The following is a 44,071-nucleotide window of genomic DNA, read 5'->3' as shown; positions in this document are numbered from 1 at the left end:
CTCATCGGTGACTTCCCATGCTTTTGCCTTCGCCATCTTCACTCCACACGCGGTCGTCGCGCATGGAAACGTATTATCACTTATTTACGGATAAGTTCTAAATCTCCAGAACAGGTCACACCCGCGCTTTGACGCACGGCGATTTTGCCAATAGCCACCCATTCTTGAATGTGCTTGCCATGACACAACGTTCCCTCTGGATTCCCATCACCCTCGCCTTGGCCACTTGCGGCGCCGCCGCTGTTGCCGCGGAAACCGAAACACTGCCGTCCGGCGCGAAGATCGAACACACAGTGGTGGGTACCGGTGCCAGCCCCAATGCCACCGACCGCGTGAAGGTGCACTACCGCGGAACGCTGGTGGACGGCAAGGAGTTTGACAGCTCCTACAAGCGCGGCGAGCCGGCCGTGTTCCCGCTGAACCGCGTCGTGCCGTGCTGGACCCAGGGCCTGCAGAAGATCAAGGTGGGCGGCAAGGCCACGCTGACCTGCCCGCCGGCGACCGCCTATGGCGAGCGCGGTGCCGGCGCCGCCGTACCACCCAATGCCACACTGACCTTTGAAGTCGAGCTGCTGGCGATCGAGAAGTAGCGGAGAAGTCAGCGGCTCAGATCGTGCCGTAGCTGGCAAGGCGGCGCACATCCAGGATGCGCACCTCCCGCTTGTCGATCTCGATCAGGTTCTCTGACTCCAACTGGTGCAGGACGCGGGAGAAATACTCCGGCGTCAGCGACAGACGTGAGGCAATGATGGCCTTGCTGACAGGGAACGACACCGTGACGACGCCAAAATCTTCGTCACTTTCCAGCTCCACATCCCGCAGCAGATAGCCGATCAGGCGCTGCATACCGCTGTGTAGCGCGTAGCCTTCCACGTCCAGTAACAGCCGATGCAGCCAATGCGATATGCCGGACAGCATGTGCATGGAGAAACGCGGATCACGCTCAAGCTCGTTGAACACCGCCTGTTTGCTGACCGTCATGATCAGGGTATCGGTCAGGGTCTGGGCGTTGAGCATATAGGGCTTGGACAGGAACATCATGGCCTCGGCAAAACTGTGCCCCGGGCCGACCAGTTCGATGACCTTTTCCACGCCGGTGGGCGACGCCACGTACAGCCGGACCTGGCCGGACACCACAAAGTGGAACGCCTCGCAGGCCTCGCCGGCCCGGAAAACCATATCGCCTCGTGAAAAGCGATGCAACTTGCAGCCCCGCGCAACGTTCTGGCGCCCGGGCTCAGACAGTCCGCTGAACAGCGGGACTGCTCTCAAATGCTGCGGCACATCCAAATGGTCAACGCGCATTGTTTCTTGATGTTTTCGAAAAAATTGACATGTCTCAAATTTAAGGACCGATTGACCCCCGTGCCATCCCCCTAAGGATGGATGCACCACTTCATGAGAACTAAGTCGACACACGATAACTAGTTCCAAAGAACTAGTAACCCTGTCAACGCGGATTCGCTTGATTTAAATCAAACGAGGGCAGTAAATTTTTCTATCAAGAAAGTCCGATTTCCGTGGCGATGACGGCTGCGTGGACGCGTGTGCTGACATGCAGTTTGCGCAGAACGTTTTGCACATGGACCTTGACGGTGGTCTCCGCGATGCCAAGTTCCCGTCCGATTTCCTTGTTGCTGGCACCTTGGGCGATGCCGCGCAGGATTTCGCGCTCGCGCGAAGACAGCGCGGACAGTGGCGAAGTTTGCGCCGGTGCCGCGACAGCGCCGCTGTGCGTCGCCGCACCCAGGTAGGCGGAAACCATCTTGCCGGTCATTTCGGTGGCAATCACGCTTTCACCGCGCACCGCCCGCTCAAGGGCGCTGATGAGTGCGTCCCCCTCAATGGTCTTCAGCAGATAGCCCGCAGCACCACCGCGCAGCGCGGCCGCCAGGTCCGTCTCGTCTTCGCTCACCGTCAGCATGACGATGCGGGCACGGGGCACGGCATCCTGCAGGGCCGCCAAGGCGTCCACGCCCCGTACGCCCGGAAGGTGGTTGTCCAGCAGAATCACATCCGGCTGCAATTCCGGGGCGCGGCGTTGCGCCTCGCCCGCATCGCCTGCGTCGCCCACCACCTGCACGCGGGGGTCACGGGACAGCAAGGCCGTCAGGCCGCGCCGAAACAGGGTGTGGTCATCCACCACCAGAACTCGGATTGGGCTCACGGTCGCTTCGTTCATAGGTTGTCCACTGGGTTCAATTGGAAGAAATCATGGATGCTTGCTCCGCGCCGGCCTGTTCCACATGGCTGGCGCCGGCCAATTTAAGGCGCACGGTGCAGCCCTGTCCGGGTGCGGATAACACCTGGAATGCCGCGCCAATGCGCTGGGCACGCTCCGACATGATGTGCAGGCCCACGTGGGTTTCGTCGATACCGCCACCATCCAGGGCAAAGCCGACCCCATCGTCACGCACTTCAAACTGCCAGACGGGCTGGCGCTGCACGCTCAGCCACACCCGGGAGGCTCGCGCATGCTTGCGCACATTGGACAAGGCCTCCTGCACGATGTGCAGCACCTGAATCTGGACTTCACCGGACAGCGGTAGACCATTCCCCGTGACTTCGAGCGCCGTTTGCATACCGGTCTGCAACTCGAACTTGCGCAAGGTCGTGGCCAACGCGGGTTCGATGTCCTCGGCGTTGGTCCGGGTGCGGAAATGCACCAGCAACTCGCGCACGTCACCGTAACACTCACGCACGCCGGTGTCGATTTCTTCCAGCACCTTCTGGATCACCGCCTGGTCCTGGCTGCGCAGGGCGTCGCGCATCAATTGCACCTGAATCTTCAGGAAGGCCAGTGATTGTGCAATCGAGTCATGCAGTTCACGCGACAGGTGGTGACGCTCCCCCGACACGGCGGCTGCTCGCTCCAGCGCATTGAGGCGCAGATTTTCCATGGCACTGGCCAGGTGGCTGTTGAGCGCCTCCAGCAGCGAGCGCTCCGCTGCGGTTGGCGACACCATGCCTCGGTAGAAGAGATTCATCTCGCCCATCAGGCGATCATGCATACGGATGGGAACATTGACGATGGTCTCGAAACCCGCCTTCGCGCAGTGCTTGCGGGACGGCTGGGGCATGGAATAGATGGGAACCACCACCAGATCCTTGTGGGGAGCTGGCAGGCCACAAAAGCAGTCACCGGCCGTCAGGCACTGCTCATCATCCAGCATCTCACGCGGCAGGCCGTTGGCGGCGAGCATCAGGTAGCGTTGCTGGCTGTGGTCGGACCAGCGCAGCGCCACACCATCTGCCTTGGCGATGGACATCACGCGCCTGGAGAAGTCCTGGGCGAGGTCTTCCAGCGACGTGGCGCGCGCCACCAGCGCCGTGACCTCGTACAGCGACTCCAGTCGCTCCCGCTTTTCCTCCAGCTCGGCAGTCTTCTCTACCACCTTGCTCTCCAGATTTCCGTACAGCGATTGCAGATGGGCCGCCATGCCGTTGAAGCCGTCGGCCAGGGCACCGAACTCGTCATTGCCCATGGGGTCAACCCGGAAGCCGAAATCACCACCCTGGATTTTTCGAATGGCATGCTTCAACTGGTTCACCGGCTCCAGCACGAACAGGTAACCGGCCACCAGCAAAACACCCGCCCCGAGCAGCGCCAGCATCAGCACGCACATCTGCAGCAGGTGCAGTGTTGCAGTCCAGCCCGACATGTGCGACTCGATGCCGTTGACAAAGGTGTCGATGTCCGCGACAAAAACCTCGGCGTCGGAGTTCAGTCGATCCAGATTTTTCGGTGAAGCGCCCAGCCAGTTCGCGCGGAATTGGCGCCAATCGTTCTCCACGGTGGCAAAGTGCTGGCGTACCTTTCCATCCCACGGCACCTGCAACGGGCGCTGCTGATCACCGTTGCGCAGCAGGGCCAGACTGTCATCGAATGTGTTGATGTGCGCCGACAGTTCCTGCGCACTGCGAAGATCCGAGCTGCCGACCGCCAGCGCCATCCGGTAGGCCTGCATGCGCATGCGGCCGGCCTCATTGACCGCCGCCGCACCACCATCGAGTTGCCGGGAAATCCACAGCGTTGCACCGGTGGAAACCAGGGCCATCAGCAGGAATGGTGCTCCCACCAAGGCCAGCTTGGCGCTCAGGCTCCAGCGCGATTGTTTGACTGTCATGGACCAAATCTTACTTCCCGAGTCTGGTCCGGCCCGACGCCGTCAACCGTCGCAGGCAGGGCTGGCTTCCATCGCAGCCGCCCAGGTGAACACGCTGTTGGCACGCACCTTGGCCACATGGCTCTGCCCTTGGGCGCGCATGCCGGCGCAGTCCTTGCCGTACTGCGTGATCACATAGTGGGTGCAGGTCACCTGTTTGCCGGGTCCGAGCGTGGCGATGGCGCGCACGGCGCGCACAGTGCCCTGGGCTTCAAGCTTGGCAAGGCGGTTGCGGGTGGATATTTCTGGCGCACTGACGTCGCGGGCCACTTCCTTGATCGGGCGCGGTACGGTCTGTGCAGCGAGGTGACGCAAAATCTCCAGCGATTCGGGCCATTGCTCGACTGGAATGCTGCGGTTGGAGTGCTTGGTCATAAAGTCGCCTTTAAATTGAGTTAACAAATAAAGGGCGACGCATACATCGAGACACCGGTGGCACTTCGATGGCAACCCCGCTGGCAAATGACTCGCGTCATGTAGCCCGGAAGCTTTGCGTCCTTGACTTTCGTCAAGTTTGCCCTTACCAGGTTCGCTCCGAAAAGCCGCCTCGCTGGTTGCGAACGGGAGAAGCCAAACCACATTGGAAGGCAAATCCAGTCATGCCAAATATTACACAAATTGACACTTTTTGCAAGTCAATGCAAGAAAGTGCCGAATCCGAAGCGAGAAAGCGGGTAGGAAAATCGGATCCCCGCAGGGCAGTCCTACTTCAGGATTTCCGCCCCGGACTCCAGCAACAGCTCGCGCAAAATTGACCGATGGCAGTGCGACTCATCCTGGCAATAGCAGCCAACCGAAAAATTGGCGTGCCTGGATAACCGGGCCAACAGCTCAATCGTGCGTGCCGCGTCGGGCTGCTTCATCTCGCTGCGGTAACGCCTGGCAAAGGCACTCCATTGGGCCGCGTTGTCGGCCTGCTGCCCTTCCTTCATCGTTTCGGCGCTGGGGGCCAGATTGGGATACCAGACGTCATACCAGTTCTGGCTGGCAAATTCGGTCTTGGGCACGCCGCGCGGTGGCCGCCGGACGGTGCCGATCCGGGTGCCCTCATCGTGAGCGCGGTCCGTGCCGAGTCTGACAATGCGAATGCCCATTACATATCCTCCTGCGTGGGGGTTTGCGGTTGCGGTGACAACATGGCATTGGTGGCCAACAGATGGGACCCCAATTCCGGATGGAGCTGACCTGCCAATGCAGTATGCGCGGTGCGCCACAGGGGCATGGCCTCCTGCAGACGCCGCAGCCCGGCCTCGGTCAGCCACATCGCCCTGCGCCTGCGATCCTCGATCACGGTCGCCACCTCGACCAGACCAGCGCGTGACAGCGCATCGATGTTGCGCGACATCGTCGACTGGTTCAGGCCTGCACGCTCGGCCAGCCCGCCCACGGTGTCGTCCGGCGATGACGCGATCAGGCACATCAACCCGAACTGGGTGCTGGTCAGGCCCGATGCGGCAAGGCCCTTGTCCAGCTCGGCCGTCAACAGCCGTGCCGACTGGCGTGCATGCCAGCCCAGATCCAGGGCCAAAGCGTCCTTTGCGTGGGTGCGCAGTGACGGGCGGACTTGTTTTCGATGGGGCATGCGGTATTATATGCAAATACATTGAATGCATCTACATTTAAAAGGATTGCACCCATGACCACCTACCACTACGGCCTGGCCACCCCCCAGCAAACCGCCCAACTGAGCGGCAAGGAACTGCTGCAGGCCATCATTGATGGCACGCTGCCACAGGCCCCCATTTCCCGGACGATGGCGTTCTGGATTGTGGAAGTGGGAGATGGCTTTGCCGCCTTTGAAGGCGAGCCCGGCCCGCAGCTGCTCAACCCCATGGGCACGGTGCACGGCGGCTGGGCCCTGACCCTGATCGACAGCGTCGCCGGCTGCGCGGGCCTGTCGACCCTGCCCGCAGGCGTGGGCTACACCACGGTCGAGACCAAAGGCAATTTTTCCCGCCCCATCACGCACAACACGGGCCGGGTCCGTGCCGAAGCACGGGTCGTATCCCCAGGGCGCCAGATCATCTCCGTGGAAGCCAAGGTGGTGGGGGCCGACGGCCGTGTGCTGTCGCATGGCACGTCCACGCTTCTGGTATTGCCAGCGAACCGCGCCTGACCGCACAGTCAGCTTGGCATCCCGCCACGGTGTGGGTGACACCGATTTCGGGCGCACCTATACTGCAAAGCGCAATGCACACCCCGGCCAACGGCCGCGCCATTCCGGCAAACATGTGGGGAGCACACCATGAAAACATACCACCTCGCCCTGGCGCTGATTTGTAGCCTCGCCACGCACACCAGCAGTACCTGGGCCATCACGGCAGATACCAAGGCCGCCCAGGCGCGCTACGAGTCCGACAAAAAGCTGTGCAATGACGAGGCCAACTCCAGCGCGCGCCTGCAATGCCGGCGCGACGCCAAGGCCGAGTACGACCAGGCCGTGGCCGCCGCCAAGGCCAAAGCACCCGCGCCCGCTGCCCCCGCGACGCAGGCATCCACCGGAGCCGTGCCTGCCCCTGCGGCTGCGTCTGCCGAGCCCGCCTGCACCGACTGTGGCCGCGTGATGGCCGTGTCGGTCACGCAAAGGGCCGGTGACGCCAGTGCCGTGGGCGTGATCGCCGGCGGTGCCATTGGCGCCGTGCTGGGCAACCAGGTCGGTGGTGGATTCGGCAAGGACCTGGCCACGCTGGCCGGTGCAGCCGGTGGCGCCTATGCCGGCAAGATCATCGAAGAAAAGATGAAGACCCACACGGTGTGGACGGTGACCGTGCACTACGTCAACGACAGCAAGACCAGCTTTGAATTCGTCACCGACCCGGGCTTCCAGGTCGGTGACTGGGTGCGCAATTCCGGCAACACCATCGTGCGCAAATAGCGCCAGTGCTTGACAGACCTCTACACCATCCAGGCCGGCAAGGATCGCGCCGCGGTCAGTAGTGCGGCGGCAGTTCTTCGCTGGCGCGGCTGAAGGTCGGGCCTGTGCCTTCGGGCATCTGTTGGCGCAGTTGGCGCACCTCGCGCAGCAGCAGGTCGATCTCCTGTTGCTGGCGCACGATGATGGTGTTGAGCTGGTCCAGCAGGTCTTCCTGGAAGCTGAGCTTGATTTCCAGTTCGGTCAGGCGCTGGTCGGTGGTGTCGGTGGCTTGCATGCGCTCATTGTCCCTGGCGGCGGGCTTCGCGCAGCATGAAGAGGTAAAGCCCCTCCACCTTGTCACGGGCCCAGGGTGTCTTGCGCAAAAACTTCAGGCTCGAAGCCACGCTGGGGTCGTGTGTGAAGCAGCGCACTGGAATGCGCTCGCCCAAACCGGCCCAGCCATAGTGGTCGACCAATTCCGTGACGATGGCCTCCAGCGTCTTGCCATGCAGGGGGTTGCGGGGTTGGGGCGTGGCGGGAGTGGACGCAGAAGTTGGGTCTGGATCGGTTGTCGATGTCATTCATTCACCAAGGTGGTTGCCAATATGAAACTGTAACTTGATTGATCCTGGCGTGACTTGAAGCAATCCACCTGCGTATATAACCAAGCTAGACTCAGACCAAAATCACAATAAAAGGTGAGGTACAAATGGTAGGGCTCTCCAAGTCGCGCATCATTGTGCATCGGCAATGTCCAAAGCGCCTGTGGTTGCAGATCAACCGGCCTGACTTGCTCCAAGTAGAAGGCCCAACAGAGGCTCGTATGGCAGCCGGCACCAACGTTGGCGAGGTGGCTCGTTCCATTTACCCGGATGGTGTGTTGATTGATGGGGACAGTCTGAGGCAGGCCATGGAGGCCACGCAGGATGCGCTCAAAAGTAGAAGCTCCCCCATTTTTGAGGCAACTTTTCAACACCAAGGCGTCTTGGTTCGTGCTGACCTGCTGCTACCCGATGCCGGTCAATACCGCATGGCCGAGGTCAAATCATCCACCGGTGTAAAGGACTATCACCAGGCAGATGCGGCAGTCCAGACCTGGGTTGCGCGTGGCTCCGGGCTTGATTTGTCACGAGTGGAAATCGCACATATAAACAGAAGCTTTGTGTACCAAGGTGGCAATGACTATCGCGGTCTGTTGCACCATGCAGATATCACGGAACAGATTCGCCCCTTGGAACAACAGGTGCCAGATTGGATTGCCGCAGCCCGGGCCACACTGGCGGGCAATGAGCCCAACCTGGCACCTGGTGACCAATGTCATTCACCGTTTGAGTGTCCTTTCATCACATATTGCTCGCCTCAGGCAGTCGCCCTCACCCCCGCGGAAGACCAGTTTCCTATTGAAATCTTGCCCTATGGTGGGGCTTTGGCTGCCAGCTTGCGATCCGAAGGGTTTGTTGACCTCCGCGACGTTCCGGAGGCCCGCCTCAGCAAACCCATGCATGTGCGTGTATGGCGTGCGACCAAACACGACACACCAGAGCTGGCACCGCTGGCCGGCGAACACGTTCGCGCATTGGGCTACCCGCGCTATTACATCGATTTTGAAACCATGCAGTTTGTGGTGCCAATTTGGGCTGGCACCAGCCCCTACGATCAAGTTCCGTTTCAGTGGTCGTGCCATATTGAGGCGTCAAAAGGCAGTATGACGCACACGGCCTTCCTGGCAGATGGCAGTGGCGACCCCAGACGCCCATTCGCAGAGTCACTCATCTCAACAGTCGGTAACGCTGGCGCAGTTATCGTCTATAACGCCGCATTCGAGCGCACGCGCCTGCGCGAATTGGCCGAGAGTCTTCCTGACCTTGCGCCTGCGCTGAACAACATCATCGAACGCATGTTTGATCTGTTACCCGTGGCCCGCGAAAACTACGACCACCCGGACATGCGTGGCTCATGGTCGATCAAGGCAGTGCTGCCCACCATTGCGCCTGAACTGGCCTACGACGGACTGGAGGTTGGCAATGGAGGCATGGCGCAGGAAGCATTTGCAGAAGTCTTGCATGCCGATACCCCACACCACCGGCGTGACCAGCTACGCAATGCCCTGCTCATCTATTGCGAGAGGGACACGTTGGCCATGGTCAAGATTGCACACTATTTTGAGAACGCCACTGCTGCATAACGCATCGCTGCTATTCAAGCATCGCGAAGATTTTCTCTACCTGTCACAACACCCCAAGGAGATATTCCATGCCATTGACGCTTACTCAGATTAAAGACCAATTCGATGCAGGCGAAAGCGAAGGCGCACTGCTAGGCAAACTGCAAGCCATCTCAAAAGAGAGCTTTGAGATGCGCAAGGAGCAAAACGGCTCCCCCACGGCACGTGCCAGCATGACCCGCAAGTATTTGGGCTCCAAAGGGTCCAAGGTGGTGTTGCATGTTGACCCCAGAAGCGGGAAGGTCTATGGGGTTGCGACGACGGCTGAGAGTTTGTGAACAATGCACGGCAGCCGCTGCTTTCTTCTATATGGCTGCGGTACGAAAAAAAACACTGCAAAAATGATAGCTAAATGCGCTTGCCCTGCGGGGTTTATGAATCGATGGGCGCTGGTGCTGCCATTCGAGCTACCGCTTGCCTGAGTCGATAGCTCTTGCCTTCGAAGTCGAGCATGTGGGCGCGGTGCATGAGGCGATCCAGGATCGTGCTGCCCATGGTGGTGTCGCCCAGATATTTGCCCCAGTCCTGGACCACGCGGTTTGACGTCACAACAATGGAGCGGCGCAGCTTGTAGCGCTGATGGACGATTGCCTGCAGCAACTCCGCACTCACTTCGGCAATGCGCCGGGCCAGAAAGAGATCGTCCAAGACGAGCAAATCCGGGTCTGTGTAGGTCAGCAGAATCTTGGCTTGTTCGGCCTGGGTGGCCAGGCCGAACTTCGCAAAGTCGCTGTCGGCCTCGACGTACTTGACGCTGTAGCCCTGCAGGGTTGCCTGGTAGGCCACCGCCTTGGCCACGTGACTTTTACCGGTTCCGGGTTTGCCAATGATCAGGGCATTTGCGCCCTCGGTAATGAATTTGAGGCTGTGCAGCTCGAAGCAAGCCTGCCTGGGTATCTTGGGGTTAAAGCGCCAGTCAAAGTCAGCCAGGCTCAAGCGTTCATCGAGTCCAGATTGCTTGAATCGGCGCTCGGTTACACGCGAGCGGCGCCGATCCAGTTCGTCCTGCAGCATGGAGGCAAAGGTGTCGAGGAACGGCTCCTGGGAGCTTTGGGCCTGCATCACGCGGGTGTTCAAGGTGGCGGCAATGCCTGACAGGCGCAGTTCGCGCAGGGCGCGTTCAATCTCATTGAGGGTCATGGAAGTATCTCGATCAAAAATGGAAATGGAAATGGAAATGGATGGGGGTTATGACTGGGCGCTGCAGCGGGCAAAGAGGTCTGCGTATTCATCAGGACTGCGGATGAGGGGGTGCTCCTGGGTCAGGGGCAATTCGGCCTGAGCGGGGGGAGTTTCTGGCGATGCGTCGATGGCGGCCAAGGCGTCGGCCACCAGCCGCTCGGTGAGGGCCTTGACGTGCTTGTAGCTATAGACTCCATCGCTCATGGCGCGCTCGCAAGCCGAGTTGACCAAGCGGTGCGGGTAGGTCCGGCCCAAGCCCACGATGCCCCAGAGCTTGCGCTGGCCCACACGCCCCTCAATGCCAAACAGCATCTGGCACAGCCGATGTACCTGAGGGCCGATGTCCTTGGCCTGGTTGAGGATGTACAGGGTCTCACGCGAAGGGTTGAAGACGCGCTCCTCATTGGGCAATACCACCGTTCCTGGGCGCTGGGCGCGCGGGTGGGTGCGCAGCAGGGATTTGGACTGGAGGTCGCGAATCTCGATACGGTGCTCGAAGATGCGCACCAGAACCAGGGAGCCGATGGGGGCCGGGCGCGCGGCGTAGCTGCTGTGGTCAACGCGCACGCAGGTGTCGTCGTAGACGGTGCGCTGGGACTCGGTGAAATACTGCATGCCCATGATGGGTAGGGCTTGCAGGTGGGGTCTCTCTTCTTCGAACATGGCCTGCACCTGGCGGCGCTCACTGCCGTGGATACGGGTGGCGGCCCAGGTCACTTCCCAGTGTTCAAGGAAGTCGTTCTGCTCCTCGATGGTCTCAAAGCGCCGGCCTTTGAGGGCGGTGGCCTGGGTGTGGCCGATGGCATTCTCGACGGTGCCTTTGCGATTGGGATCTCGCACGCGGGCGGGGTCACCCACGACGTCGTAGTGCTTGAGCGCGGCTGCGTAAACCGGGTTGAGCTCGGGCTCGTGGATGTCGGGCTTGAGTACACCCTCTTTGAGGTTGTCCAGCACCACGTATCGGCAGGAGCCACCGAAGTAGCGCCATGCCTGTTCATGCAACCTGGCCCAGGTCTCCTGGCTGGACTTCCAGACCACGCGGCGCTGACTTGGGGTTTTGCCAAAGCTGCGCCGGGAGTAGCGCAGCGTTGCCACGAACAGACGGGGTTTGCGGTAGCGGGTGGTACCCAGCACGCGGGTGGGCGCGCCCTCGCCGTAGTCGACCTGCATCTCCTCGCCGGGCGAGAACTCCAGGCGGTCGAACTGCTCTGGTTCGCGCCAGCGTAGTTTGGCGGTAAAGCGCTTGACGGAGTTGTAGGCACCCGTGAAGCCGAACTGATCGACCAGGTCTTGGTAAATGGCCATGGCGTTGCGTTTGAGGCGCAACTGGGCCTCGACGTAATCCCGGTAGGGCTCGCAGATGGAGGCGCCGGTCAGTTGTTCTGCTGGCGGAGTCGGTGGCCAGGGTGGAGCAGTTTGAAATGGCGCGCTCGACGGATCTGGAGACGGGTCAGGGCTTTGACTGTCGAACTTCTTCTTGTAGGCCCGTATCGTGTGGCGCGAAATGCCTGTGGCGCGCTCAATCTGGCGTTGGGTGGACCCGGCTTTAAGCAGGGTCCAAATGGTGGTTTGCAAATGCAGTTTCAAGACGTTCACTCCTGTTATCCCCTCGAAGGTGAGGGGGGTGAAAGTAACGTCCTGCCAGTGGCCTCCGAACTACTGGTGCGCCGCGTTTAGCACATCAATTTACGGTGGCCGGGGTGGAGCAGTTTGACTGGCCATAAGTGGAGCACTTTGAGTGGCCATCGGGGGTTGGCACGGATTTTCGTTGAAGACGGGCAGGCGAAAGAAGAGAGGCCCTGAATGGGCCGTTTTTTGGGGGAACTGCGGACGGGCGAACCCGCCCGGTGTTCAGAAGGAATGTGTCAGTGTCACGCCCAGCAATTGGGTAGTCCACACGATCTGTTTTCGTTTGACTTACATCCATGGAAGACACGCAAGAGGGTTATTACGACAAGAACAGCAACAGTGTTCCCAGCCAATACCGCGCCGGGTTACTTGGGGGCACCATCTGTGCTTTTTCACATATTCGGTAAAATCCGACATGCACTTCCGTTGGAGCCGTTTCATGCCACTCACCGCCACGCAGCCGATGTCCCGTTTGGGCGCATCCCTGATTCCTGCCTGTGCGGTTTGAGGTCGCCCCACCGGTAGCCCGCTTGCTGTTGTCCCGAACCATTCCCTCAGAAGTCCAAGCGCGTGACGGCACAGGTCACTGTGCCACCCGTTTTTTGGCATGAAAGATCACTACGCAGCCCTGGGCCTCAGCAGTGCGGCCCGCCTGGCCGACATCAAGAAGGCGTTTCGCCAACAGGCGTCGCTGTTCCACCCGGACCGCAACCCCGACCCGCAGGCGCCGGCGCGCTTTCGGGCGGTGCAGGAAGCCTACGACGTGCTATCGGATGACACCAAGCGCCAGGCCTACGACGACAACCGACGCCGCAACCTGCTGGACAGCCCCATCGATACCGCCCGAGAAATCTGGCAAACCTATTTCAACCGCCTGATCTGAGAGCCATGCCCGCATGAACATTTCTCCCTACTTTCGCAACCTGCGCTCGGCCTACTACGCAGAACTGGATGACCTGACCTTTGATTCGGAAGGCGTGCACATCCTGGACAAACGCCTGGCCCAGCGCCGCAAGGAAATGGAATTCCTGGTACACATGCTGGAACTCAGCCCGGAGATGGTGGCCGTGGTCTTCCACAAGGCCTTCCGCTTCACCGAATTGGCGGTCATGGACAACCTGGTCAGCCGGGAACCCGACGAAATGCCCGAGTGGGACAACCTGGCCGAATCCCTGACGCTGGAACCCTGGACGCGCGAGCTGATCCAAACCGTGCAGAAGCAACCCATGGGCGAATGGTTCCTGTGCGTGGCGGCCGGCCTGGAGTACCTGTACCACCTGCCCGAGCACCCCCAATCCAGCGGGGCCGAAGACGCCGAAACCGACGAGGAAGAAGACCACGAGGAGCAGGAAGCCCGCACCCGCGACGAGGCCGGCGCCGACTGGCTGGCCGAACAAGGCTTTGACCGCAAGGAATGAACCCCACATGAGCACCCACCACCTTGCCCTGATCACCAAGACCCAGAGCCTGATCGCGGCCGGCGACATCGTCGGCGCCGAATCCGCGCTGGTGGAGCTGGCCGACACCGAGGGCGACGGCGCCCTGATGGTGGTGCTGGAGCAGTTGCCGCCCAAGGACATCCTGGCCGTAATCCGCGAGTACGACAACTCCAAGGAATCCGTCATCAACCTGTTGGTGACGCCCGAGATGTTTGCCCGCGCCGTCGTCATCGAGAAACAGTACAAGGACCTGACCCGCACCCACCTGCGCGGCATGATGAACTCCGTGATCTTCCGTGAGGATGCCGACCCGGTCGAGTTTCTGACCGCCATTGGCGACCTGGAAGGCGGCAGCGAGGCCATGGCCGACTACTTCTCCGAAAAGTGGAGCCGCATCGAGGCCTTTGCCCGCACCGGCACCTTTGACTCGGTCGAGGACGACGGTGAAATGCTGTCCGAATCCGCGCTGCTGGCCTCGGCCTATGTACCGCCTAAGCTGGAGCTCGACGAGGTCGCCGACCAGGACTGGATGCAAATGGCCTGGCTGTTGCGCTACGAATGCCCGGACCTGTTCATGGAAACCGTCATGGTCCTGCGCGCCAAGGCCCGCGCCCACGACTTGGGCCTGGACGACGAGGAAGAAACAGAAGTCGAGGAAGACGACGGCAAGGTCGAAACCGGTGACACCGACCGCGGCAAGGCCACGCCCGCCGCGCGGGACGATGACGAGGAATCCGCCATCTAGCCGATGAAGACTGCATCACCGCCCCTCTCCATTTCGCTGTTCGATGCCCGCCCCTTCTTCGAGAAGGCGCTGGCCTATGGCGTGCAGCACGGCATTCTGAACCAGGCCAAATTGGACGCCATCTGCGTTGAAGCCCCCAAGGGCATGGTGCAGATCGCGCGCTACTTTGGCAGTGAATTCCTGCGCCCCGAACTGGAGAAGGCCCGAGACCGCATGGTCAATCTGGTGAGCCTGTATCTGGAGCAATCCACCGGTGGTGACCTGCGCCAGGCAGCAGAATCCCTGCGCGACCACTCCTTCCTGTCGCGCTCCAAGGGCGGCTCGGACATGCTCAAGGCGCTGATTGCGATGCCGCAGAACAGCCACTTCGGCATGCACGAAGGCGGTGGATTCACCGACGAGCAGATCCCATTACTGGCCAAATGGACGCTGCGCCCCCTGTCCGACTACCAGATGGAGCTGGCGCAGCGCCAGCAGGTGGCGCTGCTGGTCGATGCCGCCATCTGGCTGGCCGGCACACTGGGCCTGGACGCCTCCGATCTGGAAGAGGCCGGCAAGGATGCCGAGGCCGTGGTGCGCACCGCGCTGCTGGCCCACGCCACGCGGCGCAGCGAGATGCCCAACTGGGTCGCGTTTGAAAAAATGGTCGCTGCGCTGCGCAAGAAATATGCAACGGCCGACGCCGCTGCCGCCGGTGGCTTCACGCTGCCCTTGCCCAAGGACCTGCCGGCGCGCTTTGCGCCCGTGGTCGACGGCGTGCGCCAATCCGTGCTCGGCGACCTGCCCAAGATCCTGGACGCCGCCGTGCCTGCGCGCAAGCTGTTTGACCGCACGCCAGCGTTCCTGGGCCGCTACTTCTGGCTGGAAGATGCCTTCAGCGAGGTGGATCACTTCGACCGCAGCGCGTCAGCCACCTGGAACAAGGCCACCGCCGGACATGACGACGACAGTTCCCTGCTGACGCTGTTCCTGTGCCTGTCCGCCGGCAACCCGGCCAAGACCGCGCTGACCGAGAAAACCGCCGCCACCTTGCTGCGCAAGATCCGCAAGTCGGGACTGGACACCAACCGGGCCCGCCAGTTCATCCATGACCATGCCCCCCAACAGCACCAGGCAGACTACCTGCACCTGTGGGATGCCTTTGTCGATGAGGCAGAGGGCACGCTGCTGAGCGACCATGACTACGCGCTGCAGGATGCTCTGGCCCTGCTGCGCCGCGAATGCAACGTGGGCGCCTGAGTCGTTTTCCCATACCAAATTGCAGGGACACAGTGAATCCGCTACAGTGCCAAGTGAAAGAAGGAGGGAGTTGTCCGTGAATACCAAGCCGCAAGAGCCGGCCGCAAAGCCCGCCCCAACGCCGGAGCAGGATCGCTATATGCTGGGGGATCCCATCCCCGTACCCGATGCCGTGGAAGCCAATACCGAGTCCACCTGGTCGCTGTTCTCCAACGTTCCTCACCAACCCGAGCCCGATTTTCTCGATACCGTGCCCGCGTCCATCCTGGAGGAGCAGGCTCTTAGCACCCCTCCCGCCACGCCCCCCAAACCCCGTGGCAGCTAAGCGCCGCGTACCCGTTTAACCGTTTTTCCCCATGACACTGAATCGCACCATTTTGGCGGCCCTCGCGCTCGCCGCCGCCGCGCTATTGGGCGCCTGTTCCCAACAAGACACGTCCAAGCCCGCCAAACAAGAGGTTTCCATCCAGGCGGTGACCACCGGGGCCAAGGGCTTTACCGTGGGTGCGTTGATGAGCGCCAACACCGTCTACGTGTTCTTTGACCCCCAGTGTCCGCACTGTGGTCACCTGTGGCAGGCATCCTTGCCCCTGCACAAAAAGGTCAAATTCCAGTGGATTCCCGTGGCGTGGATCAACGCCTCCAGCCTGACCCAGGGCGCAGCCTTACTGGGCGCTGCCGACCCGCTGGCACTGATGAACGAGCACGAAACCTCCATCCTCGCAGGACGGGGTGGCATTTCGGCATCCGCCAGTGTGCCCTCGGACGTGGAGCAGGCCATCAAGGCCAATACCAAGCTGCTCAACAGCTTCGGGGCCGAGTCGGTCCCCTATGTCGTGGTCAAGAGTGCCCGAACGGGCCAGACGATTGGCCGTGACGGCGCCATGACCACCGCCGAGTTGGCGGATCTGGTCGGCGTGGACGCCACCCTCTAGGCGGCGTGCTCTCCATGGAGGTGCTGGCCGCAGGCCTGTTCGCACTGGCGCTGCTGCACACCTTCTGCGCCAAGCTGTTCGAGCGCCTCGCCCACCGCAGCACCCGCCATGCCGGCTTGTTCCACCTGCTGGGCGAGGTGGAGGTGGTGTTTGGCTTCTGGGCCTTTGTGCTGGTGGCAACCATGGCCCTGGTGCAAGGGGGTTCTGAGGCCATTGCCTACGCCGAATCCCTTCAATACACGGAACCGCTGTTCGTCTTTGTCATCATGGTGGTGGCGGCCTCGCGCCCCGTCCTGCTCACCGTGGAACGCCTCGTCAATGGCCTGGCCCGTCTGGCGCCGGTGCGCACGGTGGTGACCCAGGTCTGGCTGTGCCTGGCACTGGTGCCGCTGATTGGCTCCTTCATCACCGAACCCGCCGCCATGACCCTGGCTGCGTTGCTGATGGCGCCCCTGGTCTTCAACACCGCCATGCCGGAGCGGCTGAAATACGCCGCCCTGGGCGTGCTGTTCGTCAACGTGTCCATTGGCGGTACGCTTACCGCGTTTGCCGCGCCACCCGTGCTCATGGTCGCCGCCACCTGGAACTGGGACAGCACCTTCATGGCCAGCACCTTTGGCTGGCGCGCCTGCGTGGCCGTGCTGATCAACGCCAGCGTGATGACGGCGCTGCTGAGTCGCCACCTGGCGGACGCGCCGGCCGCTCCCGCACCAGCGGATGCGGCCACCGTGCCTTTGACGGTCCGGGCCATCCACCTGGCCTTTCTGGCCGGCGTGGTGCTGTTTGCCCACCATCCGGTGATTTTTTTGGGACTGTTCCTGTTCTTCCTGGGCTTCACCCAAGCCTATGCCCACTACCAGAGTCCGCTGATCCTGAAGGAAGGGCTGCTGGTCGGCTTCTTCCTGGCCGGACTGGTGGTGCTGGGCGGCATGCAGCAGTGGTGGCTGCAACCCATCGTCGGCAGTCTGCAACCCACGGCCTTGTTCTTTGGCGCGCTGGGTCTGACCGCGCTCACCGATAACGCCGCCCTGACCTATCTGGGTTCGCTGATCGCGGGGATGACAGATGCATCAAAGTACGCGCTGGTGGCCGGCGCCGTGGCCGGAGGCGGGCTGACGGTGATTGCCAACGCCCCCAACCCGGCCGGAGTGGCGCTGCTGCGCAAGGGCTTTGTGGATGAATCCATTGGCGCTGGCGGCCTGCTGCTGGGCGCACTGCCACCCACCGCCATCGCCGCGCTGGCGTTTCTGCTCTAGGGCCAGAAGGCCCCGCGGCCTACATCTTCTGGCCCAGTGCCTTTTCGATGGCGGAGACCAGCCGGGTGTTGTCCGGCTCTACATCACTGGGGTAATAGGACAGCACCTTGCCCTTGCGGTCCAGCAGGTACTTGTTGAAGTTCCACTTCGGCTCGGCCTTGGTGGCCTTGAACAGGTCGACATAGAGCGCATTGCGCTCATCGCCGCGCACGTCCGACTTGGCGAACATCGGGAACTTCACACCATAGGTGTTGAAGCAGAAGTCGGCAATCTCCTTGGAGCTGCCGGGTTCCTGCTTGCCAAACTGGTTGCTGGGGAAACCCAGCACCACCAGACCCTTGTCCTGGTACTTGGCGTGCAGGGCTTCCAGCCCTTCGTACTGGTGGGTAAAGCCACAGTAACTGGCGGTGTTGACCACCAATAGCACCTTGCCGGCGTACTGGCACAGGTTCTGTGGCGCGTCGTCCTGCAGGCGCGGGAATTCGTGCTGCAGGATGGCTGGGCAGGACTGTGCCGCCGCAGCGGGCACAGGGCGCGCCTTGGCGGTGGATGTTTGCGCCTGGGCCGGCATGGCACCCAGGGCCAGCAGGGCCGCACCCAAGACGGTGGAGAGAATCGTGGATGGGTGTTTCATACGGCCATTCTGGGCGTTTTGCAAAAGCCCTACCCCACCCAGCGTCTTGCGTTGTGCCAGAGCTGCATCCACGGGCTGTGGGCGTTGGCGTCCAGGCAATTCCAGCTCATCTGGATGTTGCGGAACACGCGCTCGGGGTGCGGCATCATGGCGGTGAAGCGGCCATCCGCCGTGGTCACGGCCGTCAGGCCGCCCGGGCTGCCGTTCGGGTTGAACGGGTAGGCCTCGGTGGCGGCGCCGGCGTTGTCGACAAAGCGCATCGCCGCGATGGCCTTGTCCGCATTGCCACGGTACTTGAAGTTGGCATAGCCCTCGCCGTGCGCCACGGCAATCGGCAGGCGCATGCCGGCCAGATCCTTGAAGAACAGGGACGGCGACTCCAGCACTTCCACCATGGACAGGCGCGCCTCAAAGCGCTCACTCTGGTTGGTGGTGAAGCGCGGCCAGTCCTGCGCGCCGGGGATGATGTCGGCCAGCTCGGCAAACATCTGGCAGCCATTGCACACGCCCAGACCGAAGGTGTCGGTACGGCCAAAGAACGCCTTGAACTGCTCGGCCAGGCCTGAGTTGAAGGTGATGGAGCGCGCCCAGCCAATGCCGGCACCCAGGGTGTCGCCATAGCTGAAACCGCCGCAGGCGACCACGCCCTGGAAGTCCGCTAGTCTTGCGCGACCGGTCTGCAGGTCGGTCATGTGCACGTCAAAGGCCTCAAAGCCGGCCTCGGTGAAGGCGTAGGCCATTTCCACGTGGGAGTTGACGCCCTGCTCGCGCAGAACGGCTACCTTGGGGCGGGCGGTGAGGATGGCCGGTGCTCCGTTTTTGGTAGCTGCCTGCGCAGACTCCACGAGGGCTAGCGCCAGATTTGGCATATGGACATGGAGCCCGGGGTCATTGGACGTACCGGCTGTCGCATGCTCGGCATCGGCACAGGCCGGGTTGTCGCGCTGCTGGCAGATCTTCCAGCTTACGCTGTCCCAGACCTGGTGCAGGTCGCCCAAAGAGGCCTTGAAGATGGACTTGGCGTCGCGCCAGACCTGCAGCTCGCCCTTACCGGCGTCGATCTTGGAGGACGCGGGCCGGGTCTTGCCGATAAAGTGGCTGTGCTGCGACAGGCCGTGCGCACGCAGCACCTGCATCACGTCGCCACGCTCCACAGTGCGCACCTGCAGCACCACGCCCAGCTCTTCGCTGAACAGGGCCTTGAGCGTCAGCTCCTCGCGGCGAGGGCCAACCTGGCCGGCCCAGTTCTTCGCGTCACCGGTGTCCATGCGGCTGTCGGAAATGCCGTCGCCCTCGGTGACCAACATGTCCACGTTCAGCGCCACGCCAACTTGGCCGGCAAAGGCCATCTCGGCCACGGCCGCCAGCAGACCGCCATCGCTGCGGTCGTGGTAGGCCAGGATCATGCCCTTGCTGCGCAGGAAGTTGACCGCTTCCACCAGGTTGACGAGGTCTTGCGGGTCTTCCAGATCGGGCACGGCGTCACCGACCTGGTCCAGCGTCTGCGCCAGGATGCTGGTGGCCATGCGGTTCTTGCCGTGGCCCAGATCGACCAGCACCAGCGTGGTGTCCTGCTCGTTGTCCAATTGGGGCGTCAGCGTGCCACGCACATCCTGCAAGGTGGCGAAGGCGCTGACGATCAGCGATACGGGGGATGTGACCTTCTTGTCGCCCTTCTCATCCTTCCACAGCGTGCGCATGGACAGCGAATCCTTGCCGACGGGGATGGAAATGCCCAGCTTGGGGCACAGTTCCAGGCCAACGGCCTTGACGGTTGCGTACAGCGCGGCGTCTTCGCCCGGCTCGCCACAGGCCGCCATCCAGTTGGCGGACAGCTTGACGCGGCTCAGCTCGATGGGTGCGGCCAACAGATTGGTAATCGCCTCGGCCACCGCCATGCGGCCGGATGCGGGCGCATCCAGCGCGGCCAGCGGCGTGCGCTCGCCCATGGACATGGCTTCGCCGGCAAAGCCCTTGAAATCGGCCAAGGTTACGGCGCAATCCGCCACCGGCACCTGCCAGGGGCCGACCATCTGGTCGCGGTGCGTCAGGCCACCCACGGTGCGGTCGCCAATCGTGATCAGGAAGCGCTTGGAGGCCACGGTGGGATGGGCCAGCACGTCGATGACGGCCTTTTGCAGGTCGACACCGGTCAGATCCAGCGGCTTGAAGGTACGGGAAACCGTCTTCACGTCGCGGTGCATCTTGGGCGGCTTGCCCAGCAGCACGTTCATGGGCATATCGACCGGGGACTCGGCGCCCTCGTCCACCAGTTGCAATTGGCGTTCTTCGGTGGCGACGCCAATCACCGCAAACGGGCAGCGCTCACGCTCGCACAGGGCCTGGAACTGCTCCAGCGATTCGGGCGCGATGGCCAGCACATAGCGTTCCTGACTCTCGTTGCACCAGATTTCCTTGGGCGCCATGCCGGACTCTTCGAGCTTGACGGCGCGCAGGTCGAAGCGCGCGCCACGGCCGGCGTCATTGGTCAGCTCGGGGAAGGCGTTGGACAGGCCGCCGGCGCCCACGTCGTGGATCGCCAGGATGGGGTTCTTGTCGCCCTGCACCCAGCATTGGTTGATGACCTCTTGCGCCCGGCGCTCGATTTCGGGGTTGCCGCGCTGCACGGAGTCAAAGTCCAGGTGCGCCGCATTGGCACCGGTGGCCATGGAGCTGGCCGCGCTGCCGCCCATGCCGATGCGCATGCCGGGGCCGCCTAATTGGATCAGCAGGCTGCCGGCGGGGAATTCGATCTTGTGGGTCTGCGTGGAGTCAATGACGCCCAGGCCACCGGCGATCATGATGGGCTTGTGGTAGCCGCGCTGCACGGTGTCCACGTCGCTGGCCACGCTTTGCTCGTATTCGCGGAAGTAGCCCAGCAGGTTGGGCCGGCCGAATTCGTTGTTGAACGCGGCACCACCCAGCGGGCCTTCGACCATGATCTGCAGCGGGCTGGCAATGTGCTCGGGCTTACCGAAGTCGCCACCCCAGAGTTTGGACACGGTAAAGCCGGTCAGGCCCGCCTTGGGCTTGGAGCCGCGACCGGTGGCGCCCTCGTCACGGATCTCGCCGCCCGCGCCGGTGGAGGCACCGGGGAATGGAGAGATGGCCGTGGGGTGATTGTGGGTCTCCACCTTCATCAGGATGTGGTTCGTATTGCTATGCTTTTCATAGCTGGCTACGCTGATTCCACGAGGGCTAGAGCCAGAATTGACTGCCGATTTGGCTACAAAGCGTTCGACCTGGACGCCTTCCATGACGGAGGCGTTGTCCGAATACGCCACCAGCATGTGCTGCGGGTGGGTCTGGTGGGTGTGGCGAATCATGCCGAACATGCTCTTGTCCTGCGCCACGCCGTCGATCGTGAACTGGGCGTTGAAAATCTTGTGGCGGCAGTGTTCGCTATTGGCCTGGGCAAACATCATCAACTCCACGTCGGTGGGGTTACGGCCCAGCGTCGTGAAGGCGTTGACCAGGTAATCGATCTCGTCGGCCGCCAGGGCCAGGCCCCAGGCGCGGTCCGCACTTTCCAGCGCGGCCTTGCCGCCACCCAGCACATCCACATGGTCCATGGGCGCGGCCTGCAGGGCGCTGAACAGGCCCAGGGCCTGGGCGCGCTCCAGCATGGCGCTTTCGGTCATGCGGTCGTGCAACAGGGCTGCAACCTGCTCCAGTTGCCCGGCGGTCAGCGCGGTCTTGCTCAGCAGACCGTTCTTCAACGTCAGGCGGTATTCCACCAGGCGCTCGATGCGGTGCACGCCCAGGCCGCAGTTGTGGGCAATGTCGGTGGCCTTGGACGCCCAGGGCGACACGGTGCCCAAACGGGGGGACACCACGATCAGCGGGCCGTCGGTAGGGCCGGCGTAGGGGTCGCCATAGGTCAGCAGCGCCGCCAGTTGGGCGCTGAGCGCCGCATCGGGCGCGCTGTCGCCGGCCACCAGGTGCACAAAGCGCGCGGAAATGGACGCAATTTTGTCGTGGACCGCCTGCAGGGCGGGCAGGAGTTGTTGAACGCGGAAGCTGCTCAGGGCATTGCTGCCCTCGAATGTGGAGATATGCAGGGTCACGGAGGCGGCCTAAGGGTTTTGCAGGGAGGAGACTGATCACCGGAGCGGGCGCTGAATGGGCCCGTTCCAACAGGGGCGAATTTTACCCGGCTCCGGTATTCGGTATCGCCCCGGGCTCCCTTGGTTACAAACCCTCAAGGTGGACCGGCGATTTCCAGTTCGAGCCTATGCAACAGTTCCGTCAGCATGAGCTGACTACCGGGGTCCGCCACGGAAACCAACCGGGCACGTGCGGTCGCGATATGGTTGCGCGCCTCCGACAACCGTCCTTGCGCAGCCGCAATGGCGGCAGTAACCCAAGCACGCTCGCACGATTGGTCGATCAGAGCCGCTTCCCCTTCCGCCAGCCAGGCCTTTGCCACCGTCGTATCCCGGCGGGTCACCATTTCCCACATGGCAAGCGCCACCGCGTTCATCTGACGCATTCCGTCCGGTCCTTGCCAGAAGCCGGTAGCCAGCGCAGAAACTGCGGCGAGGGTCGCGGGGGAGTCCAATATGCCGGCATCGATGGACCGGCTGATCATGGTACGGCGCAACCCATCGGCGATGCTCTGCGGCAGGCGCTTGTCATCTGCGTCCAATGCATCGAATTCGGGCCAATCTCTGGGGCGGACGCCAGCGATGGACAACCGCCACAAACGCAAAAGATGCTCGTTGACATGCACCTCAGGCAAACTGCGCCACAGCGCCCATAACCGACGTCCATCGCTCAGCCAGCCATTGAATTGGAGAGGAAGCAGGTTGATGGCGCCAATCGCGGCACTCATGATCGCCAGGAGCAACAACACCTGACCAACCACGTCATCGGCCTCCCGTGTATTTGCCCCACTTGCACAAACGACTGCTAGAACGAAATTGGCAACCGGCCCGCCCAGCGTATAGATCGATTGTTCCAAAGTACAGGGCTTGTCGTCTAGCGGCAGCATCAGCGCAAATCCACCAATCCCCTTGATGGACCTAACCCGCCCGAACTGCCAGCCATCCTTGCTTCGCTGCCAGCGCCACGATCCCACGCTGATAGCCAACAACTGCATTCCCACAACTCCACCGGCCAACACGTGTCCCACTTCGTGGATAAGGGCCAACAGCTTGAAAAGCAATGGCATGGCAAAAAAGGAAGCTACGGCAGGAAAGAATCCGAACCTTCCATGGACATAGACTGCCGCCGCGCCGGACAATACCCCAACCGCAATTGCTATGACCGCCTGACCTGCCGTCAGACGCCGCTGCAAGACCGATGCAGACGCAGGCCGCTCCGGGATCGTCAAAGGTTGGAATCGATCGGTCACTGCGTTCAGTCTCCCTGCAAATGCCACGGATTGTGCACGCAGAAAGCAGATCTTCCCCGAAGGCCGCACAATGCTTCACACTGGCACGCGGAGCCAGACCACCAACACAGGAGACCCAACATGGCAACAGGTACGGTTCGTCTGCATCGGGTGCTGCGCACCAAGCCCGAAAAGGTCTATCGGGCATTTCTGGATGCCGACGCGATGGCTAAATGGCTACCACCCTACGGCTTCACCTGCAAGGTGCACCACCTGGACGCCCGGGTCGGCGGTAGCTTCAAGATGTCGTTCCAGAACTTTTCGACCGGCAACGGCCATTCTTTCGGTGGTGAATACCTGGAACTGGTTCCTAATGAACTGCTGCGCTATACCGACCGCTTTGACGACCCCAACCTACCCGGTGAGCTGCGGGTCACGGTCGCGCTGAAGTCCGTGGCGTGCGGCACCGACCTGAGCATCGTCCAGGAAGGCATCCCCGAGGCCATTCTGGTCGAGATGTGCTACCTGGGCTGGCAGGAGTCGCTGGTGCAACTCGCCAACCTGGTCGAGCCCAATATTCCGGGCTGAGCGGATCAACCCCGCGGTTTAGCGCTCCACAATCGCCACCACGCCCTGGCCACCGGCCGCGCAGATCGAGATCAGGCCGCGGCCCGAACCCTTTTGCGCCAGCATCTTGGCCAGCGTTGCGACGATGCGGCCACCGGTGGCGGCAAACGGGTGGCCGGCGGCCAGCGAACTGCCGTTGACGTTGAGCTTGCTCATGTCGATCTTGCCCAGCGGCTTGGCCAGACCCAGTTGCTGCTTGCAGAACACCTTGCCCTGCCAGGCGTTCAGGGTACAGAGGACTTGGGCGGCAAAGGCTTCGTGGATTTCGTAGTAGTCGAAGTCTTGCAGCGTCAAACCGGCACGCGCCAACATGCGCGGCACGGCGTAGGCCGGCGCCATCAACAGACCTTCCTTCTTGTCGAAGAAGTCCACCGCCGCCACTTCGCTGAACGTCAGATAAGCCAGCACAGGCAGGTTGTGCGCGGAGGCCCATTCCTCGCTGGCCAGCAGCACGGCGGAGGCACCATCAGTCAGCGGCGTGGAGTTGCCGGCGGTCAGCGTGCCCTGGCCCGGTGCCACCTTCTTGTCGAACACGGGCTTCAAGCCGCGCAGCTTTTCGATGCTCAAGTCGGCGCGCAGGTTGTTGTCCTTGGTCACGCCCTTGAACGGCGTCATCAGGTCGGTGAAGAAACCGTCGTCATAGGCGCGGGCCAGGTTCTGGTGGCTCTTGAGCGCCAGTTCGTCCTGGGACTCGCGGGTGATGCCCCACTCGCGCGCCATCTGCTCGGCGTGCTCGCCCATGGACAGGCCGGTGCGTGGCTCACCGTTGCGCGGCAGGGCGGGAGTCAGCATGGAGGGGCGCAGGCGCGTGGCAATGCTCAGGCGCTGGGCAGCAGTCTTGGCGCGCGACAGGTCCAGCAACACCTTGCGCAGCTTCTCGTTCAGCGCGATGGGGGCGTCGGAAGTGGTGTCCACGCCGCCGGCGATGCCGCATTCGATGTGGCCCAGCGCAATCTTGTTGGCCACCACCATGGTGGCCTCCAGACCAGTGCCACAGGCCTGTTGCAGGTCAAAGGCGGGGGTTTCACGGGCCAGCGTGGTGGACAACACCGATTCACGCACCAGGTTGAAGTCGCGCGAGTGCTTCATCACCGCGCCGGCCACCACGTCGCCCATACGTTCGCCATGCAGGTTGAAGCGGTCCACCAGGCCTTGCAGCGTGGCGGTCAGCATCTCCTGGTTGGAGGCCTGGGAGTAGACGGTATTGGAGCGGGCAAAGGGAATGCGGTTGCCGCCCAGGATGGCGACGCGGCGAATGGTATTGGTTGTCATGGTGATGTTCCGTTCAAATCAAAAGATGGTTCAGTAGCGCAGTTGACCGCGCAGATGGGGCTTGGCGCCCTTGGCGTCGCGCACCTCGAACAGGGCGCCAGTCTCGGAGCGCGCGCTCCACAGAGTGGCGCGGCCCGGCAGGTACAGCGGAGTCTTGAATTCCACGTCCAGGCCGGCCTGCTCCAGCGGCTGCGCCGGCAGCAGGCAGGACAGCGCCCGCGCTTGCGTCCACATGCCGTGGGCAATGGCGCGCTTGAAGCCGAACAGCCGAGCCGTCATGGCCGTCAGGTGGATGGGGTTGCGGTCGCCCGAGATGGCGCCGTAGCGGCGGCCCAGGTCGGCTCCGGCTCCAAACTCTGCCTGGCAGGACAAGGGTGTATCGGCCGCGGTGAGGCGGCTGGCATAGGGCTCGCCCGATGTTTCCTTGACGCCCACGCGCAGCAGGCTCTGGGTGGCGCTCCACACCAGTTCGTCACCGCGCAGGATGCGCAGGTCCAGTGTGAAGACCTGGCCCTTCTCGTGGGCGAACAACTGGCCTGTGGCCATTTCCACGCGTACCACATCGTCCGCAAACAGCGGCTTGTGCTGCTGGATGGTGTTGGCCAGATGCACCGTACCCATCGCGGGCCAAGGGCATTCATCCGAACACATATAGGCCGTGACCAGCGGAAACGTCAGCAACTGGGGGTAGATCAGCGGAACGCCCTGCCCCACGTGGAAGCCGCACAAAGCGGAGTACTGGCCAATGTGCTGAGCGTTAAGCTGTACGCGGGGCAGTACCAGCTCTACCGGTGGCAAGGCATCCACTTTGCCGGGGCGTTTGGCGCCCGTGCCTAGGGCGCGAAAGAAGGTCGCAGCCAGACTGGGCGTTTCGGTGACTTCAATGGCGGCCATGGTCAGGCTCCCAACAAACTCTGGCCACACACGCGCACCACGTTGCCGGTCAGGCCGCTCGATGCGGGCGAGGCAAACCAGGCAATGGTTTCGGCCACATCGACCGGCTGACCGCCCTGCCCCATGGAGTTCATGCGCCGGCCGGCCTCGCGGATGGCAAAGGGCACGGCGGCGGTCATTTGCGTCTCGATAAAGCCCGGCGCCACCGCATTGATGGTGATACCCTGCTCGGCCAACACCGGTGCCATGCTCTGCACCATGCCGATGACGCCGGCCTTGGACAGTGCGTAGTTGGTCTGGCCCAGGTTGCCGGCAATGCCGGAAATGGACGACACGCAGACGATGCGCGCGCCGGTCTTGAGCGCACCGGACGCCACCAAGGCGTCATTGATGCGCTCTTGCGTGGACAGGTTGACGTTGACAACGGCCTGCCACAGGTGTTCCTTCATGTTGGCGATGGTCTTGTCGCGGGTGATGCCGGCGTTGTGCACGACCACATCCCAGCCGCCGTCAAGCAGTGCCGCGTCCACCAGGGCTTGCGGTGCCTCGGCGGAACCAATATCCTGCGCCAAGGCCTTGGCACCGAGGCGTTGTGCAACTTCGTCCAGGCCGGCCTGGGCTTGCGGCACATCCAGGCAGATCACCTGGGCGCCATCGCGCGCCATGACCTCCGCAATGGCGGCACCAATGCCGCGCGAGGCGCCGGTCACCAGTACCTTCTTGCCGGCCAGGGGCTGTGCCCAGTCCTGTGGTGCAGCCACCGGTCCCACCGGCTTTGACAAGCGCACCACCTGGGCCGACACGTACGCGGAGCGCGGCGACAGCAGGAAGCGCAGCGCGCCCTCCAACTGGTCCTCGGCGCCTTCGGCCACATAGACCAGTTGCGCAGTAATGCCGCGCTTGAGTTCCTTGGCCAGCGAGCGGGTCAGGCCCTCCAGTGCGCGCTGGACCGTGGCTTGGCGCGGCGTGGTGCAGGACTCGGGCGCTCGGCCCAGCACCAGCACGCGGCCACAAGGCAGCACCGAGCGCGCGGCGTCGTGGAAAAAGCGGTACAGCGCATCGGACTGGCCGCTGTCCGTCAGGCCGGTGGCGTCGAACACCAGGGCCTTGACCTTTTCGCCCGGCTGGTCGTCGGTGCCCCAGCGGCCGGTCATCATGCCCAGCGGATTGGCGAGGCCCATCCACTGCGGCACGTCGCGGTGGGCCACGGTCTGGGCGCCAATAGCCTTGAACACACCGGCCAGCGCGGGCAGCAGTTTTGCGTCCGGTCCGGCACCCACCAGCACGCTGCCGCGTACCACCGGCTGGCCCGGCTGGTAGCGCTCCAGCGGCAGCGGTTGAGGCAGGCCCAGCATGGACGCAACACGGGAACCCAGGGGGGAATTGGCAAAGCCCAGATACGAATCGCTCATTGAAAACTCCTTGTGGCCGCGATGGTACCGACCAACTGGTCATTTAGCTTAGAGGGCGCTGCCTAACCGAAAGCACCTTGGCCAACAACCAACGCCTGTGGGCCCCGGGCAATGTAATGACCTGCCTGGGCTTTGGCGTGGGCATCCTGACGGGTCTGCCCACCATCGTGCATGGCGGCGTGGGTTACACCCTCATGGGCCTTGGCCAGGCGCTGATCCTGCGGGCTGTGTACCTGCTACTGATACCACTGGACCTGAGTACCCCCCAAAACCATGGACGCGGTCATGGGCTTGACGATCCTGGTGGTCAGCCTGGCGCCGGTCACCATCGCTTTCGGCCTGATCATGCTGGTGTCCCTGCGCTACGTGGAAAAGCTCAACCGCCTGACCCAGCATCAAGGGTATCAAGCTTGGTGAAAGCAACACTCCGCCAATTTGGCTTCATGGATGCCGGCATTGAAGGACGACAAGAGTGCGATTTCAAGGCGGCGGCGCAAAGGATGTGAGACTATATCGCCCAGCAGGTTGCCCCGAGGGTCGAACCAGTGGCCGTTGTGCCGGGGGCACCGGCAGCAAATGAACAAGTCATGCAGATTGTAGCGGCGAGCCGCAAAGTTGGGCCACGTTAAAGGCAGTAGTCTTGGGGCCACGCACTGGCTGTCATGGCCTTGCTTCACCGCTCGCGTGCTCTGGATTGACCTAGGGTAAATACGGAGAAAGAGAGAGGGGGGGTGAATAATCATCTACAAAATGGGGCTGCATCAACTTTAAGAATGGGAGGGTGGCAGCATGACTCCAACCGATGTCGCGGCAAGCGACGCCATGGCAACGAAATCAGGGTCGGCAGAACTTGCCATTCGCGAGTTTCTCGCCTTCAAGCTCGGAGACGAGGAATACGGCATCGACATCTTGCGCGTGCAGGAAATCCGCTCGTTTGAGCGCCCAACCCGTATGGCCAACGCCCCGGCTTACATCCTGGGCGTGGTTAATCTTCGCGGTGTGATCGTGCCCATCATCGACATGCGCATCAAGTTCAACCAGAGCGAGGTCAACTACAACACCTTCACCGTGGTGATTGTGCTCAACATCGGCAGGCAGGTCGTTTGCATGGTGGTTGATGGCGTGTCGGATGTGATCACGCTCTCGCCCGATCAACTGCGGCCAGTGCCCGAGTTTTCATCGGCTATTGGCAGCGAACATTTGCTGGCCATTGGCTCGCTGGAAAACCGAATGCTGATCCTGCTCGACATCGAAAAACTCATGTCCAGTACCGACATGGGACTGATTTCTGCAACGGTTCAATAAACCATTCAAAGGGGAAACAACATGAACAATATGACGGTACGCGCCAAGCTGACTTGGGCGTTTGGTGGACTTACTCTGGTGGTTTTGCTCGTTTCCGGGTTTGCCTTGAAAACGCTCGCCGACGCCGACAGTCGCTTCGATGACTACGTCAATGGCATCAACGCGCGCGCCACGTTGGCGGCGGGTGTGCGGCAGGCAGTCGATGGTCGCGCCATCGCAGCGCGAAATTTGGTGCTGGTCACCAAGCCCGAGGATGTAGCCATCGAGAAAGAGATCGTTGCCAATGCGCATAAAAATGTCACGGAGCGCATGGCCAAGTTGAAAAAGCTGGCCGAAGCGCCGGACGTTTCAACCGAGGCACGTCGCCTGATCGAGGAAATGGACAAGACCGAGAAGGCTTATGCGCCTGTGGCCTTGGATATCGTGGATAAGGCCTTGAATAAAAAGAATGAAGAGGCCATCGCCAAAATCAACAACGACTGTCGCCCACTTCTGGCTGCCTTGGTCAAGGTTGCACAGGAATACGCTGACCTCACTGCCACTCGTTCCGCCAAAATGTTGGAAGAAGCGGATGCGTCCTATGTCGCTCAACGCAACGCCCTGATTGCTGCTTGTCTGTTTGTTGTTGTTGCCGCGGTGGTCGCCGGCGTGCTCATCACCCGCAGCCTGACGCGGGCACTCGGTGCCGAGCCTGCCGAACTGAGCGATGCGGCCAGACGCGTGGCCGATGGTGATTTGACGACGCCGCCGCAAGTGCGCAGCGGTGACACCACCAGTGTGATGGCCGCCATGGACCGCATGCAAGCCTCGCTGACGCGAGTGGTTGCAACGGTGCGCCAAGGGTCTGAGAGCGTGTCCACCGCATCCGCCGAAATTGCCCAAGGTAACCAAGACCTGAGTGCTCGCACCGAGAGCCAAGCCAGTGCACTGGAAGAAACCGCAGCCTCGATGGAAGAGCTCAGTTCCACCGTCAGGCAAAACTCCGACAACGCCCGCCAAGCCAACCAGTTGGCCCAGAGTGCCAGTGCCGTGGCCGTCAAGGGCGGTGAGGTGGTGGCCCAAGTGGTGGACACCATGAAAGGCATTAACGATTCCTCGAAAAAGATCAGCGACATCATCAGCGTGATCGACGGCATCGCCTTTCAGACCAACATTTTGGCGCTCAATGCAGCGGTAGAAGCGGCGCGTGCGGGAGAGCAGGGCCGGGGCTTTGCCGTGGTGGCAACCGAGGTGCGCAGTCTTGCCGGGCGCAGTGCTGACGCCGCGAAAGAAATCAAGAGCCTCATCAACGCCAGCGTGGAGCGGGTCGAACAGGGCACAGTGCTGGTGGACCAGGCAGGCACCACCATGACCGAGGTGGTAGGCTCAATACGCCGCGTGACCGACCTCATGGGGGAGATCAGCGCGGCAAGTTCCGAGCAGAGCGCGGGCGTTGCCCAAGTGGGCGAGGCTGTCACGCAGATGGACCAGGCCACGCAGCAAAATGCCGCACTGGTGGAGGAAATGGCAGCAGCTGCGAGTAGCCTCAATACACAGGCGCAAGACCTTGTTGGCACGGTGGCGGCATTCAAGCTGGCACAAGGCGAGGGTGGCTTCGCGTCCGCCAGCCATCATGCCGCCGCACCATTGCGCCACAGCGCGCCAAAGCAGCTTGCCCCGGTCAGGAAGGCTGCGCCAAAGTTCAAGGCTGCATCCAAGCCAGCCGCACTGGGTGCTCCTGCGGCAGCGCCCAAGGTTGCGCATGATCGGGACGTGAAAGCCGGAGGTGATGACTTCGATAGTTTTTGACAGGATGCCCACAGGCTTGTCCTGTGGGCAGGTAGCTTGTCCACGGCGGGCGCGCCCTGGCGACCTGATGATTCGCTACCGGGGCGAGGAATTCGTGCTGCTGGACAGCTCCAACCGGGAGGCCGCCTGCCGCGCGGCCGAGCGCCTGCGGGAGGTCGTGGCATCCAGCGCCATCGACTGTGGCGACGCCACCATCCGCTTCCAGGTCAGTGTGGGCGTCCAGCATGGCTACACCCTCAACGCCCTGCTGGTGGCCGCCGATGAAGCCCTGTACCGCGCCAAGCAGGGAGGCAGAAACCGCATACGCGCGGCGTGATTGCCCCCTCTGGGATAATTGCTGGATGACCATTACCTACAAAGACGCCAGCGACATCGAAGGCATGCGCGTGGCCGGCCGCCTGACTTCCGAAGTTCTGGACTACCTGACGCCGTTCGTCAAGCCAGGGGTCACGACCAATGAACTGGACAAACTGGCCCACGACTACATCGTCAATGTGCAGGGCGGCATTCCCGCGCCGCTGAACTACACCGGGGGTGGCAACACGCCCTACCCCAAGTCGGTGTGTACCTCGATCAACCACCAGGTCTGCCACGGCATTCCCAATGACAAGCCGCTCAAGAAAGGCGACATCGTCAACATCGACGTCACCGTCATCAAGGACGGCTGGCACGGCGACTCCAGCCGCATGTACCAGGTCGGTGAAACGTCCATCGCGGCCAAGCGACTGTGCGCCGTCACCTACGAAGCCATGTGGCACGGCATCAAGATGGTCAAGCCGGGCATCCACCTCGGTGACATCGGCCACGCCATCCAGCAATTTGCCGAGAGCAAGGGCTTCAGCGTGGTGCGCGAGTTCTGCGGCCACGGCATTGGCCGGATCTTCCACGAAGAACCGCAGGTGCTGCACTACGGACGCCCTGGCACGCTGGAAAAGCTGGTTGAAGGCATGACCTTCACCATTGAACCCATGATCAATGCCGGCAAGAAGGAAATCAAGGACGGAGCGGAAAAAGACGGCTGGACCATCGTGACCAAAGACCATTCCCTGTCGGCCCAGTGGGAGCACACCATTCTGGTGACGCGTACCGGTTACGAAGTGTTGACGGTGTCCGCGGGCACACCGCCCACGCCCGCCTTTGTACCGGCCCAGGTTAGCGCCTGATCGCCGCACCCCCACGGCATCCATGGCTGACCTGCAGGCAATCCGCGCCGAGTACCGCAGCCAGAAGGCTGCACTGTTGCAAACCATCGTCCGTTCGGGAGCGACCGGGCGGGATGTGCACAAGACCCTGGGCCGCCTGGCCCAGTTGGCCGATAGCGCGCTCAAACGCCTGTGGGAGCATGCCGGCCTGCAGTCGCCCTTTGCGTTGCTGGCCGTCGGCGGCTATGGCCGCGGCGAACTGTTTCCCCATTCCGATGTGGACGTGCTGGTGCTATTGCCCGACGCCTATGACCCGGAACACGATGCGGGGCTGAAGGCGCGCATCGAGTCGTTCATCGGCAGTTGCTGGGATGCCGGACTGGAGATCGGCTCCAGCGTACGCACATTCTCCAGTTGCCTGGCCGAGGCGCACCGTGACGTGACCATCCAGACCGCACTGCTGGAGAGCCGCCTGATCACCGGCGACGCCGCGCTGGCAGCGCAATTCCAGACGGCCTTCTTTGCCGCCATGGACCCCCAGGCCTTTTTCGTGGCCAAGACACTGGAACTGCGCCAGCGCCACACCAAGTACGAGAACACCCCCTATTCGCTGGAGCCCAACTGCAAGGAGTCACCCGGCGGCCTGCGGGACCTGCAGATCATCCTGTGGGTGGCCAAGGCGGCCGGCTATGGCAACGACTGGAGCGACCTGGCCGCCAACGGCCTGGCCACGCCCTTTGAGGTGCAACAGATCCGGCGCAACGAGTCCCTGCTGGTGCGCGTGCGCGCCCGCCTGCACCTGATTGCGAATCGGCGGGAAGACCGCCTGATCTTTGACATGCAGAACGCCGTGGCAGAGTCCTTCGGCTTTGGCCACGGAGCGCGCGCCTCCAAGGGGCGCGCCGTGGTACGCGCCAGCGAAGCGCTGATGAAGCGTTACTACTGGGCGGCCAAGGCGGTGGCCCAGCTCAACCAGATCCTGTTGCTGAACATCGAGGAGCGCCTCTACCCGTCGACCCACGCGCCGCGCCGCATCAACGACCGCTTCAACGAGAAGGCGGGCATGATTGATGTGGCCAGTGATGACCTGTACCAACGCAACCCCCACGCCATCCTGGAGACCTTTCTGGTCTACCAGACCACCGTGGGGGTCAAGGGGCTGTCGGCCCGCACGCTGCGGGCCCTGTACAACGCCCGCAACCAGATGGATGGGAGTTTCCGTAGCGACCCGGTGAACCGCGAGACTTTCCGCAAAATCCTGTTTGAGCCCCAGGGCATCACCCACGCCATGCGACTGATGAACCAGACTTCGGTGCTGGGGCGCTACCTGTGGGTGTTCCGTCGCATCGTCGGCCAGATGCAGCACGACCTGTTCCACGTCTACACGGTGGATCAGCATATTTTGATGGTGCTGCGCAATATGCGCCGCTTCTTCATCGTGGAGCACGCGCACGAGTACCCGTTCTGCTCGCAACTGGCCAGCGGCTGGGACAAGCCCTGGCTGCTGTATGTGGCGGCGCTGTTCCACGACATTGCCAAGGGGCGCGGTGGCGACCACTCGCACCTGGGCGCGGTCGAGGTGCGGCGCTTCTGCAAGCAGCATGGTTTCGCGGGCGAAGATATGCAGCTCATCGAATTTGCGGTGCGTGAGCACCTGTCGATGAGCCAGATTGCGCAGAAGTCGGATCTCAGCGACCCCAAGACCATTGCCGACTTTGCCAAACGCGTGGGCAACGAGCGCCAGCTCACCGCCCTGTACCTGCTCACCGTGGCCGACATCCGCGGCACGTCGCCCAAGGTCTGGAACGCGTGGAAGGGCAAGCTGCTGGAGGACCTGTACCGCCTGACCAGCCGCGCGCTCGGTGGTCACGCGCCCGACCCGGACGCCGAGGTCGAAGCCCGCAAACGCGAGGCCCTGGTGCTGGTCAACATGCACTCCCTGCCGTTCGAGGCCCACAAGCCGCTGTGGGACACGCTGGATGTGGGCTACTTCATGCGCCACGACGCGGCCGACATCGCATGGCACACACGCCAGCTCTCGCGCCTGGTGGGCTCCAGCAAGGCCATCGTGCGGGCGCGCCGCTCACCGGCAGGCGAAGGCCTGCAGGTGCTGGTCTACACACCCGACCAGAGCGACCTGTTTGCCCGCATCTGCGGCTACTTCGACCAGCGCAGCTTCAGCATTCTGGATGCCCGCATCCACACTGCCAAGAACGGTTACGCGCTGGACACCTTCCAGATCGTGACCTCAGCCGGCCCCGAGGAATACCGCGAGATCACCAGCATGCTGGAAAACGATCTGGCCAAGGTCATCACCGATGCCGGTCCCCTGCCCTCGCCCAGCCGGGGCCGGGTGTCGCGCCGGGTCAAGAGCTTCCCGATCGCTCCGCGTGTGACGCTGGCGCCGGACGAGAAAGGCCAGCGCTGGCTGCTCAACGTATCCGCCAGCGATCGCGTGGGTCTGTTGTACAGCATCGCCCTGGTGCTGGCGCGCCACCACCTGAACTTGCAGTTAGCCAAGGTCGCCACGCTGGGTGAGCGGGTGGAAGAGATTCTGCGCGAGACGCTATTTTTTTGATAGCAAAGTTAGATCCGAAGCTGCGCCAGTATTTCACGGCCGATGGCGTTCAGCGGCACCACCCGCTCAACGCCACCATGCTTGATGGCCTCCTTGGGCATGCCGAACACCACGCAGCTGTCTTCGTCCTGTGCCAGCGTGTGCGCTCCGGCGGTGCGCATCTCGGCCAGACCAGCGGCACCATCGTCACCCATGCCGGTCATGATCACGCCCAGGGCGTTGGCGCCTGCGCACCGGGCGACCGAGCGGAACAGCACATCCACGGAAGGACGGTGGCGGTTGACCAGCGGGCCGTCCATGACCTCGACATAGTATTGCGCCCCCGTTCGCCGCAACAGCATGTGCTTGCCGCCCGGTGCAATCAGCGCCCGACCCGGTGTGACCCGGTCATTGTTCTGGGCTTCACGCACCTCGATTTGGCTCAGGCTGTTGAGGCGGTTGGCAAACTCGGCGGTGAATTTTTCCGGCATGTGCTGCACAATCACGATACCAGGTGTCACCCTGGGCAGGCTGGTCAGCACCACCTCCAGCGCCTGCGTGCCGCCGGTGGACGTACCCAGTGCCACCACCCGTTCGGTGGTCTGGAGCATGGCCGTGGGTTTCTCAGCAGCAGCCATGATGACGTCGGCCGTGTTCTTTTCGCGCGCCACCACCGGCTGGTATTTCTTGACTTGGGCCTTAGCGGCCGCCTTGACGGCGGTGACCAGATCGTCGGAGGCATTGACCAGAAATTGCTTCAAACCTAGCGTGGGTTTGGTAATGATGGCCACCGCCCCAGCGGCCAGCGCTTCAACCGACGTCTTGGCTCCCGACAACGCCAGCGTGGAACAAATCACCACCGGCGTGGGCCGCTCCGACATGATCTTTTTCAGGAAGGTAATGCCGTCCATGCGCGGCATTTCCACGTCCAGCACGATGACGTCGGGCCACTGCGTCTTCATGCGTGCGATGGCCAGTATGGGGTCGGCACAGGCTGCGATGACCTCGATATCAGGGTCCGCGTCCAGCAAGCCGGTCACCACCTGGCGTACGACGGCCGAGTCGTCAACGACCAGGACCTTGATCGCGGTCACAGCAGGTCTCCCTCGTGCTCATCGCCCGCATTGTTGAGCGCCACCTGGTGACACCAGACATCCCCATTGCGCACATCAAAGATGATTTGACGGTGACCCATGCCAAACAGGCTCTCCGACAGGATTGGGACACCGTGGCGATTCAACAGTTCCAGTGCTGCTTCGCCATTGCGTTGGCCAACATTCAAACCACCCGCGCTCAGATGATCCGGAAACATGTTGCCGCCACCGAACACCTTGCCCTGACACTGTCCGGCTGCAATGCCGAGTTGCTTGAGTTCCGCCACCATCAGCTCCATCGCTTCGTCGCCGTACCGTGCATCAAGACCGTCGCGGTTGTCCGGCACACCACGGGTTGGCAGCAGGAAATGCGACATGGCACCCACGCGCGCGCAGGGGTGCCACAGCGTGATAGATACACAGGAGCCCAGCATGGTCCGCATTTGATACTCGGCATCGGCAACAAAAAACTCCCCCGGTTGCAGAAAGATGTCAATCAAGCCGTCGATACGGTGCATGTTAGACCGCCTTCCGGTAGACCGATGGTGCTACCGACTCCACAGCATTGCTGATATTGTTCAGGCTCTCCGAGTGACCGACGCAGAAATAACCCTCGGGCTTTAAAGTCGAGATCACGCGCGCCACCACTTCGCGTTTGGTGTCGTCGCTGAAATAAATCATCACATTGCGCAAAAAAATTACGTCAAACTGCCCCAGGTTCGGCAGCGGCGCATTCAGATTGACCTGGCGAAACAGGACGTGGTCGCGCAGACTGCGGTTGATCAGCAGCATCCCCTGGTACTCACCCGAACCTTTGAGGCAGAAACGCCGCAGGTACTCTGACGGGATGTGGCGAGCCCGCTCCATGGTGTAGAGCGCTTTCGCGATGCTGTAGGCCTCTTCGCCACTGGAACTGGCGGCGCTCCAGACACGAAAAGGCTGGGCGCGGGCGCGACAGGCCAGCGCCTGCCTGCGCAGGAACTCGAAGTGCTTGATCTCGCGAAAAAAATACGTTTCGTTGGTGGTCAGCAAATCCACCGCGGTCTGAACTTCATCAGGATGGGCCCCAGAGGTCAGCATATTGAAATACTGACCAAAGCTCTGCAACCCGTGAAAGCTCAGTCGCTTGCTAAGGCGTCCCTCCACCAATGCCTTTTTCTGCTCTGACATGGTGATGCCCGCGGCTTCGAAGATGAAGCGCCGAAACTGCGCCAACTCCTTGTCCGTGATGGGCGTCATGTGCAGACTCAATTACCAATGGGGAGCAACTGTCCCGCTCAACCGCGTGTCAGCCATCGAGCAAAACTCATGCAGCCACCGCCACATCGGTTGCAGCCGCAGCAGCCTGCCCCATTTCACCAATCTCCTGCATCGACAACACGTTGTTGACGTTGAGCAGGATGACAAACTTGCCGGCCACCTTGCCAATGCCCTCAATGAAGTCGCTGCGGATCTTGGCGCCAAAGCTCGGAGGCGGTTCAATGTCGTTCGCCGCAATTTCCAGCACGGCCTGCACCGAGTCCACAACCACGCCCATGCTCTGGCGCTCGCCCTCGTTGGGTGAGCCCACTTCGACGATGATGATGCAGGAACTCTTGGTGACCGGAGTGGACGGTTTCCCGAAACGATTGGACAAATCCATCACCGGCACCACGGCACCGCGCAGATTGATGACGCCGCGCACGCACGCCGGCATCATGGGCACTTCGGTCAGGTTGGAATACCAGATGATTTCCCGGATGCACAGGATGCCGATGGAGAACATCTCGCCACCGAGCATGAAGGTCAGGTACTGCTTGTGCTCCACAGGCACGGCGTTTGCTGTCACTGCGACGGCGGTGCCAACCGGCGCATTCGTTGTGCCTTGCGTATTAGCCAGGGTGTTCATGGGGCTTCCCCTCAAAACTTCGTGAACACCGATTCGTCAACCTCGTCACTGGCTGGCCCCGCCTTCGCGGCAGCGATCTTGAGCGCGGGACGCTTGGCAGCGCTGAGCTTGGACACCGACGCGTTCTTGCGCGGGGTACTGACCTTGCCCATGCCGTCGATCTTGAAGAAGGTCATGGTCTGTTGCAGTTGCTCGGCCTGACTGCTCATCTCCTCGGAGGTTGCAGCCAGTTCCTCAGAACTCGAAGCGTTTTGCTGAGTCGTCTGGTTGAGCTGACCCACGGCCGAGTTGATCTGGCCAACCCCGGAGGATTGTTCGCTGGACGCGGCCGAAATCTCCTGCACCAGGTCAGCCGTCTTGCGAATGGCGGGCACCATCTGTTCAAGCAATATGCCGGCCTTTTCTGCCAATTCGACGCTGCTGGTGGCCACTTCACCAATTTCCTGCGCGGCCACCTGGCTGCGTTCAGCCAGCTTGCGCACTTCGGCCGCTACCACCGCAAAGCCCTTGCCGTGTTCACCTGCCCGTGCCGCCTCGATGGCAGCATTGAGCGCCAGCAAATTGGTCTGCGCGGCAATGTCGTCAATGATGCTGATTTTCTTGGCAATCTGCTTCATGGCCGCCACGGTGGCGTTGACCGACTCACCACCATCGGAGGCATCCTGGGCCGCCTTGCTGGCCATGGCTTCCGTCACCTTGGCATTTTCGGTGTTCTGGGCAATGCTGGACGTCATTTGCTCGATAGACGCCGATGTTTCCTCCACTCCCGCAGCCTGCTCGCTGGCTGCCTGTGACAGCGACTGTGCCGTGGCGCTGACTTCTTCGGATGCACTGGCCAATGCTTGCGCGCCGCCATTGACATCGGCCACCACTTCGGAGAGCTTGCCGACCATCATCTTCATCGCGTAAAGCAGGCTGGAGTTATCCTTGGGATGGGTTTCCAGTTTCATCGTCAGATCGCCTTCGGAGAGGCGCACCACCATGTCGCGGGCGTAGTCCGGCTCACCTCCCAGTTGTTTGAGCACGCTGCGTGTGATGAGCCAGCCAACCAGCATCGACAACAGGGCCGCAGCGGTACCCAACACGATGATGAGTTTTTCCGTCGATGTCACCAACTCATCCGCTTCCTTGCCGGCCTTTTCCATCAACTGTGTCTGCAGAGCAATCAATGAATTGACAGCCTTCATGTAGGCACCCTGAGTCTTGCGCAGGTCTCCCGAGAGCAGGGCGGCAAAGTCTGCCTGTTTGGCATTGGTCTTGATCATCTCGAGGGCCTGGTCCTGGGTGACCACATAGGCTGTACGCGCTGTGTGGATTTCCTTCAGGAGCTCACGACCTTTGTCGGATGTCACGATCTTCTCGAGCTTGTCCAGCCGATCCGTGATGATCTTGCGCTGTTCCGGAATGGCATCGAGCGCCTTGGTCCGCTCACTGCCCGTCATGATGTAGACATTTCGCAACTGGCGTGCAATATTGTTGATCGCGTCAATGACGTCATTGGCCAACACGGTCTTGGGAAACTTGTCATTGACCATGTTTTCAATTTCGCTGTTCAATGCGCCCAATCTGGCATAACTCGTAAACGCAATGGTGATCAGCAAGATCAGGGTAATGGCAAAGCCGATTCCCAGCCTGACTCCGAGTTTGAGGTTGTTTAACATTGCATTACTCCTGATAAAAAAACACCAACGCTTCATGGAAGCTTTTACGAAATTCGCGTCTCGGACTTGAGAGCGACGCTACTGAGTCCACTAGGCTGGCCACCGGTTGCCCTGCGGATCAGCTGTGGAACATCGAGAATCAAGGCCACATCGCCACTGCCCAAAATGGTCGAGCCACTCAGGCAGGCTACGTGGCTGAACACAGGTCCCAGGGGTTTGATGACGGTCTGGAATTCACCGAGCAAGGTGTCAACGACAAGCCCGGCTTTCTGACCCGCATACTTGAGGACCACAATGTTCTCTCCCTTCACTGGTGGTGCTGCCTGGATGGAGAACAGCTCACGCAGGCGGATGAAAGGCAATATCTGGCCCCGCAAATTGGTGTAGTCATGCCCCGGCTCGGCGGTGAAGGCCACACATTCCTCGATCATGTCCAGCGGGATGGCAAACACGCGTTTGCCCACTTCCACCAGGAAGCCGTCGATGATCGCCAGCGTGAGCGGAAGACGCACCGTGACCGTGGTGCCAACGCCTTCCTGGCTGGTGAGGCCAACCGTGCCGCGCAGGGCCGCGATGTTGCGCTTGACCACGTCCAGCCCCACTCCGCGGCCCGACAGATTGGTGATCTGCTCGGCGGTGGAGAACCCGGGTTCAAAGATCAGGCCGTATACCTCGGAGTCACTCAAGTGTTGCCCCGCTTCGACAAGTCCGCGCTCGACGGCTTTAGCCAGAATGCGGTCCCGCTTCAAACCGCCTCCATCATCCTGCACGGTGATAACAATGGCGCCCGAGTCGTGATAGGCATTCAGCTTGACAACCCCCTGTGCCGGCTTGCCACGGGCCTGCCGCAACTCGGCATTTTCGATTCCATGGTCCATGGAATTGCGCACCAGATGCATCAGCGGGTCGCCAATCTTCTCGACAACCGTCTTGTCCAGCTCGGTTTCTTCACCGTCAATGATGAGTGCGATGTCCTTGCCAAGGTCACGTGAGACATCGTGCACCACGCGCTGAAACCGGCTGAAGGTCGCGCCGATCTTGACCATGCGCAACTGCAAGGCACTGTCACGCACCTCCTCGACGAGCGAGGACAGCTTGGAGGTGGCCTCTTCCAGCTCAATGACCTTGGCGCGATGGGCAATCATGTTGACGCTGGCCCCAGCAATGATCAATTCGCCAACCAGATTGATCAGGTGGTCGAGTTTGTCGGCGTCCACCCGAATGGAGCGGCTCTCCTGGGCCTGCACCTCCTTCACCTGCTTTTGCTTTTGCAGCGCGGCATCGACCACCTCGGACGGAACCGCCTGTTGCTCGACCAGGATGGCGCCGATTTGGCGGCCCGGCACAGAGTCCGCCTGGATATCCAAAGCGGCCGCCAGCTCCTGGCGGGTCAGCGCACCACTGCGTACCAGCAGCTCACCGATCCGTTCTGCAATATCCGGTGAATCCTTGATCAGACGAATGTATTCTTCAACCCGGCTATTCGGAGGCACGATGCGCAACGTGCAGTCGTCCCGAACGAACTCGAACGCGCGCTCAATGCTGGCCTTGTCGGCCGATGAATCAAACTCCAGCTCAAACGCAAGGTAGCAGGCCTCCGGTTCCATGCTGGCTGCATCGGGCAATTTGTCGGGCAGGGTCAGGATGTCGACAATGTGCCCCATCGTGTTCAGATAGCGCAGAAAGGACAAAGGGTCCATCCCCAGCCGCAAGACCTCCGGACTAAATTGCAGCGAAATGTGCCAATAGTCGGACCCTGAACCCTTGCCGGCGATGCGCTGTGTGGCGTCGATCTCGGGCTCCGCAACCAACGCCCCTTTGGCCGATGCCGACGCTCCCAAAACCGCATGCAATTGCAGCAGCAACGGTGCACCGGCTTCGGTAGAGGCTGCGTCCGCTTCGGTTTGCCCTTTCTCCACACCATCGATCAGGGACTTGATGTGATCGCAGCACAATAATAAGGTTGCGATCAGATCGTCACCGATGGTCAAGGTACCGGAGCGTACGCGGTCCAGCACGTTTTCCACCACATGGGTGAATGCGACCACATGGTCGAGACTGAACAGCCCGGATGAGCCTTTGATCGTATGGGCAGCACGAAAAATGGAATTGATGAGCTCGGTCTTCTCATCGGCCGCTTCCAGTGACAGGAGGGAGCTTTCCATGTCTTCGAGCAATTCACGGCTCTCGGCAATGAAAATCAGCAGGGCTTGGTCGAGGTTCATGACAAATTTTCTTCGCTTCAATAGGTCAATTTCGCTGTGTGGCCAATTCACGCTTTGCCAGGGGTTCCCGTCGGCTCAATGACCAGGTGATCACCAAAGAAAGCCGCAATGTTGAGGAGCTCAAATACCTCCAGAACGGCCGGGCTGTGCCCGACGAGATTGAGCTCAGCGCCCACCTTGTTGGCTGTGCGCTTGGCCAGCATCAGCAGTTGCACGCCACAGGTATCAAATACGGTCACACCAGCCAGATTGACGACCATGCGGATGCCATTGTTCATAGGGTCAATCAACGCGTGCTTGAGCTCATCCGCACGGTAGATACTGAGTTCGCCTTCAATAGCAAGGTCGATCTGGCTCATGGAAGTTTCGTTTGACATGGATTACCTCGTATAGCGCGGCTCAGGGCAGACACAGTTTCTGCACGGCACCCAGCATCTGCTCCGGCTTGAACGGCTTGACCACCCAGGCCCGTGCGCCAGCGGCCTGGCCTTCACGCTTCTTGGACTCATCCGATTCGGTGGTGAGCATGATGATGGGCGTGAAGCGGTAGGCTGCCATGGTCTTCACCTGCTTGACGAAGGTGATGCCGTCCATGATGGGCATATTGACATCGCTGATGATCAGGTTCATTTTCTGACCCGTCAGCTTGTTGATGGCATCTTGGCCGTTGATGGCTTCGACGACGTCATAGCCAGCACCTCGCAAAGCAATGCCGACCACCGTTCGGATTGATGCAGAGTCGTCGACAATCATGATGGTTTTTGCCATGTTGATAACCTGATTTGGTGCGATAGGGGTTGAAAGATAGAAAATCGCTAGCAAGTGAGTTGACGCACGTAGGCCGCAATCTTGGCGTCTTCTTGGGCAATGTGCCCCAGTAGCCACTCGGTCATGAAGCTGCGGACCTCTTCGTCGGTGGCGTGTTTCCTGCCGATGGAAGCGCTGATGGCGTTCATACGCGCCAGCATGTCGTTGTGCAGTTGGCGGTGAGACATGTACTCGGGGAATTTGACTTCCCGCATCAGTGCCTCTTCGTCTGCAAAATGGGTGCGAATGTGGGCATAAAGCTGCATGATTGCCAATCGTTGGCCGGCCTGCCCGTTCATTTCGAAAACAGCATTGGCCTGTGCAAATAACTGCCGGTGTTGCGCGTCGATACGGTCGTTGTCGATGCAATAGCTGTCTTGCCACTCGATGTTCATGATGGTGGTATTACCTGACTTTGGGGACTAAAAAAAAGTAATCTCGTCGTCGACCTTGGCCGTGGCCTGCACAGTGCCACCGGCGTGAACCACATGCTGGTCTTTCATCACATAGGTCTTCTTGAGTTCCTCAAGAAATTCCTGCGCATCCAGCGAAGAAACGTCTGCGCCCTGCTCAAGTTGCTGCAACCGAGCATCCAGGAATGTGGGCCAGTGTTCGATGTTGGCCTTGACCAGGTTCAGGATCTGGCTGACGCGATCTTGAAACTGCAATTGCACAAGAGCCTGTCCTACTTCGGACTGGATCGCAATGCTTTCGCTCTTTAGAAGCGCACTGGACTGCTCAAGACCGCTCGCGATATCCTTGATTTCACTAAGAACATGACTAATCGTCGTTTCTGTTATTTGCACCCGTTCTTCCCGCTGCACAACAGAGTCCCGTACCACGTTACAGGCATCTGCAATCGCGGCGCTAATGACCTTCACCTTGGCGGCAATATTGCGCCCGGTGTCTCCCGACTGAGTGGCCAGCATGCGAAATTCCTTTGCGACCACCGCAAATCCGCGGCCCAGATCTCCTGCCCGCGCAGCTTCAATGGCGGCATTCAACGACAACAAATTGGATTGCTGGGCAATCTTGGCGACTTCGTGCGCCATGCTTTGCAGTTCATCGGTGAACCGGTCAAGACCTTGCACTTTGTCCAGCATGGCGGACATGCTGCCCATTGCGGCTCTTTGCCCGGCAACAATGCCCCTGAGCTCCTCCTCGGCCCGCGCGAACACGGCAATCAGGCTGTTGTCACTTCCATGGTTAGCATCCAGTGCAGAATGCACATTGGCTGTCTGCAATGCTTCAGCCAAATTGTCGACAATGCCGGCAAAACGCAGTGACAACTCCGAGATAGCGTTTTCCATTTGTGCGCGCGAGGACTCGATGTGCCCACTCCACACAGGCGCCACCTCCACACCAAAGCGATGTTGCTCTGTCACCAATTGCTGCACCGCCTGTTGGAGCGCAACATCGCGGGCGGCCAACACCCTGCCCGTCCAGACACCCACGACAAAGAGCGCAACTGCACCCAATATGGCCTCCAGGTGACCGTCACCTACGATCAGCATGACCAATGCGCCGGCTAATGCGAGGGCAACGGGATAGATCGCGGAGGTCTTCGCAATGTCCAGATTTTTCATCGCTTGTCCCCATGCATACCCGTGGGGTCGGTCATTAGGAGTCAAGCAAAAATAACTTGAACAGTTAGGCCGTCGACCGCCCCCTCGGCCGGATGCGGTAATTCCATTCGCCATGGAACTCGTCGCGCTCGATTGCCATCGCCGCAAGCTCCTCATCGGTGATCTTGACGCCGGC

At 61.4% G+C, this 44,071-nt stretch carries 46 protein-coding genes and 1 riboswitch; of the genes, 19 read left to right on the top strand and 27 right to left on the bottom strand.

All coding sequences use genetic code 11. The features are described from left to right. Nucleotides 1-179: 179 nt before the first annotated feature. The gene (locus tag HYX42_RS04855; protein WP_293400428.1) at nucleotides 180-590 is read left to right on the top strand and encodes an FKBP-type peptidyl-prolyl cis-trans isomerase; all 411 of its coding nucleotides are present in this window, start codon (nucleotides 180-182) and stop codon (nucleotides 588-590) included. 16 nt (nucleotides 591-606) lie between these two features. Here the strand turns inward: HYX42_RS04855 and HYX42_RS04850 are convergent, their stop codons facing one another. From HYX42_RS04850 to HYX42_RS04825, 6 genes are all read right to left on the bottom strand, one after another. Continuing rightward, nucleotides 607-1,305 carry a Crp/Fnr family transcriptional regulator gene (locus HYX42_RS04850; RefSeq protein WP_293400426.1) on the bottom strand — a complete coding sequence of 233 codons (699 nt, stop codon included), beginning with the start codon at nucleotides 1,303-1,305 and terminating at the stop codon, nucleotides 607-609. A gap of 196 nt (nucleotides 1,306-1,501) precedes the next feature. Next, a complete protein-coding gene (locus tag HYX42_RS04845; protein WP_293400424.1) occupies nucleotides 1,502-2,182 on the bottom strand; it encodes a response regulator in 681 nt (226 codons plus the stop codon). Nucleotides 2,183-2,198: 16 nt separating this feature from the next. Next, nucleotides 2,199-4,127: a type IV pili methyl-accepting chemotaxis transducer N-terminal domain-containing protein gene (locus tag HYX42_RS04840; protein ID WP_293400422.1), complete on the bottom strand. Its 1,929-nt coding sequence runs from the start codon at nucleotides 4,125-4,127 to the stop codon at nucleotides 2,199-2,201. 42 nt (nucleotides 4,128-4,169) lie between these two features. Continuing rightward, the gene (locus HYX42_RS04835) at nucleotides 4,170-4,541 is read right to left on the bottom strand and encodes an Lrp/AsnC family transcriptional regulator (protein ID WP_293400420.1); all 372 of its coding nucleotides are present in this window, start codon (nucleotides 4,539-4,541) and stop codon (nucleotides 4,170-4,172) included. Nucleotides 4,542-4,608: 67 nt separating this feature from the next. Then, a riboswitch (cyclic di-GMP riboswitch) is annotated at nucleotides 4,609-4,695 on the bottom strand. A gap of 175 nt (nucleotides 4,696-4,870) precedes the next feature. Beyond that, nucleotides 4,871-5,260, bottom strand: a complete 390-nt coding sequence (locus tag HYX42_RS04830) for a DUF488 domain-containing protein (protein ID WP_293400418.1) — start codon at nucleotides 5,258-5,260, stop codon at nucleotides 4,871-4,873. Beyond that, nucleotides 5,260-5,748 carry a MarR family winged helix-turn-helix transcriptional regulator gene (locus HYX42_RS04825; RefSeq protein WP_293400416.1) on the bottom strand — a complete coding sequence of 163 codons (489 nt, stop codon included), beginning with the start codon at nucleotides 5,746-5,748 and terminating at the stop codon, nucleotides 5,260-5,262. Before HYX42_RS04825 ends, HYX42_RS04830 begins: the two co-directional genes overlap by 1 nt. A gap of 54 nt (nucleotides 5,749-5,802) precedes the next feature. Here HYX42_RS04825 and HYX42_RS04820 point away from each other — a divergent pair, with 54 nt between their 5' ends. Continuing rightward, nucleotides 5,803-6,282: a PaaI family thioesterase gene (locus tag HYX42_RS04820; RefSeq protein ID WP_293400414.1), complete on the top strand. Its 480-nt coding sequence runs from the start codon at nucleotides 5,803-5,805 to the stop codon at nucleotides 6,280-6,282. A 129-nt stretch (nucleotides 6,283-6,411) separates the two neighbouring features. Beyond that, entirely contained in the window at nucleotides 6,412-7,041 is a 630-nt protein-coding gene (locus tag HYX42_RS04815) for a glycine zipper 2TM domain-containing protein (RefSeq protein ID WP_293400412.1), read from the top strand. 55 nt (nucleotides 7,042-7,096) lie between these two features. Here the strand turns inward: HYX42_RS04815 and HYX42_RS04810 are convergent, their stop codons facing one another. Next, nucleotides 7,097-7,315, bottom strand: a complete 219-nt coding sequence (locus tag HYX42_RS04810) for a SlyX family protein (RefSeq protein ID WP_293400410.1) — start codon at nucleotides 7,313-7,315, stop codon at nucleotides 7,097-7,099. Between the two features lie 4 nt (nucleotides 7,316-7,319). After that, nucleotides 7,320-7,601 carry a VF530 family protein gene (locus tag HYX42_RS04805; protein WP_293400408.1) on the bottom strand — a complete coding sequence of 94 codons (282 nt, stop codon included), beginning with the start codon at nucleotides 7,599-7,601 and terminating at the stop codon, nucleotides 7,320-7,322. Nucleotides 7,602-8,005: 404 nt separating this feature from the next. Here HYX42_RS04805 and HYX42_RS04800 point away from each other — a divergent pair, with 404 nt between their 5' ends. Both HYX42_RS04800 and HYX42_RS04795 read left to right on the top strand, forming a co-directional pair. Next, a complete protein-coding gene (locus HYX42_RS04800; protein ID WP_293400406.1) occupies nucleotides 8,006-9,205 on the top strand; it encodes a DUF2779 domain-containing protein in 1,200 nt (399 codons plus the stop codon). A 68-nt stretch (nucleotides 9,206-9,273) separates the two neighbouring features. Further along, nucleotides 9,274-9,522 (top strand): hypothetical protein, encoded by a 249-nt coding sequence (locus HYX42_RS04795; RefSeq protein ID WP_293400404.1) that lies wholly within the window; start codon nucleotides 9,274-9,276, stop codon nucleotides 9,520-9,522. Between the two features lie 94 nt (nucleotides 9,523-9,616). Here the strand turns inward: HYX42_RS04795 and istB are convergent, their stop codons facing one another. Both istB and istA read right to left on the bottom strand, forming a co-directional pair. Then, on the bottom strand, nucleotides 9,617-10,384 hold the full coding sequence (istB, locus tag HYX42_RS04790) for an IS21-like element helper ATPase IstB (protein ID WP_293400402.1): 768 nt from the start codon (nucleotides 10,382-10,384) through the stop codon (nucleotides 9,617-9,619). A 48-nt stretch (nucleotides 10,385-10,432) separates the two neighbouring features. Then, nucleotides 10,433-12,022: an IS21 family transposase gene (gene istA, locus HYX42_RS04785; RefSeq protein WP_293400400.1), complete on the bottom strand. Its 1,590-nt coding sequence runs from the start codon at nucleotides 12,020-12,022 to the stop codon at nucleotides 10,433-10,435. Nucleotides 12,023-12,662: 640 nt separating this feature from the next. Between istA and HYX42_RS04780 the strand changes: the two genes are divergently transcribed. From HYX42_RS04780 to HYX42_RS04750, 7 genes are all read left to right on the top strand, one after another. After that, entirely contained in the window at nucleotides 12,663-12,938 is a 276-nt protein-coding gene (locus tag HYX42_RS04780) for a DnaJ domain-containing protein (protein ID WP_293400398.1), read from the top strand. Nucleotides 12,939-12,951: 13 nt separating this feature from the next. Continuing rightward, a complete protein-coding gene (locus HYX42_RS04775) occupies nucleotides 12,952-13,473 on the top strand; it encodes a hypothetical protein (protein WP_293400396.1) in 522 nt (173 codons plus the stop codon). 7 nt (nucleotides 13,474-13,480) lie between these two features. Further along, nucleotides 13,481-14,239, top strand: a complete 759-nt coding sequence (locus HYX42_RS04770) for a hypothetical protein (RefSeq protein ID WP_293400440.1) — start codon at nucleotides 13,481-13,483, stop codon at nucleotides 14,237-14,239. Nucleotides 14,240-14,242: 3 nt separating this feature from the next. Beyond that, nucleotides 14,243-15,478 carry a hypothetical protein gene (locus HYX42_RS04765; RefSeq protein ID WP_293400394.1) on the top strand — a complete coding sequence of 412 codons (1,236 nt, stop codon included), beginning with the start codon at nucleotides 14,243-14,245 and terminating at the stop codon, nucleotides 15,476-15,478. A gap of 76 nt (nucleotides 15,479-15,554) precedes the next feature. After that, the gene (locus HYX42_RS04760; RefSeq protein WP_293400392.1) at nucleotides 15,555-15,803 is read left to right on the top strand and encodes a hypothetical protein; all 249 of its coding nucleotides are present in this window, start codon (nucleotides 15,555-15,557) and stop codon (nucleotides 15,801-15,803) included. 31 nt (nucleotides 15,804-15,834) lie between these two features. Further along, the gene (locus tag HYX42_RS04755) at nucleotides 15,835-16,413 is read left to right on the top strand and encodes a thioredoxin fold domain-containing protein (RefSeq protein ID WP_293400390.1); all 579 of its coding nucleotides are present in this window, start codon (nucleotides 15,835-15,837) and stop codon (nucleotides 16,411-16,413) included. Nucleotides 16,414-16,418: 5 nt separating this feature from the next. Beyond that, on the top strand, nucleotides 16,419-17,669 hold the full coding sequence (locus HYX42_RS04750; RefSeq protein WP_293400388.1) for a putative Na+/H+ antiporter: 1,251 nt from the start codon (nucleotides 16,419-16,421) through the stop codon (nucleotides 17,667-17,669). A gap of 19 nt (nucleotides 17,670-17,688) precedes the next feature. Here HYX42_RS04750 and HYX42_RS04745 read toward each other — a convergent pair whose 3' ends face one another. From HYX42_RS04745 to HYX42_RS04735, 3 genes are all read right to left on the bottom strand, one after another. Further along, nucleotides 17,689-18,240 (bottom strand): glutathione peroxidase, encoded by a 552-nt coding sequence (locus HYX42_RS04745; protein WP_293400438.1) that lies wholly within the window; start codon nucleotides 18,238-18,240, stop codon nucleotides 17,689-17,691. Nucleotides 18,241-18,332: 92 nt separating this feature from the next. Next, nucleotides 18,333-22,370 (bottom strand): phosphoribosylformylglycinamidine synthase, encoded by a 4,038-nt coding sequence (purL, locus tag HYX42_RS04740; RefSeq protein WP_293400386.1) that lies wholly within the window; start codon nucleotides 22,368-22,370, stop codon nucleotides 18,333-18,335. A 134-nt stretch (nucleotides 22,371-22,504) separates the two neighbouring features. Further along, on the bottom strand, nucleotides 22,505-23,659 hold the full coding sequence (locus tag HYX42_RS04735; protein ID WP_293400384.1) for a M50 family metallopeptidase: 1,155 nt from the start codon (nucleotides 23,657-23,659) through the stop codon (nucleotides 22,505-22,507). Between the two features lie 120 nt (nucleotides 23,660-23,779). Between HYX42_RS04735 and HYX42_RS04730 the strand changes: the two genes are divergently transcribed. Further along, nucleotides 23,780-24,226 carry an SRPBCC family protein gene (locus HYX42_RS04730; protein WP_293400382.1) on the top strand — a complete coding sequence of 149 codons (447 nt, stop codon included), beginning with the start codon at nucleotides 23,780-23,782 and terminating at the stop codon, nucleotides 24,224-24,226. An 18-nt stretch (nucleotides 24,227-24,244) separates the two neighbouring features. Here the strand turns inward: HYX42_RS04730 and HYX42_RS04725 are convergent, their stop codons facing one another. The 3 genes from HYX42_RS04725 to HYX42_RS04715 are packed head-to-tail and all read right to left on the bottom strand — an operon-like array spanning nucleotide 24,245 to nucleotide 27,843. Then, nucleotides 24,245-25,537 carry an acetyl-CoA C-acetyltransferase gene (locus HYX42_RS04725; RefSeq protein WP_293400380.1) on the bottom strand — a complete coding sequence of 431 codons (1,293 nt, stop codon included), beginning with the start codon at nucleotides 25,535-25,537 and terminating at the stop codon, nucleotides 24,245-24,247. Nucleotides 25,538-25,567: 30 nt separating this feature from the next. Then, complete coding sequence (locus HYX42_RS04720; protein WP_293400378.1) at nucleotides 25,568-26,431, bottom strand: MaoC/PaaZ C-terminal domain-containing protein; 864 nt, start codon at nucleotides 26,429-26,431, stop codon at nucleotides 25,568-25,570. A gap of 2 nt (nucleotides 26,432-26,433) precedes the next feature. Then, nucleotides 26,434-27,843, bottom strand: a complete 1,410-nt coding sequence (locus tag HYX42_RS04715; protein ID WP_293400376.1) for a 3-oxoacyl-ACP reductase — start codon at nucleotides 27,841-27,843, stop codon at nucleotides 26,434-26,436. A gap of 273 nt (nucleotides 27,844-28,116) precedes the next feature. On the opposite strand from HYX42_RS04715, the gene HYX42_RS04710 reads away from it, so the two are divergent. The 6 genes from HYX42_RS04710 (at nucleotide 28,117) to HYX42_RS04685 (ending at nucleotide 34,656) form a co-directional block, all read left to right on the top strand. Continuing rightward, nucleotides 28,117-28,260 carry a hypothetical protein gene (locus tag HYX42_RS04710; protein WP_293400374.1) on the top strand — a complete coding sequence of 48 codons (144 nt, stop codon included), beginning with the start codon at nucleotides 28,117-28,119 and terminating at the stop codon, nucleotides 28,258-28,260. 405 nt (nucleotides 28,261-28,665) lie between these two features. Next, on the top strand, nucleotides 28,666-29,148 hold the full coding sequence (locus HYX42_RS04705; protein ID WP_293400436.1) for a chemotaxis protein CheW: 483 nt from the start codon (nucleotides 28,666-28,668) through the stop codon (nucleotides 29,146-29,148). Between the two features lie 21 nt (nucleotides 29,149-29,169). Then, nucleotides 29,170-30,936 carry a methyl-accepting chemotaxis protein gene (locus tag HYX42_RS04700; protein WP_366931136.1) on the top strand — a complete coding sequence of 589 codons (1,767 nt, stop codon included), beginning with the start codon at nucleotides 29,170-29,172 and terminating at the stop codon, nucleotides 30,934-30,936. Next, nucleotides 30,917-31,252, top strand: coding sequence for a GGDEF domain-containing protein (locus HYX42_RS04695; RefSeq protein WP_366931135.1), 336 nt, complete (start codon nucleotides 30,917-30,919; stop codon nucleotides 31,250-31,252). The genes HYX42_RS04700 and HYX42_RS04695 overlap by 20 nt, the downstream gene beginning before the upstream one ends. A gap of 25 nt (nucleotides 31,253-31,277) precedes the next feature. Then, entirely contained in the window at nucleotides 31,278-32,099 is an 822-nt protein-coding gene (map, locus tag HYX42_RS04690; protein WP_293400372.1) for a type I methionyl aminopeptidase, read from the top strand. Nucleotides 32,100-32,121: 22 nt separating this feature from the next. Next, entirely contained in the window at nucleotides 32,122-34,656 is a 2,535-nt protein-coding gene (locus HYX42_RS04685; RefSeq protein ID WP_293400370.1) for a [protein-PII] uridylyltransferase, read from the top strand. Nucleotides 34,657-34,664: 8 nt separating this feature from the next. On the opposite strand, the gene HYX42_RS04680 is transcribed toward HYX42_RS04685, so the two are convergent. The 11 genes from HYX42_RS04680 to HYX42_RS04630 all read right to left on the bottom strand — a co-directional run. Further along, on the bottom strand, nucleotides 34,665-35,729 hold the full coding sequence (locus HYX42_RS04680; RefSeq protein WP_293400368.1) for a chemotaxis response regulator protein-glutamate methylesterase: 1,065 nt from the start codon (nucleotides 35,727-35,729) through the stop codon (nucleotides 34,665-34,667). Beyond that, the gene (locus tag HYX42_RS04675) at nucleotides 35,726-36,247 is read right to left on the bottom strand and encodes a chemotaxis protein CheD (protein WP_293400366.1); all 522 of its coding nucleotides are present in this window, start codon (nucleotides 36,245-36,247) and stop codon (nucleotides 35,726-35,728) included. The genes HYX42_RS04680 and HYX42_RS04675 overlap by 4 nt, the downstream gene beginning before the upstream one ends. Nucleotide 36,248: 1 nt before the next feature. Beyond that, a complete protein-coding gene (locus HYX42_RS04670; RefSeq protein ID WP_293400364.1) occupies nucleotides 36,249-36,968 on the bottom strand; it encodes a protein-glutamate O-methyltransferase CheR in 720 nt (239 codons plus the stop codon). Between the two features lie 67 nt (nucleotides 36,969-37,035). Beyond that, nucleotides 37,036-37,617 (bottom strand): chemotaxis protein CheW, encoded by a 582-nt coding sequence (locus tag HYX42_RS04665; RefSeq protein ID WP_293400362.1) that lies wholly within the window; start codon nucleotides 37,615-37,617, stop codon nucleotides 37,036-37,038. 11 nt (nucleotides 37,618-37,628) lie between these two features. Further along, nucleotides 37,629-39,278: a methyl-accepting chemotaxis protein gene (locus tag HYX42_RS04660; RefSeq protein WP_293400360.1), complete on the bottom strand. Its 1,650-nt coding sequence runs from the start codon at nucleotides 39,276-39,278 to the stop codon at nucleotides 37,629-37,631. 44 nt (nucleotides 39,279-39,322) lie between these two features. Next, nucleotides 39,323-41,503: a chemotaxis protein CheA gene (locus HYX42_RS04655; RefSeq protein ID WP_293400358.1), complete on the bottom strand. Its 2,181-nt coding sequence runs from the start codon at nucleotides 41,501-41,503 to the stop codon at nucleotides 39,323-39,325. Nucleotides 41,504-41,550: 47 nt separating this feature from the next. Then, nucleotides 41,551-41,862, bottom strand: a complete 312-nt coding sequence (locus HYX42_RS04650) for an STAS domain-containing protein (protein ID WP_293400356.1) — start codon at nucleotides 41,860-41,862, stop codon at nucleotides 41,551-41,553. 40 nt (nucleotides 41,863-41,902) lie between these two features. Beyond that, complete coding sequence (locus HYX42_RS04645) at nucleotides 41,903-42,271, bottom strand: response regulator (RefSeq protein WP_293400354.1); 369 nt, start codon at nucleotides 42,269-42,271, stop codon at nucleotides 41,903-41,905. Nucleotides 42,272-42,318: 47 nt separating this feature from the next. Beyond that, a complete protein-coding gene (locus HYX42_RS04640) occupies nucleotides 42,319-42,705 on the bottom strand; it encodes a bacteriohemerythrin (protein WP_293400352.1) in 387 nt (128 codons plus the stop codon). A gap of 27 nt (nucleotides 42,706-42,732) precedes the next feature. After that, complete coding sequence (locus HYX42_RS04635) at nucleotides 42,733-43,896, bottom strand: methyl-accepting chemotaxis protein (protein ID WP_293400350.1); 1,164 nt, start codon at nucleotides 43,894-43,896, stop codon at nucleotides 42,733-42,735. A 64-nt stretch (nucleotides 43,897-43,960) separates the two neighbouring features. After that, a partial coding sequence (locus HYX42_RS04630) for a hypothetical protein (protein ID WP_293400430.1) occupies nucleotides 43,961-44,071 on the bottom strand: 111 nt, incomplete at its 5' end.

The organism is Polaromonas sp. (assembly GCF_016185115.1).
Taxonomy (GTDB): Bacteria; Pseudomonadota; Gammaproteobacteria; order Burkholderiales; family Burkholderiaceae_C; genus Polaromonas.
This window is presented reverse-complemented; position numbering and strand designations above follow the sequence as displayed.

Excerpts from the sequence above, each read along its gene's own strand:
- HYX42_RS04815 (WP_293400412.1), top strand. The coding sequence starts at position 6,412 with ATGAAAACATACCACCTCGCCCTGGCGCTGATTTGTAGCCTCGCCACG.
- HYX42_RS04850 (WP_293400426.1), bottom strand. The coding sequence starts at position 1,305 with ATGCGCGTTGACCATTTGGATGTGCCGCAGCATTTGAGAGCAGTCCCG.
- HYX42_RS04755 (WP_293400390.1), top strand. The coding sequence starts at position 15,835 with ATGACACTGAATCGCACCATTTTGGCGGCCCTCGCGCTCGCCGCCGCC.
- HYX42_RS04835 (WP_293400420.1), bottom strand. The coding sequence starts at position 4,541 with ATGACCAAGCACTCCAACCGCAGCATTCCAGTCGAGCAATGGCCCGAA.
- HYX42_RS04825 (WP_293400416.1), bottom strand. The coding sequence starts at position 5,748 with ATGCCCCATCGAAAACAAGTCCGCCCGTCACTGCGCACCCACGCAAAG.
- HYX42_RS04640 (WP_293400352.1), bottom strand. The coding sequence starts at position 42,705 with ATGAACATCGAGTGGCAAGACAGCTATTGCATCGACAACGACCGTATC.
- HYX42_RS04715 (WP_293400376.1), bottom strand. The coding sequence starts at position 27,843 with ATGAGCGATTCGTATCTGGGCTTTGCCAATTCCCCCCTGGGTTCCCGT.
- HYX42_RS04660 (WP_293400360.1), bottom strand. The coding sequence starts at position 39,278 with ATGTTAAACAACCTCAAACTCGGAGTCAGGCTGGGAATCGGCTTTGCC.
- HYX42_RS04855 (WP_293400428.1), top strand. The coding sequence starts at position 180 with ATGACACAACGTTCCCTCTGGATTCCCATCACCCTCGCCTTGGCCACT.
- HYX42_RS04665 (WP_293400362.1), bottom strand. The coding sequence starts at position 37,617 with ATGAACACCCTGGCTAATACGCAAGGCACAACGAATGCGCCGGTTGGC.
- HYX42_RS04650 (WP_293400356.1), bottom strand. The coding sequence starts at position 41,862 with ATGAGCCAGATCGACCTTGCTATTGAAGGCGAACTCAGTATCTACCGT.
- map (WP_293400372.1), top strand. The coding sequence starts at position 31,278 with ATGACCATTACCTACAAAGACGCCAGCGACATCGAAGGCATGCGCGTG.
- HYX42_RS04670 (WP_293400364.1), bottom strand. The coding sequence starts at position 36,968 with ATGACGCCCATCACGGACAAGGAGTTGGCGCAGTTTCGGCGCTTCATC.
- HYX42_RS04745 (WP_293400438.1), bottom strand. The coding sequence starts at position 18,240 with ATGCCGGCCCAGGCGCAAACATCCACCGCCAAGGCGCGCCCTGTGCCC.
- HYX42_RS04765 (WP_293400394.1), top strand. The coding sequence starts at position 14,243 with ATGAAGACTGCATCACCGCCCCTCTCCATTTCGCTGTTCGATGCCCGC.
- HYX42_RS04710 (WP_293400374.1), top strand. The coding sequence starts at position 28,117 with ATGGACGCGGTCATGGGCTTGACGATCCTGGTGGTCAGCCTGGCGCCG.
- HYX42_RS04840 (WP_293400422.1), bottom strand. The coding sequence starts at position 4,127 with ATGACAGTCAAACAATCGCGCTGGAGCCTGAGCGCCAAGCTGGCCTTG.
- HYX42_RS04635 (WP_293400350.1), bottom strand. The coding sequence starts at position 43,896 with ATGAAAAATCTGGACATTGCGAAGACCTCCGCGATCTATCCCGTTGCC.
- HYX42_RS04810 (WP_293400410.1), bottom strand. The coding sequence starts at position 7,315 with ATGCAAGCCACCGACACCACCGACCAGCGCCTGACCGAACTGGAAATC.
- HYX42_RS04820 (WP_293400414.1), top strand. The coding sequence starts at position 5,803 with ATGACCACCTACCACTACGGCCTGGCCACCCCCCAGCAAACCGCCCAA.
- HYX42_RS04770 (WP_293400440.1), top strand. The coding sequence starts at position 13,481 with ATGAGCACCCACCACCTTGCCCTGATCACCAAGACCCAGAGCCTGATC.
- HYX42_RS04830 (WP_293400418.1), bottom strand. The coding sequence starts at position 5,260 with ATGGGCATTCGCATTGTCAGACTCGGCACGGACCGCGCTCACGATGAG.
- HYX42_RS04845 (WP_293400424.1), bottom strand. The coding sequence starts at position 2,182 with ATGAACGAAGCGACCGTGAGCCCAATCCGAGTTCTGGTGGTGGATGAC.
- istB (WP_293400402.1), bottom strand. The coding sequence starts at position 10,384 with ATGACCCTCAATGAGATTGAACGCGCCCTGCGCGAACTGCGCCTGTCA.
- HYX42_RS04730 (WP_293400382.1), top strand. The coding sequence starts at position 23,780 with ATGGCAACAGGTACGGTTCGTCTGCATCGGGTGCTGCGCACCAAGCCC.
- HYX42_RS04675 (WP_293400366.1), bottom strand. The coding sequence starts at position 36,247 with ATGCACCGTATCGACGGCTTGATTGACATCTTTCTGCAACCGGGGGAG.
- HYX42_RS04695 (WP_366931135.1), top strand. The coding sequence starts at position 30,917 with ATGACTTCGATAGTTTTTGACAGGATGCCCACAGGCTTGTCCTGTGGG.
- HYX42_RS04795 (WP_293400404.1), top strand. The coding sequence starts at position 9,274 with ATGCCATTGACGCTTACTCAGATTAAAGACCAATTCGATGCAGGCGAA.
- HYX42_RS04775 (WP_293400396.1), top strand. The coding sequence starts at position 12,952 with ATGAACATTTCTCCCTACTTTCGCAACCTGCGCTCGGCCTACTACGCA.
- HYX42_RS04655 (WP_293400358.1), bottom strand. The coding sequence starts at position 41,503 with ATGAACCTCGACCAAGCCCTGCTGATTTTCATTGCCGAGAGCCGTGAA.
- HYX42_RS04645 (WP_293400354.1), bottom strand. The coding sequence starts at position 42,271 with ATGGCAAAAACCATCATGATTGTCGACGACTCTGCATCAATCCGAACG.
- HYX42_RS04705 (WP_293400436.1), top strand. The coding sequence starts at position 28,666 with ATGGCAACGAAATCAGGGTCGGCAGAACTTGCCATTCGCGAGTTTCTC.
- HYX42_RS04685 (WP_293400370.1), top strand. The coding sequence starts at position 32,122 with ATGGCTGACCTGCAGGCAATCCGCGCCGAGTACCGCAGCCAGAAGGCT.
- HYX42_RS04700 (WP_366931136.1), top strand. The coding sequence starts at position 29,170 with ATGAACAATATGACGGTACGCGCCAAGCTGACTTGGGCGTTTGGTGGA.
- HYX42_RS04725 (WP_293400380.1), bottom strand. The coding sequence starts at position 25,537 with ATGACAACCAATACCATTCGCCGCGTCGCCATCCTGGGCGGCAACCGC.
- HYX42_RS04720 (WP_293400378.1), bottom strand. The coding sequence starts at position 26,431 with ATGGCCGCCATTGAAGTCACCGAAACGCCCAGTCTGGCTGCGACCTTC.
- HYX42_RS04805 (WP_293400408.1), bottom strand. The coding sequence starts at position 7,601 with ATGACATCGACAACCGATCCAGACCCAACTTCTGCGTCCACTCCCGCC.
- HYX42_RS04780 (WP_293400398.1), top strand. The coding sequence starts at position 12,663 with ATGAAAGATCACTACGCAGCCCTGGGCCTCAGCAGTGCGGCCCGCCTG.